This window comes from Rhizobium sp. LjRoot258 (assembly GCF_964254185.1).
Classification (GTDB): domain Bacteria; phylum Pseudomonadota; class Alphaproteobacteria; order Rhizobiales; family Rhizobiaceae; genus Rhizobium.
Window position 1 is genome coordinate 2,183,576 of record NZ_CAXUST020000001.1, and the last position, 55,755, is coordinate 2,239,330.

Sequence of the window (55,755 nt, forward strand, 5' to 3'; positions counted from 1 at the left end):
CGAGTAGTTCATGTTGGCGATACCGCCTTCATAGATCAGGTCGACGATGAGCTTCACTTCGTGCAGGCACTCGAAATAGGCCATTTCCGGCGCGTAACCGGCTTCGACCAGTGTTTCGAAGCCAGCGCGGATCAGTTCGACGAGACCGCCGCAGAGAACGACCTGCTCGCCGAAGAGGTCGGTTTCGCACTCTTCGCGGAAGTTGGTTTCGATGATGCCCGAACGGCCGCCGCCAACGCCGCAGGCGTAGGAGAGAGCAAGTTCAAGTGCATTGCCGGAAGCGTTCTGGTGAACGGCAACGAGGCAGGGAACGCCGCCGCCCTTCTGGTATTCGCCGCGAACCGTATGGCCCGGGCCCTTCGGCGCGATCATGACGACGTCGAGCGAAGCCTTCGGCTCGATCAGGCCGAAGTGAACGTTGAGGCCGTGTGCAAAGGCGATTGCAGCACCGTCACGGATGTTGCCGGCGATGTCGGCCTTGTAGATGTCGGCCTGCAACTCGTCCGGGGTCGCCATCATGATGAGGTCGCCCCACTTGGCAGCGTCGGCAACGGTCATGACCTTGAAGCCGTCAGCTTCTGCCTTCTTGATGGTGGCCGAACCGGCCTTGAGCGCGATCGCAACGTTGGCGGCACCGCTGTCCTTGAGGTTCAGCGCGTGCGCACGGCCCTGCGAACCGTAGCCGACGATGACGACGTTCTTGGACTTGATGAGGTTGATATCGGCATCACGATCGTAATAGACGCGCATTGTTCTTTCCTTCCCTTTGCTGGTCCTGTGACTTGTAAGAGGGGATCAGCCGACGAGCGGCATCTCCGCCAAAACCTTCTCCGTGCCGTAAAGGCGCAGGAAGGCGCAAACCGCCCTCTCCGCCTGACGCGCGGTATCCTTGAGACCCGGCTCGCCGAGTAGCATGCGAACATGCAGATCGGAAACGATCAGGCCATAAAGCGTGTGATATGCCTCGTCGGCATCATTAAAGCGTAGCAGCCCGGCACGCTTGCCGGAATCGATAAGCCCCATGGCGCGGCGATCGATCTGGCGGCGGCCCCGCTCCAGAAGCAACTTGCCGAGCTTGGAGCCGTCGCGATGCGACTGGCCGATGGCAAGGCGGTTCAGCGCCAGCGAAACGTCGCCGGCGAGAACCTCCAGCAGATCCTTCGAGAAGATGACGAGGTGATCGTGCAGGCTCGCCGACGTCAGTCGCTCGCCATTGCGCTCGAACGTGCGCACCTTGCTCGCCTGGTAGGCGATCATCGCCGACAGCAGCCCGTCGCGGTCGCCGAACCACTTGTAGAGGCTTTCCTTGGAGCAGTTCGCCGCGCGCGCGACGCCGGATGTCGTCAGCGCCTTCTCGCCACCGTCGACGAGCAACCGCAGCGCCTGCTCCAGAACGGCGTTTTGGCGCGGCGAAAACTCGCTGGGCTCCAAATTTTCGACGGACACGGTCTCACTCCCGATAAGTACCGTACGGTACGGTTCGCGGGCTTTATGCTGCAAAGCGTCGGGCGCGTCAAGCGACATCTTATGAAATTCCCGCGTCGTTTCGAGCCGTCGATTTCACTCGTCAAGACCGGTCCGATGCGGCAATTGCTTGCTCAGGCGCCGTCAACGGGCTCGCGCGCGGCCTCGACGTCTCTCAGTGGGGACAAGCCATAGACGCGGCTATACTCCCGGCTGAACTGCGACGGGCTCTGGTAGCCGACGCGATGCCCTGCCGTCCCGGCATCCAGCCTCTCGATCAGCATCAAGCGCCGCGCCTCATGCAGCCGCAGCTGTTTCTGGTACTGTACCGGCGTCATTGCAGTAATCGACTTGAAATGATGATGGAAGGACGACACGCTCATGCTGACCTGCTCGGCGAGGTCCTCGATGCGCAGTGGCCGGGCAAAGTTCTGCCGCAACCAGGCAATGGCGCGGGCGATGCGGTTGCCATGGCTGTCGGCGACCGCAATGTTGATGAGCCGGCCACCGTCCGGACCGGTAAGGACCCGATATAGGATCTCCTGCTCGATCAGCGGTGCCATCGCCGCAATGTCCTTTGGACTATCGAGCAAACGCAGGAGCCGCACCGCCGCATCCAGGAGCTCGGCTGTCGCTATGTTTACGACAATCCCACGCCCGCCTGCGGGTGCTGTCGGGCGTGGGAGATCAGTGCGGCTCAGAAGATCGAGAACCTTCTCGCTGTTGACGGCGAGTGTCAGGCAGAAATGCGGAACCTCTGGGCTCGCCTCCACGACGCGCCATGTCACCGGCAGGTCGAGCGATGTCAGGAGATAGTCGCCAGCGCCGTAGTTGATGACATCGCTGCCGAGGCGAAGGCTCTTGGCGCCTTGGATAACAAGGGCTATGCAAGGTCGGTAGCTGCCATGGCACGGCGCGCTCGGAGTGTGTCGGCGGCTGATGCCCAGGCTCTCGATGGCGGTGCGGAACTCACCCTCTCCGCCCGCGTGACGCGCGGCAATGGAAGCGATTTCCTGATAGGGGTTGAACGGCAAGGTCATGTAGAACTCGTTCTGAGATAGCAGGTTCACTTTATCTAAGCTTCACGGCAGCATCCTACAAACCCGAAGTCGCACTATTCGGTCTCCGGAAGCAAAGGATTAGTCGTCATGACGGGAATGGATCGCTAGGGGCGGCTCGACGTCAAAATCGGCAGTTGCAGCATTCGCGATACTTCCTATTCTGCCAAGCTGCAAAACATCATGCGGAAGTCGCGCTTTGGTCCGGTATCTGGCGCAACGACTTGGAGCGTCTCCAGAGGAAAATGATGCGTTTCATCAATCCTATTCCTTTCGTTCGCGACATAAATCGCTCGAAGGAATTTTATAACGAGCTGCTCGGTCTGAAAATCATAGAGGACGCCGGAAATTTCGTCCTTTTCGAGTCTGGCTTTGCAATCCACGAAGGACAATCACTTTCACAAACGATCTGGAACCAGAAGCATGACGCTGCCGAACCCTATGGGCGAAGAAACGTGCTTCTGTATTTCGAACACGGCGATCTTAATGCCGCGTTTGAAAGTATCGCGCCGCATGTCGAGTTGATCCACGCTGTAGAAAAGCAGGCGTGGGGACAGCGGGTCTTCCGCTTTTACGATCCGGATGGGCACGCAATAGAAATTGGCGAGCCACAGAGCTGAATTGCTTAGAAGATTCGCGAACCTCCTGAAATTCGTGACGCGGTCCGTGATATGGCTCTGCCGATGAATTTTGCAGGATCGTGCAAGAAGCTTGCAGGATCGCTCTAACGCCTCTTGGTAGTCCCGAGGCATAGTCGGGCTGTCCAATTGCTCACATCAAAGGAAGTTTCAGATGGCTATTGCAAAAGGCTATGCCGCGACGGATGCGTCGAAACCGCTAACACCCTTCACTTTCGAGCGCCGCGCCCCCAATCCCGATGACGTCGTGATCGACATCAAGTTTGCCGGCATCTGCCATTCGGACATCCACACCGTCCGCAACGAATGGAAGAACGCCGTCTATCCGATCGTACCGGGTCATGAGATCGCCGGTATCGTCTCGGCGGTCGGCTCGGCCGTGACGAAGTTCAGGGTCGGCGACCGTGTCGGCGTCGGCTGCTTCGTCGACAGCTGTATCGGCTGCGCAACCCGCGACGTTGACCGTGAACAGTATATGCCGGGTCTCGTCGGCACCTACAATGACTTCGAAGCCGACCGCAAGACGCGCACCCAGGGCGGCTACTCCGACTCGATTGTCGTCAAGGAAGGCTACGTGATGTCGATTCCGGAGAACCTTCCGCTCGATGCCTCGGCCCCGCTGCTTTGCGCCGGCATTACGCTCTATTCGCCGCTGCGTCACTGGAATGCCGGCCCCGGCAAGAAGGTCGCGATCGTCGGCATGGGCGGGCTCGGCCACATGGGCGTCAAGCTCGGCGCCGCGATGGGCGCTGACATCACCGTTCTGTCCCAGACCCTTTCCAAGAAGGAAGATGGTCTCAAGCTCGGTGCCAAGGAATATTACGCCACCAACGACCCGGCAACCTTCGAGAAGCTCGCCGGCGCCTTCGATCTGGTAATTTGCACGGTCAGCGCTGAAGTTGACTGGAATGCCTACCTTGGTCTGGTCAAGGTCGACGGCGCCTTCGTCGTCGTCGGTGCGCCGGAAAACCCGATCCCGGTTCATGCTTTCGCACTGATCCCAGGCCGCAAGAGCATTTCCGGCTCGATGATCGGCTCGATCAAGGAAACCCAGGAAATGCTGGATTTCTGCGGCAAGCACAACATCGTCTCCGAGATCGAGAAGATCAACATCCAGCAGGTCAACGAAGCCTACGAACGCGTTCTGAAGAGCGACGTTCGCTATCGCTTCGTCATCGACATCGCCTCGCTGGCTGCCTGACAAACGCAAAGGGCGGCCTTGAGCAGCGGCCTTGAGCCGCCCTTTTTGCTATGTGCGATTGTCGTCGCGCATCGTTTCCTTCTGAGTTATGAGCCGCGCGCTGTGCTGACCGCTCAGGTAGATCCACAGCCAGCTCCAGGCCACCGCAAAGCGCGAACGCGTCCCGATCAGGAAGTAGATATGGGCGATGCCCCATATCCACCAGGCGATCCAGCCTTTCAGTTTGATGCGACCGAAATCGATGATGGCGGCACTCTGGCCGATCGTCGCAAGACTGCCCTGATGTCTATAGCGAAACGGTGCGGGCGCCGGTTTTGCCGCTAGGCGCGCGCGGATCACCTTTGCGGCATAGGCACCCTCTTGCTTGGCGGCCGGCGCGATCCCCGGGACCGGAGCGCCGCTCTCCTGAATGACAGAGGCCGTGTCGCCGACGACAAAGACATCCGGAAACCCCGGCGCCGTCAGATCCTTCTCGACGATGACGCGCCCTGCCCGATCTGCCGGTACATCGAGCCACTTGGCAGCGGGCGAGGCCTGTATGCCCGCAGCCCAGACGATCGTGCGGCTTTTGATGAGTCCTTCGCTTGTCTCGACGCCTGCTGCCGTGCACTCCAGGACGCGCTCGCCGAGATGCAGTTCGACACCGAGTTCTCCAAGCGCCTTGCCGGCATAGGCCGAAAGCTCTTCGGCAAAGGTCGGAAGCACGCGCGGCCCCGCCTCGACGAGCACGACCCGTGTCTTGCGCGTATCGATATTGCGGAATTCGCGCGGCAAGGTATTGCGCGCAAGCTCCACAATGATTCCGGCGAGCTCGACACCGGTCGGCCCTGCCCCGACAATCGTGAAAGTCAGAAGCGCGTCACGCACAGCGGGATCGGTTTCGGTCTCTGCCCGCTCGAATGCGAGCAAAACCCGCCGTCGGATTGTCGTTGCGTCCTCCAGCGTCTTCAGACCTGGTGCAACCGGCTCCCAATCATCTCGCCCGAAGTATGCGTGCGTTGCTCCCGTCGCGAGAACAAGGCTGTCATAACGCAACGTCATGCCGCTGCGTAATGCAACTTCCCTTCCGGCCGTATCGATACCAACGACTTCGCCAAGCACCGTCGTAACGTCCGGCCGGTCGCAATAGAGGTGGCGAATGGGCCAGGCGATATCCGAGGTCGACAGGATTGTTGTCGCCACCTGGTAAAGCAGCGGTTGGAACAGGTGATGATTTCGACGGTCGACAAGGGTGATGCGGACACCCGCTCCCTTCAACTCGTTTGCCAACTGCAATCCGCCGAAACCGCCACCGACAACGACAACGTGGTGCTCGCTCATGCCTTGCCTTTCCGTACCATTGCGCTACCGCAAATGTCGTCGATTGTCCGCGGCTTTCAACCTCTCTTTGGGTATAGCTCGCCTGCGTCCAGCGGTTGTCGCGGAGGTCGAATTCAGAGAATGGAAACAACTCAGTTTGCGTAAGCAACCGGAATCGATGTCCCGCTTTTCAGCAGTTCCATCGAGATGGACGCGGACACGTCGAAGAGTTCGATCTTGCGAACGATCTGCTTGTAGATCACATCGTAGTGCTCGACTCGTGGGAGGACGATCTTCAGAATGTAGTCGTGGTTCCCGGTGAGCCGATGCGCTTCGACGATCTCGGGAATGCTGCTGATCGCCCGCCGAAACGCTTCGATCCACTCGTCGGTGTGGTGCGCGGTCTTGATCAGCGCAAACACCGTCGTCGGCACGCCCATCTTCTCGCGATCGAGCACGACGATTCGCCGCGCGATATGGCCGCTCTCCTCCAGCCGCTGGATGCGCCGAGAACAGGCAGAGACCGATAGCGCGACACGTTCGGCAAGATCCGTCACCGAAATGCCTGCATCGGACTGCAAGAATTCCAGGATTCGTCGATCGCGATCATCCAGCACCGGCCTTCCTACCTTTCATGGTTGTCGTTTGCACAATATTCGATATTTGCGCAAAAATACAGCGTACACAGAGAATTTCAGGCAAACAAAGCAAACCATTTGCGCGAGAATCGATGCAGGATTTCAGCAACAGGAAATTCCAGACGGGAGCATAAAAACAATGCAGACTATCGGGCTGATTGGTGGGATGAGCTTTGAAAGCTCGGCGGTCTATTATCGCTTGATCAATGAAATGGTGCGCGATCGCCTCGGTGGGCTCGCCTCTGCCGACCTCCTGATGCACTCCGTCAATTTCGACGAGATCGTCGCCATGCAGAAGGCGGGCGACTGGGACGCCGCCGCAAACCGGCTCGGCGACGTGGCCCTGCACCTGCAGATTGCCGGCGCGCGCTGCATGCTCATCTGCACGAACACCATGCATCTCATCGCCGATCAGGTCGCCTCGCGAATCTCCGTGCCGCTGATCCACATCATCGACGAGACCGCCAAGTCCCTGAAGGCCGCCGGACGGAAGCGCCCGCTGCTGCTTGCCACGCGATACACGATGGAGCATGGCTTCTATGCCGATCGCATGAAGAGGCTCGGCGTCGACATCTCAGTTCCCGAGGCCGCCGACCGGACAGCTGTCCACGACATCATCTTCAATGAGCTCTGCGCCGGTAAGGTGCTCGAGAGCTCGCGTGATAAGCTCCTAAAGATCATCGAGCGCGAGCGGGCCAAGGGCGCCGACAGCATCATTCTCGGCTGCACGGAAATCTGCCTCATCCTCGACCCGAACGGCCTGGCCCTGCCCGGCTTCGATACGACCGAGATCCATGCCCGGGCGGCGGTCGATTTCGCACTTGCCGACGAAGTGGTCGACGAGATCGCCGCCGCCTGAGCGCAAATTTAGTTGACTCAGTCAAATAAAAGCAGGACAAAATCTCCTATCAGGAGGTTTTGTCCATGTCCGATTCTGGCTTGATCGACGTCGCCCGCGACTTCAATCGCTTCTACACCAACTTTCTCGGCGTCTTGAACCGGGCCTATCTTGATAGCGAGTTCACGCTCACCGACGCACGTGTCCTCTTCGAGATCGGCTCTCGCAATGGTATAAGCGCGGTCACTCTTGCCCGCGACCTGCACCTCGACCCCGCCTATCTCAGTCGAATCCTCAAGCGCTTCCGAGCCGACGGCCTGATCGAAACAAAAGCCGATCCCAGCGATCTGCGCAGTCAGATCATTATGGTCACCACCAAGGGACACGATCAGTTCGAGGAACTTGGCAGGCGCTCAAATGCTCAGATCGCGGAGCGCTTCGGCAACCTCGCCGCGGGCGAGCCGCAAAGCGTCGTAACGGCAATGACAGCCATCCGCTCGCTACTCGATCCGGACGCCTCACCTCCTCCATTGGTCATCCGCGCCCACCGGCCCGGAGATATCGGCTGGATCGTCCAGAGCCAGGGCAAGGCCTATACTGAGGAATACGGCTGGGACATGCGCTTCGAGGGCCTTGTCGCAGAGGTGGCCGGCAAGTTCCTGGCGAATTTCGATCCGTCGATGGAGTATTGCTGGATTGCCGAACGCGGCGGCACCAACATCGGTTCGATCCTTGTCACCAATGGTGGCGACGGCGTTGCGAAGCTTCGCCTGCTCTACGTGGACAAGGCGGCTCGCGGCCTCGGGCTCGGTAAGATGCTGGTGGACGAGTGCATTCGCTTTGCCAGGGCAAAGAAATATCGACAAATCTCGCTCTGGACGAACGACATCCTGCACGCTGCGCGCGGCATCTACTTGAAGACCGGTTTTCGCCTTGTGTCTGAAGAGAGACACCGGATGTTCGGGCCTGAGGAAAACGGTCAGACCTGGATTCTTGATCTCTGATTTGCTGCGTCGCAAAAGTTTCACTTGATTTGGAAACGATCGTTTCCTAATTAAGTCACCATGACCATGACGACCTTCACTGAAACCACCCGCACACGCGGAAGACCGCGCGAGTTCGATCGCGATGCAGCGCTGGACAAGGCGCTGCAGGTTTTTTCCGAGCGCGGCTATCATGCTGCGTCGATCAGCGAACTCACAGAGGCAATGGGCCTTGCCTCCGGCAGCGTCTACAAGGCTTTCAAGGACAAGCGCGGAATATTCCTCGCAGCCTTCGACCGGTATCGCACGGTGCGTCGCGGCATGCTGGATGCCCGCATGGCGAAAGTCGAAACCGGCCGCGACAAGATTCGGCAGGTCCTGACCCACTATGCCCTCTCCTCCCACGGCACCTGCGGGCGGCGGGGCTGCTTGGTCGTCGGCAGCGCCAACGACCTTGCGCTTTTCGACGAAGAGGCCGCCGAACGTGTCGCAGCCGCCTTTGCGGCCAACGAAACCCTGATCGCCGACCTCCTGCGCCTCGGCCAAAGCGACGGCTCGATCTCCCGCGAGATCGATGTCGCCGCCACTGCCCGGACACTTCTGTGCGTGACCAAAGGAATGCGCGTCGTCGGCAAGACGGGGCGCCATGAGGACGACATGGCCGCTGTCGCCGAGACTGCAATGAAGCTTCTTGTGTGAATCGGATCGAGCCGCCTCAGCACGCAACCTTTTTTAATCATCCGATAGCCCCACCGGAGCCCACTATGAGCCTTTCGACCACCACGCGGGAAACCGTCGCGCCACAGACGATCTCGCCGTTGATGACGTTTCTTTTCGCTGCCGCATGCGGGCTCGTCGCGGCCAATCTGTACTACGGACAGCCGCTCGCAGGCCCGATCAGCGCCTCCCTCGGCTTCACGCCGGTGGCAACCGGCCTGATCGTCACCCTGACGCAGATCGGCTACGGTCTCGGCCTTCTGCTGATCGTTCCCCTCGGCGACCTGCTGGAAAACCGCAGACTTGTGCTGACCCTCATCGCCGTCTCTGCCGTCGCTCTCGTCGGCGCGGGCCTATCGTCGAGCCCAGCGACGTTCCTCGTGGCCTCGTTGTGCATCGGCCTTGCCTCCGTCGCCGTCCAGGTGCTCGTTCCCTTTGCCGCCCACATGGCGCCGGACGCAAGCCGTGGCCGCGTCGTCGGCAACGTCATGAGCGGGCTGCTCTGTGGCATCATGCTGGCGCGCCCTTTCGCCAGCTTCCTTGCCGAGGCGACTTCCTGGCACATGGTCTACTTCGTCACCGCTGCCTTGATGATCGCGCTCGTCGTCATTCTCAGGTCTAACCTGCCAGTGCGTGTTCCTCACACCAAGCTGAGCTATGGCAAGCTGCTTGCCTCGATGGCGGACCTCGCCTTCCATTCGCGGGTTCTCCAGCGTCGCGCACTTTATCAGGCAGGCATGTTCGGTGCTTTCAGCCTGTTCTGGACCACCACGCCTCTGCTTCTGGCCGGCCCTGAATTCGGGCTAACGCAAAACGGCATTGCCTTGTTCGCGCTGGCGGGTGCTGCCGGTGCCATCGCTTCGCCGATCGCCGGACGCCTGGCCGACCGCGGCCTGACCAAGGCTGCCTCAACGCTGGCGATGCTGCTTGGCATGTCGGCCTTTCTCATCAGCCACTTCGCGACGGACGGTTCGCTAACGGCGCTGCTGTTGCTGACGGCGGCGGCGATCCTGCTCGATTTCGGCGTCACGACCAATCTTGTCTGCGGACAGCGTGCGATCTACGCAATCAGCGCCGAGCATCGCAGCCGCCTGAATGGTCTCTACATGGCGACGTTCTTTGCCGGTGGAGCGATCGGATCGGCCGTGGGCGGCTGGGCTTATGCCACCGGTGGTTGGACGATGACTGCCTGGATCGGCTTCTGTTTCCCGGCCTTCGCGTTCCTTCTCTTCCTGACGGAAGGCCGCGGCCAGCAGGCAGTCTCAGACGTTGGCTGAGTCGAACCTGAGCCGGGCGGCGCGAACCGCATCATGGTTTTCTTCCGCCCAGTTCAGCAGCAGTGCGAGGGTGCCGTAGAGCGAGCGGCCAAGATCGGTCATGCGATACTCGACACTCGGCGGCTTGGTCGGAAACACCTCCCGCTCGATATAGCCGTCACGCTGCAGATCTCTTAGCGTCTGCGTCAGCATGCGCTGCGAGATGTCGGGGATCATCCGCCGCAACTCGCCGAATCGATATGGACGCTGCGACAACGCCTCGAGCATCAGCGTTGACCATTTGCCGCCGATCTGCTGCATCATGTCCCGGACCGGGCAATTGCTGAAGTCGAGCTTGCTAAGATCGACTTCACGACGAATGCCGGGTACCTTGTTCTTCAGGTTGACGACGGCGCCGCTCATCCTTGGTTCCCTTTTGGTAACGTAGAGCGAAAAAACTGCCTTCTTTACAGACGTCAGTCAATTCCTAATCTAGAGCTACTCTCTTTTTGAGACTAGCAACAAACCTAGAGGAAAGACATGAGCGAGACCATTCTCATCACCGGCGCCGCCGGCCAGCTCGGCCAGAAGGTCATCCATCATCTGCTCGAAACCGAAAAAGTTCCCGCGGCAAACATCATCGCCGCAACGCGCGATCCCGCCAAGCTCGCAGATCTTGCCGCCAAGGGTGTCATCGCCCGCAAGGCCGATTTCGACGACGCCGCCTCGCTCGAAGCTGCCTTCAAGGGCGTCGATCGCCTGCTGATCATCAGCACCGACGCGCTTGCCGTCCCCGGTCAGAGGCTCAAGCAGCACAAGGCAGCGGTGGATGCAGCGGCCAAAGTGGGTGTGAAGCATATCGCCTACACGTCGATGCCCTCGCCGGACAAATCGCTGGTGACCTTCGCACCGGATCACCTCGGCACCGAGAATGCCATCAAGGCAACGGGCATCCCTTTCACGATCATTCGCAATGCCTGGTACATGGACAATTATCTCCACAGCATGCCGCATAATCTGAAGTCCGGAAGCTGGTACACGGGCAGCGGCGAAGGCAGGGTTCCCAACATCTCCCGCGAAGACTGCGCGCGGTCGATCGCGGCAGCTCTTGCCTCAAGCACAAGCGAAAGCGCAACCTATACACTGACCGGCGCTGAATCCCTGACAGCTGACCAGATCGCCGCAACGATCGCTGATGCCGTCGGCAGGCCGCTGAAGGTCGTGCAAGTCAACGATGAGCAGCTTGGCCAGGGCATGCGCGGCGCAGGTCTGCCCGATTTCGTCGCAGACATGCTGGTCTCCGCCGACGCCAACATTCGCGCGGGCAACTTTGATCTGGTAACAGCCGATTATGAGAAGCTGACCGGCAGGAAGCCTGAAACGCTTAAGGACTTCTTCGTCGCGCACAAGGCCGCCCTCATCGCTTGAACCGGACAGGGAAGCCCGCTTCGCACCACCGGAGCGGGCTTTCGCCTATTCGCGGTCTTAGATCTTCTGGCCGCACGCCCGGCAGAACCGCCGGACCGTTTCGGCCATGCCGAATTCAAGCGCATCCGCTGTCAGCCCATGCCCGATGGATACCTCGGCGAGGTTCGGAATGCGCTTTACGAGCGGCGGCAAGTTCGCCACCGTCAGATCGTGCCCCGCATTGACGCCCAGGCCGATCGCCAGCGCCGCATCCGCTGTCTTGCCGAGCGCCTCAAGGATCGGCCCTGCCCGTTCGGGCGAACCGTAGCACCCGCCATAAGGACCCGTATAGAGTTCGATCCGGTCAGCGCCGACCGCCTTGGCGATCGCGACGGCCTCGGCGTCGCCGTCGCCATCGGCAAACAGCGATACGCGCGTGCCCGTCTTCTTCAGCCGCGCAATCACTTCTACCAGAAAGTCCCGATGTTTGCGGAAATCCCAGCCATGATCAGAGGTTGCCTGCGACGGATCGTCCGGAACCAATGTTACCTGCTCGGGTGCAGCACCGGCGCAGAGTTCAAGAAACTCATCGGTCGGATAGCCTTCGATATTGAACTCGGCATCCGGAAATTCATCATCGATCAGGTTGCGGATGATGGGCAGGTCGGAGAAGCGAATGTGCCGCTGGTCGGGCCGCGGATGCACGGTCAATCCACTGGCGCCGGATTGCAGCGCGATCCGCCCCAGCCCCTCGATACTCGGCCACGGCAGGTCACGGCGGTTGCGCAGCATCGCGACGGCATTAAGATTGACGGAAAGCGTGGTCGGCATGGCAGGATTCCAATGAAGCGACGGATGATCGTTTCTAAGCCAATGAACCGGTACGGGCCAACGAGATTCGTACATGAATGCATGTGAATCTGTGATGACGCGAGCGTTTCACCCACCCGCGCGACGCTGAAAGTACATCTGGTTCAGTCTTCGCGCTTTAAACGATCAAGCGTTTCCCCAACGCTGATTTCTCACGAGAATCGTCATCACCCCGGCAACTTTTCCCTGCAAATTAAAGGTCACTAATTTTGATACTAACAAAATACGTCAATCACGAGTAACGTAAGCTCTCGAAATCGAAGCGAACACCGCCGGTTGCTTCGATGCCTGAACAGAAACGATAAGAGGGAACCCCACTCAGCCGCACCCTTTTGCAATTTGCAGACGCACAATGAGCACGATGGGAGGGACACCATGGCAGAAGGTTACAAGCAGGGGTTCACGCCAGGCCTAGCGACACAAACGCGACCGCGGCACCGTTTCCTCCCTTCAACGGCCCTCCCCGCCGATTTGCCCCGCGGACGAGTCCCGATCGCCGATATGGCCAATGCCTTCGGCGTTACGCATCGTACCCTGCACTTCTATGAGGAGAAGGGACTGATTTCCGCCAGCCGAATCGGTCTGATGCGCGTCTATGAGCCGGGCGATGTCATGCGCATGGCCGTCATCAACGCCTGCCGCGAGGCGGGTATGGCGGTAGCTGTGATACAGGACCTGATGAACGACCTCATCGAGGCCGACTCGCAGGAAGCTGCCGAGACTTTGTTTCGCGACGCGCTGGTGACCCGCAAACGCGAACTCAGCGCGGAAATGTCCACATTGCATCGGCAGATGCAGCAGGTAAACGAGCTGCTCGATCACGAAGCAACCGACGATCAACCGCTCAACGACAATCAAGGCGGATCGCCACTCACGGATCAGGAGTTGCGGTGTCTGGCACTGATGGCTGCAGGGCTTTCCACGCAGCGCATTGCACGCACCCTCGACCTTCGAAATGACGATGCTCAAAATCTCGAATCCGGCATCATCGTGAAATTCCGAGCCAACAACCGCTTTCAGGCCATAGCCCAGGCCGTCATACTGGGTGTCGTCCAGGTCTGACTGCAGGCGGCAAGCCTTAACGCACGATCGTCAGCGTCTCCGCTGCGCGCGTTATTGCTGTGTAGAGCCACCGCTCGCGCGTGTCGCGGAACGCCCAGCTTTCATCGAACAGCACGACGTTGTTCCACTGCGAGCCCTGCGCTTTGTGAACCGTCAGCGCATAACCATAATCGAATTCGTCATAGCGCTTGCGCGTGTTCCAAGGGATTTCACCCTCGACGTCCTCGAAAGCCTGCTTCAGCAGTTTGATCTTCGCCGCGCCGCGATCCATGTCGTCGTCTTCAGGCCGGATCAACAGGTTGATGCCTGGCTTCGTCGTCTCCTTGGACGACGTCATCACCTGCCAGAGCGAGCCGTTGAGCAAGCCCTTTGCCGGATCGTTGCGCAGACAGACCAGCTTGTCGCCCGTTTGCGGGTATTCGGTATTAAAGCCCTTCAACTCGCGAAGGCGCTGATTGTACCGACGTCGCGTTCTGTTGGTACCGACGAGCACCTGATCGGCATCAAGCACCAGCGACTGGTTCACATCGCCTTTTGAGATGACCTGCGCGGTGCCATAGTCGCCGTAACCAACTTCGTTGCCCTCACGCACCTGCATCGCGAGCTGGATGATCGGATTGTCGCGAGCCTGGCGGTGAATATCCGTCAACAGATAGTCCGGCTCCTGATTGGTGAAGAACCCGCCACCGGAAACGGGAGGCAACTGACCCGGGTCACCGAGCACCAGGATCGGGGTGCCGAAGCTCATCAGGTCCCGGCCGAGTGCCTCGTCCACCATCGAGCATTCGTCGACCACGATGAGGGCGGCCTTGGCCACCGGACTCTGCCGGTTGATGGAAAACATCGGAGCGATGGAGGTCTTGCCCGTCTCCTCGTCCTCGACGGCTTCCTCGCCGCGCGGACGATAGATCAGCGAGTGGATCGTCTTCGCATTGCTGGCACCCCGCGACCGCAGCACCTGCGCCGCCTTGCCCGTAAACGCGGCAAACAGCACGTCACCATCGACGTGCTCCGCGAAGTGGCGCGCAAGTGTGGTCTTTCCCGTGCCGGCATAGCCAAACAGGCGGAAAAGCGGCGACCGCCCTTCCTTCAGCCATTTAGAAACGGCCTTCAGGGCTTCATCTTGTTGCGGAGCAAATTGCATCGTGGATCGACTTGGCAGGATTCGCCGGGGATAGGCAACCCTGAAAATCCGAGCGGATTGAGGATCGCATGGGAATAAAACCGGCACCGATCGTGTCCCATGTCTGGCAACGCAATCAAGCGTGCCCAACACGTGAGGAGAGAGCCCATGAAATCCGCAACGATGCTGATCGCATTTGCCATTGCATCCGCTGCCACAACGTCCGCATTTGCGGCCCCGCCCGTCAAGGCCGTAAAGTCCACCAAGGGCGAGGTTCTTGCCGGCGAAAACGGCATGACTCTCTACACGTTCAAGAAGGACAAGATGGGCGTTTCCAATTGCTACGACGACTGCGCCAAGAACTGGCCGCCGCTGGTGGCCGCTAGCGGTGCGAAGCCGGAGGGTGCATATTCGATTGTTGAACGAAAAGACGGCAGCAAGCAGTGGGCCAAGGACGGCATGCCGCTCTATTTCTGGGTGAAAGATAAGAAGATGGGCGATATCACCGGTGACGGCGTCGGCGGCAACTGGGATCTCGTCAAGCCGTGAGCGAACCGACTTGAAGACACCAGGTCACGACACGTTCGAGGGCCAGATCCTGGCCCTCCTTCCCTCGCTGAGGCGTTACTCGCGGAGCCTCACCCGCTCCGATGCGGACGGCGAGGATTTGCTGCAGGACTGCGTCGAGAAGGTGCTTACCCGCCGCGGGCAGTGGCGGGGGTTGAACCTGCGCGGCTGGGTGCTGACCATCATGACGAACCTCTATCGGAACAGTCGTCGGCAGACCGGTCGCGCGCCATTCGTGGAGCTCGACAGCGCTGAGGACATCGTGTCTGTGGATCCAGTCCCCGATCCGTTGGAACGTTCGCGGCTGGAGGACGCCTTGAACAGTCTTTCCGAGGAGAACCGCTCGGTGCTGATGCTGGTCGTCATCGAAGGCTATACCTATCAGGAGGTTGCAACCGCGCTCGATATCCCGATCGGCACCGTTATGTCGCGTCTGTCACGCGCACGCCAACGGATAGGAGAGCGCATGAAGGCTGACAATGTCATTACGCTTCGGAGACCGAAATGAACGAGATCAACCAGACCGTGACCGAAGCGGATCTTCATGCCTATGCCGACGGGCAGCTTCCCGAACAAGCACGGGCGCGCATCGAGGCGTGGCTCAGCGACAATCCGGACGATGCCTCCAGAGTGGCGGAATGGATGGTACAAAATGCCGAGATCCGATCGCTCTTTGCAGCTTATGAAAAGTCCACGAACGCGGACATGGGGCTCGTCACCGGCCGCGGACGGCTCGCAAGCTGGCCGAAACGACTGGCGATTACGGCCGCGATTATGGCGGTTTTCGGCCTTGGGGCGCTGAGCGGCCATTACGGCCCGACGCTGTTTGAAAAGCCGGATCTGCAACTGACGGAACTCGAAACGCTTCCCAATGACGCCCGCAACGCCTTCCTGGTTTACGCCGGTGAAGTCCGTCATCCCGTCGAGGTCTTTGCCAATGAGGAGGCTCACCTCGCTACCTGGCTCGGCAAGCGGCTAGCCGTTCAGGATCTCAAGATTCCGGACCTGCAGGAGCTCGGCTTCAAGCTGGTCGGCGGTCGCCTGTTGCCCGTCGACGGCAGGCCGGGTGCGATGTTCATGTACGAGGATCAGGCAGGCGAACGCCTGACAGTACTCGTTGGGCGCAACGCGGATAACAGATCGACCAGTTTCCGCTTTGCCTCATCTGGCAATGTCGAAACCTTTTATTGGATCGAAGGCGAACTCGGCTATGCCGTGACCGGCGAGGTCTCGCGCGATGTACTGAGAAAGGTCGCGGAGGAATGCTACAGGCAGTTTCCGTCCTGATCTTCAGTGCAGCGGATCATTGGCAAGCTCGATCGGCTTGCCATGCGGCGTCGCCTCCGCCGCCCGCTGCCAGCTTTTCTGCAGATCGAGGATCCGGTCGGCGTCAGCGACGCCGCGTTTGACCAGGATCGCCGAAAGCGCCGCCACCCAGCAATCGAAGTAGTCGCCGCCGTCCTCGGCGCGGCCGGGCTGGTGCAACTCCCGGGATAGGGTCTCCGCCCACTCGCCCCAGGTAAAGAGGCCTCGCTCGTGCAGATGCACCGTCATGGCAAAGGCTTCCGCAGCCCATGGCTCAGAAAAAACCGGCTCGCCATCGGACGATTTGGGCAGTTGCGGCGAATGCGCCAGCGGCGAGCGCGTCTCACACTGGCTCAAGACAGTTCTCCCAGGCATCGATGGACACGCTGAGCGTCGGATCGGAGCCTTCGCCCCATATCTCGCCGCCATCGAACACGACCGTATAGACCCATTGTGGATTCTCGCCTTTCCCGTGCGCGTTGTCGTCTGGAAAGACAAAGGAGCCCTGAACCGCTTCCACCACACCGGATTTGGCGCGTGCATAGCGCGGCAGCCGCGTATGTGTCGTCGGGCTGAAATTTCGGGTTCGAACCCTGTCGCCTTCTGAGAAGCGGGGCGGCGTCGCCACTGGTCGGTCGCATGGACCGCCCTTGGCGATCACGCCCGCGACCATGTCGGCCTTGAGGACGCGCTTCGGCGTCGCTCCGTCCGTCTGCTTTTGGCCGGCATCGATCTCGTCGGCCGTCACGAAGCCATGGCGCTGCAGCAGCACCTCAAGCGCCCGCATCCAGATCTCGTAGTAGCTCGCGCCAAGATAATTCGCTGGCGGGATGTTTTCGCGGGCATGCCGGCTCTCGTCGATACTCCAGGCGCCAAACGCACCACTGGAAAGCGTAAGTCCAAGCGCGCGTTTCTCCCACTCTGCATGGAAATACGGCTCGTTCTTCTCGGGCGCGACGGGGCCGAAGCCCATCTGACCGCCAAGGTCGTGAGGGCCGTTCATGGCGCAGCTCCCGCCACAGCCGCGAGACCCGTCCCGATCATCGCGTCGCGGCTGACGAGATCGGCAAGCTGCTCCTCGCTCCACCCTTCCGTGCCTTCCGGTCGCTCGGGAACGACCAGATAACGCAGCTCCGCAGTCGAATCCCAAACGCGGATCTTCTTGTCCTCCGGCAACATCACGCCGAACTCAGCCAGCACGCCGCGCGGATCGATGACCGCCCGCGAGCGATAGGCGGGAGCCTTGTACCAGACCGGCGGCAGACCAAGCACGGACCACGGATAACAGGAGCAAAGCGTGCAGACGACGAGATTGTGTGTATCGGCGGTGTTGAACACGGCGCGCATATGCTCACCCTGACGGCCGCTATAGCCGAGGCTCGCGATGGCGGCCGTCGCATCACGCCGCAACCATTCGACAAATTTAGGATCACTCCAGGCCCTGGCAACGACGCGCGCCCCGTTGCGCGGGCCGACCTTCGTCTCGTAGGTCTCCACGATCGCATCGATTGCCGCTGGATCGATCAGCCCCTTCTCCGTCAGAACCGTCTCAAGCGCCCTCACCCGCGCCTGCATGTCGGTGTAGCGGTTGTCGTGGTGGTGGTCGTGGTCGTGATGGTGATCGTCGTCATGCACGAGATTTCCTCCTCCGCCAATCTGCAGCTATCCTTAGGCTCTTGCTTGCGTCTCGCCAAGGCCTCTTGCCGATGCAACTTTTCGGTTAAGTTCGATGCCATGAACATCCTGATTCTCGGTGCGACAGGCTTTATCGGTTCGGCGACAGCAGCCCGCCTGCTTGCGGATGGGCATCGTGTGACCGGCCTCGGACGCAACCCATCGCGCGCGCGCCTGAAATTGCCAGATATCAAATGGATAGCGGCTGATCTATCAAATATCCTGCGCGCAGAAGATTGGAGCGCAGTCATTGAAGGTCATGACGCCGTCGTCAATTGTGCCGGCGCTCTGCAGGACGGCCTTGCCGACGACCTGGCGGCGACACAACACAAGGCAATGCTGGCGCTCTACGACGCCGCACAGCAAGCGCGCCCTCTCATTGTGCAGATATCCGCACGGACGAACGGCGCCGCCGGCGAGCTACCGTTCCTGACAACGAAACGTCAAGCTGACGAAGCGCTCGCGGCAAGTGGCCTGCCTCATGTCATCCTGCGCCCGGCCCTCGTCCTCGGCCGCAACGCCCATGGTGGTTCGGCCCTGCTGCGCGCCCTCGCTGCCCTGCCCTTCAACATCCCGCTCGTTCATGCAGCAAGTCCGGTTGCAGCAGTCGCGCTTGATGACGTCGCGGCGGCGGTAGGCAGCGCTGTCGCGGGACAGTACCTATCAGGCACTGACGCGGATCTTGCATCGACCGAGCAATTGACGCTCGCCAAACTCGTCACCCTCCACCGGCAATGGTTGGGTTTGCCGCATGCAAATGTGGTTTGCCTGCCTGCCATCGTTGCCAGGCCGGTCACCTGGCTCGCAGACGCTGCCGGTCGCTTTGGATGGCGCTCACCCTTGCGCTCCACAGCCATGGTCGTCATGGCGGAAGGCATCCAACCAAGCGCCGGCAGTGACCCGGGTATTGCTATAGCGTCGGCGCGGGACATCCTGCGCATGAACCCGGCCGGCGTGCAGGATCTTTGGTTTGCCAGGCTCTATCTCCTGAAGCCGCTGATGATTGGCGCACTGTCGATCTTCTGGCTGCTGTCGGGTTTTCTGCCGCTGCTTGATATTCAACCTGCTGCCACACATTTCCTATCCCTGCTGCAGGCAGGCCCTGCCGCGTCGCTGACCGTCCTCACCTGCCTGATCGATATGCTGCTCGGTGTGGCTGTCCTCGTCCGGCCACTCGCCCGCCGAGCCATGCACGGCATGATGTTGGTATCGCTGGCTTATCTTGCCGGTGCCACCATCGTCGAACCTTCCCTGTGGCTCGATCCGCTTGGCCCTTTGGTCAAAGTCCTGCCGTCGCTCATGCTGACGCTGGCCACCCTCGCCATTCTGGATGAAAGATGATGCTCGAACAGTTGCTGCTTCTGGCACACGTGATCGGCGCGACGGTCCTGTTCGGCACGGGCGCCGGCATTGCTTTCTTCATGGTGCTTGCACACAGGACGCGGGATCCGAAGCTGATCGCTCATGTCGCAGGAACCGTCGTCATCGCCGATGCGCTGTTTACGGCGACAGCCGCGGTTCTCCAACCGGTGACAGGCTATCTACTGGCGAGACTGATCGGCTGGGAACTGACGGAGGGCTGGATCGCCCTTTCGTTGCTCCTCTACGTCTTTACCGGCCTTTTCTGGCTACCGGTCGTGGGTATTCAAATCCGTATCCGAAATCTTGCCCGCGCTGCCATCGCGGAGCGATCAGAGTTACCCGCGGCCTATTTCCGGCTTTATCGCATCTGGTTTGCCTTTGGATTTCCGGCGTTCTTCGCAGTTATCGGCATCCTGTGGCTAATGCTCAACAAACCGACGATCGCACTATTTTAGCATTGGCCAGAGGCTGAGCACCAACAACACGGCCATAGTGATGTTGAACCATTTGAGCCGTACAGGATCCGACAGCCAATCGCGCAGGGCCGAGCCGAACCCTGCCCAAGTCGACACGCTCGGAACGTTGACCAGCGCGAAGGCGAAGCCGACGATCAGGACGCTCGCGAGATAGATGTCCGGGATCGTATAGGTCGCCATCGCGGTCACCGCCATGACCCATGCCTTGGGATTGACCCACTGGAAGGCTGCCGCCGACAGGAACGACATCGGCTCCGCGCCGCTTTTGCCTTCGCCAAGAGTACGCGATGTCGCGATCTTCCAGGCGATCCAGGCAAGATAAGCGCCGCCGGCAAACTTCAGCGTCGTATAGAGCGCCGGCACCGTATGCAGCAGGGCCCCAAGTCCGAATCCTACGCCGATCAGCAAAGAGAAAAAACCTGCCCCGATACCCAGCATATGTGGAACGGTGCGGCGGAAACCGAAGTTCACGCCGGATGCGAAGAGCATCATGTTGTTGGGGCCCGGCGTGATCGATGTCGTGAAGGCAAACAGAACAAGAGCCAGAAATGTATCCAGCGGCATGAGACCTCCCGGAGGCCCGCTGTCGGTTGGCGGGCTCAGTTTGATTTAGGTCAACATAGCTGACCTAAATTCGTCATTCCACGTAATCATTGTCATGGTGACAGGATTGGTTGAAAGATTGCCGGGCCGTCCAATCTTCATCGAAAACGGAACGACCATCATGCAAGACGACGCCATCCCGACTATCCGCTTCCCGAACGGTATCGAAGTCCCGGCACTTGGCCAGGGAACCTGGAACATGGGCGAGGAACCTTCCGAGGCGAAGAGCGAGATGGAGAGCCTGCGGGCCGGCCTCGACCTCGGCATGACCCTGATTGATACAGCGGAAATGTACGCCGACGGTGGCGCGGAGAGGATCGTCGGCGAAGCGATCCGCAGTCGCCGGGAGGAAGTCTTTGTCGTCAGCAAAGTGTGTCCCTGGAGCGCCAGCCGATCGGGAACGATTGGTGCTTGCGAACACAGCCTCTCGCGTCTCGGCATAGATCGGATCGACCTCTATCTGCTGCACTGGCGTGGCGACCACCCGCTATCGGAAACCGTCGAAGCATTCGAAGAACTGAAGGCATCAGGCAAGATCGGCGCCTGGGGCGTTTCCAACTTCGACGAGGACGACATGAAGGAATTGCTCGGAGTTCCGGGCGGCCGCAATGTTGCGGCCAATCAGGTGCTCTACAACCTGTCGCGCCGTGGCATCGAATACGACCTGCTGCCTTGGTGCCAGGAGCGCCAAATCCCGGTTATGGCCTACTCGCCGATCGAACAGGGGCGGATCCTGCATCATCCGGAACTAATCCGCGTCGCCAAGGCCTACCAGGCGACTCCGGCGCAGGTGGCGCTTGCCTTCCTGCTGGAGCGCGACGATGTGATCGTTATCCCGAAGACGTCGAGCGCTGCCCGCGCAGCCGAAAACCGCGATGCCGTTTCGCTCGATATCACCGACGAGGATTGGGCAGCCCTTGATGCCGCTTTCCCGCCTCCTGCAAGAAAGAAGCCGCTGGAAATGCTCTGATCGCCAACGGCCTTAGATATCACTGCATGGTGACTTACATGCCCTGCGAGCCGCGGTTCATCGCTGCAATGCCGGTGCGGCAGACTTCGATGAGGCCGAGCGGCTTCATGATCGCCACGAACTGGTCGATCTTCGACGACTTGCCGGTCAGCTCCAGGATGAAGTGTTCGACGGTCGCATCGACCACCTTGGCATGAAAGGCATCGGCCAGACGGAGTGTCTCGGCACGGGTTTCGCCCTCGCCCACGACCTTGATCAGTGCCACTTCGCGCTCGATCGGCCGTTCCTGACCCAGTTCGCGGGCGCGCACCGTCAGGTCGACCACGCGGTGAACAGGCACGATGCGCTCGAGCTGGGCCTTGATCTGCTCGAGGACGTGTGGCGTGCCGCGCGTCACGATGGTAATTCGCGACAGGTGCGCCTGATGCTCAGTCTCGGAGACCGTCAGGCTCTCGATATTGTAGCCGCGGCCGGAGAACAGGCCGATGACGCGAGCAAGGACGCCCGGCTCGTTGTCGACGAGGACTGAAAGCGTGTGGCTTTCGGCTGCCGCCGTTTCCGGTGAAATGAAGTAGGCCGAGCCCGTTGGTTGTAGATGTGCATTCATGGTCTTGGGTTCCTCTTCCCGGAAATCAGACGAGCGCTCGGCCCTTGGCGTCGATGGCATTGGCAACGGCTTCGTCAGTCGCCTCGTCCGGCAGCAGCATCTCGTTATGCGCCTTGCCCGACGGAATCATCGGGAAGCAGTTGGCGAGATTGGCAACGCGGCAATCGAAAATGACCGGCTTCTTCACATCGATCATTTCCTGGATCGTCGCATCGAGATCAGCAGGCTTCTCGCAACGCAGGCCGACGGCACCATAAGCTTCCGCCAGCTTGACGAAGTCGGGCATCGCCTCTGTATAGGAGTTGGACAGGCGGTTGCCATGCAGCAGCTGCTGCCACTGGCGGACCATGCCCATGTACTGGTTGTTCATGATGAAAATCTTGATTGGCGCATTGTGCTGAATCGCCGCCGACATTTCCTGGATGCACATCTGGATCGAGGCATCGCCGGCGATATCGATGACGAGGCTTTCGGGATGCGCGATCTGTACGCCGAGTGCCGCCGGCAGGCCGTAGCCCATCGTGCCGAGGCCGCCCGAGGTCATCCAGCGGTTGGGCTTCTCGAACCCATAGAATTGTGCCGCCCACATCTGGTGCTGACCGACTTCGGTTGTGATGTAGGTATCGCGATCCTTGGTCAGCGCATAGAGACGTTCCAGCGCGTATTGCGGCATGATGACGTCGTTGCTCTTGGTGTAGGCAAAGGAGTTGCGCGCGCGCCAGCGGGTGATATCGGCCCACCAATCGGCGATCTGGCTCTTCTCCGGCTTCTTCGGCAGCGCCCGCCACAGGCGAACCATATCTTCCAGAACATTGCCGACATCGCCACGGATCGGGATATCGACGCGAACGTTCTTGTTGATCGACGAAGGATCGATATCGATGTGAATCTTCTTCGAGTTCGGAGAGAAGGCATTGAGACGACCGGTAATGCGGTCGTCGAAGCGTGCGCCGATGCAGACCATGACGTCGCAGTCGTGCATCGCCATGTTCGCCTCGTAGGAGCCGTGCATGCCGAGCATCTTCAGCCAGTTCTTGCCGGAAGCCGGATAGGCGCCGAGGCCCATCAGCGTCGAAGTGATCGGGAAGTCCGTCAGTTCGACCAGTTCACGCAGCAGCTTGGTGGCCTCGGGGCCGGAATTGACAACACCGCCGCCGCTATAGATGACCGGGCGCTTCGCATTCGCCATCAGTTCGACAGCCGCCTGGATCTGATTGAGATCGCCCTGGACCTTCGGCTGATAGCTTTTCTGGATCGCGTGTGCTGCCGGCGGCGTATACGTGCCGGTCGCAAACTGCACGTCCTTCGGAATATCGACGACAACCGGGCCGGGACGGCCGGACTGGGCGATGCGGAACGCTTCATGGATGATAGCAGCCAACTCGTTGACGTCCTTGACCAGCCAGTTGTGCTTGGTGCAAGGGCGCGTGATGCCGACCGTATCGCACTCCTGGAACGCATCCGAGCCGATCAGCGAGGTCGGAACCTGGCCCGTGAGGCAGACGAGCGGGATCGAATCCATCAGCGCGTCCTGCAGTGGCGTGACCGCATTCGTCGCACCAGGGCCCGACGTGACGAGCATGACGCCGACCTTGCCGGTGGAGCGAGAATAGCCTTCGGCGGCATGGCCGGCACCCTGTTCGTGGCGAACGAGGATATGCTTGATATCGTCCTGCTGGAAGATCTCGTCGTAGATCGGCAGCACAGCGCCGCCCGGATAGCCGAAGATGTGCTCGACGCCGTTGTCCCTCAGCGCCTGGAGAACGATTTCCGCTCCCGTCATCCGATTGCCTGCTGCCTGATTGTCCGTGCCCGTCATGTTTCTTTTCCGTTTTGACTGCTGGGATTTGAGTTTTGTGGTCCGGAAGCCCGAATTTCGGACATAAAAAAAGGCCCCTGAGGGAGCCTGTCATCTAGCGCATGGGTGGCTATCGCCGGATGGTTACACCATCCTGCCCATGCGCCTTCCCACCACGATAAGAGCTACTGCGATTTTCATGGGCCGAAGTGATAGACAGAAAATTTCGCATCGTCAACGCATGCCGCAATAAAAAATCGAGCAGCACCGCACCAGCCGAATGTGTGCGGGAACGGCCCCGCCTGTCGCAAAAAGACTTTCTTAAACGTTCGCTCATATCCTTCTTTGCTACCGCAGGGAGTAGCCCTTTGCTGAACAAGGACTTGCACACGTCAGGCAAGGCAGGCGAGCATGACCGCCGCGATGACCAGACCCCGGGCAACCGGCTTCTTGGTCGCGTCGTTGCGTGTAGCGGCTCTCGCGCCACAATCGCCGCCGTCGCCGAAGCCGGCGGCACCGAGCTGGCAGAACTGTGGTCGGTCGGCAGGCTTATTTCCATCAGCGTCGGTCTGAACCGTGTGGTCGCCCTCGTCTACGCCATGAACACCGGCAGCCACAGCTGGGGTGAAGGCGAAGACAACTATTTCCAGATCGAAACCGAACTGCTCGGCGAAGTCCGCGTTGACGAGGATGGCCGCGAGCAGTTCTCCACCGGCATCTCCCGCTATCCCTACCTTGGCGCCGTCGCGCACCGCATTCGCTCGACCGACTTGATGCGCATCTATGATGCCGGCAGCGGAGCAACGGCCGTCATCGGCAAGCTCACCCAGGACGAGAGCATTGATGCCGCCCTTCATATCCCTTCGATGCTGTCCAAGCATTTCGCCATCGTCGGCTCGACCGGCGTCGGCAAGTCGACGGCCGTCTCTCTGCTCCTACACAAGGCGATCGAGGCTGACCCGAAGTTGCGCGTCCTGATCCTCGACCCGCACAACGAATTTGCCGCCGCCTTCCCGAAGCACTCCGTGGTCATCGACACGGACACGCTCGATCTGCCGTTCTGGCTGATGAAGCTGGAGGAGTTCGCGGAGGTCGTCTTTAGAGGCCGAACCCCCATTCCCGAGGAAGTCGATATCCTGCGGGACCTGTTGCCGGAGGCAAAGCGCGCTTTCCGGGGCAGCGACAGCTCCCTCGTGCGACGCACGACCGAGAAGAGCTCTATCACCGCCGACACGCCCGTGCCCTACCGCATGGCCGATCTGCTCGCACTGATCGATGAGCGCATCGGCAGGCTTGAAGGCCGCAGCGAAAAGCCTCTTCTCCGATCGTTGAAGATGCGCGTCCTCGCCGCCATCAACGACCCGCGCTACCACTTCATGTTCTCCAGCAATACGATCAGCGACACGATCATGGAGACGGTGGCGGAGATATTCCGCATCCCCGGTGACAGCAGGCCGATTTGCACTTTCCAGCTGTCAGGCATTCCGTCCGAAGTCGTCAATTCCGTTGCGTCAGTCCTCTGCCGCATGGCTTTTGAAATCGCTCTATGGAGTGACGGCGCCATCCACATGCTCGTCGTCTGCGAAGAGGCGCACCGCTACATTCCCTCCGACCCGACTCTCGGCTTCGTTCCGACGAGGCAGGCAATCGCCCGCATCGCCAAGGAGGGCCGCAAGTACGGCGTATCGCTCGGGATCATCACCCAGCGTCCCGGCGAACTCGACCAGACGATCCTATCGCAGTGCTCGACGCTCTTTGCCATGCGTCTCGCCAATGATCGCGACCAGGAGATCATTCGCTCGGCCATTCCGAACTCATCCATCTCCACGACCAGTTTCATTTCCTCGATCGGCAACGGCGAGGCGATCGCCTTTGGCGAAGCAATCAGCGTTCCGATGCGAATGCGCTTCTCGCGCGTCGACGAACGCTACCTGCCCAAGGCCAACGGCGCCAACGTGAAGGTAAGCGAAGAGGATCCTGACAACGTCGACCTGCGCAAGATCGTGACGCGCATGCGCGCCGTGAGCGGTCCCGATATTTCGGCGTTCCAGCAAAGCTATTCATCCGCGATCCCGAGCGGTCCCTATGAGGACGAAGACGACTATGGTGACGACTTCGACGAGCCGGCAGTGTCCCCCTCCTACCCGTCGGTGCCAATGGCGGCCCCCTTACCGGCATCACCGCCACTTGCCCCATTCGAACCCTACCGCCGCGAGATGCTGCCGGGTGCGGGCTCGCAACGCGAGCCTTTCGCCGCCGCACCACGAGCAACTGTCGCGGCACCGGAAACGTCTATCGACAGTCGCCTCGAAGCCCTGAGACGCGAAATCCGCGGAGAAACATCGCCGGGACAAGGCGACAAGCCAACCGTCGCGGGAAGCATTCGCCGCGAACCCGGCATGTCCCTTCGTGACAGCATACTGAAAAAGCCTCTCAGCAGCCTAAATAACAAGGACTAGTGCCGCAGGCGGCTTCTACCGTAGGCGCTCCCAGCTTTCGTCCATCTGGTTGCGAAACCAAGTCATTTGCCGCTTGGCGTATTGTCGCGTCGCCGCCGCACCCCGCTCCAGCACTTCATCGCGCGTAAGCTCGCCTCTCAACATCGCCGCAATCTGCGAGACGCCGATGGCCTTCATCACGGGCATATCGGGCGACAGCGAAAGGGCAAATAGCGCCCTCACCTCCTCCTCGGCCCCCTGCGCCAGCATCTTCTCGAACCGGCCGTTGATCCGCTGGTGAAGGACAGCTCGCTCCGGCTCCACGACGATCCTGCGAGAAGTCGAAGGATCGACGATCACAGGGCCTGCCTGCGCCTGGAAATCGACGATCGATCGACCGGTCGCCTCAAGAATCTCCAGCGCCCTTACGATCCGCTGCCCATCCTGTGGGCGCAGACTGTCGGCGACCAATGGATCGCGCTCTTGCAGTTGTCGATAGAGTTCCTCTGGCCCTTCCGACTGCAACAGGGAACGGAGCCTGTTGCGCAACTCGTCCGGTATCACAGGCATATCCGAAAGCCCGCCGGTCAGCGCCTTGAAGTAGAGACCCGTTCCGCCCACGAAGATCGGTTTGCGGCCACCGGCGCGGAGGCGCTGCAGAAGATCCGTGACATCCCGCAGCCAGGCGCCCGTCGAATAGGCTCGACTCGCCGGGACGTGACCGTAGAGGTGATGCGGTACGCCTTGCATGTCCTCCTCTGAAGGTCGCGCCGTCAACACACGCAGCGTGTCATAGACCTGCATGCTGTCAGCGTTGATGACGACGCCGTCGTGCTGTTTCGCCAGCTCAACGGCCAAGGCGGACTTGCCGCTGGCGGTCGGCCCGGTTATCAGGATCGCGTTCACCGCGCTCAGAAGGTTTTCCATCATGGCCCTCGTTGCCACGCTTGTTGCCAATCCGTCAAATCCTGTTCTCACGCCTCAGATTGCCGAGCAGGCATTCGACGCGGCGAATGCTTCGGGCCTTTACTGGCTTGCTGACGGAATCGCTTGCGATATCGCGCTGAGAGACGGGACGGACGTTGAAGCCGCCCGAGCCAACATTGTCGCTGTCATCAGCAGCGCGGCCATAGACCTCGTCATCCAGAATGCCGAGACACGCCGTAAGCGGCTTCTGATCGCCGACATGGACTCCACCATGATCGGCCAGGAATGCATCGACGAACTCGCCGCCGAAGTCGGGCTAAAAGAAAAAGTGGCAGCCATTACCGCTCGTGCAATGAACGGCGAGATCGCCTTCGAGCCAGCCCTTCGCGAGCGCGTCGCACTTTTGAAAGGGCTGCCGATTTCCGTCGTGGACGATGTCATTGCCAAGCGCATCACGCTAACGTCAGGCGGTCCGGAACTGATCACCACGATGAAATCGAAGGGACACTATACGGCGCTAGTCTCCGGCGGCTTCACCGTTTTCACCGGCCCCATCGCGAAGACGCTCGGTTTCGATGAAAACCGCGCGAACGTTCTTCTAGCAGAGAACGGCGTCCTCTCCGGCTTCGTCGCTGAACCCATCCTTGGCAAGCAAGCCAAGGTCGATGCACTGAACGACATTGCAGAAAAGCTCGGAATTTCGCCAGAAGAAGCGATCGCCGTTGGCGATGGGGCAAACGACCTCGGCATGCTGCATCTGGCAGGCTCAGGCGTGGCACTACACGCCAAGCCAACCGTTGCCGCGGAAGCGAAGATGCAGATCAACCACGCGGACTTGACGGCGCTGCTCTATATCCAGGGCTATCGGAAGACGGATTTCGTGTCACCATGACAGTAATCGCGACGACGGATCGCCTGCTTCTGCGCAATTGGACCGACGAGGATCGGCCGCTTTTCCACGAGATCAATTCCGATCCTGAAGTGATGGAATTCTTCGCCTTTCGTCGCGACCGCGCTGAAGCAGATTCGATGCTGGACGATATTCGCGATGCCATTGCTACTACAGGGCTTGGCTTTTACGCCATCGCCCTGAAGGAAACCGATGAGCCGATCGGCTTTTGCGGCCTCTGGAAACCCGAACTCGAACCGTTCCTTCCGGCCGGCACGATCGAGGTCGGCTGGCGTCTTGCGAAGCGGCATTGGGGCAAGGGATATGCGACGGAAGCGGGAGCGGCGGCACTTCGCCATGGCTTCACCCAGTTCAATTCTCCCGAGATCGTCTCCTTCGCAGTGGTGGACAATCATCGTTCCACCGCCGTCATGCGCCGACTGGGCCTGCATCACGAACCGGATCGCGATTTCGACCATCCCCGCGTTCCCGACACGCATCCGCATCTGAAACGCCACGTTCTCTATGCGATTAGCCGTCACCAGTGGAAGCAAGCAGTCGGCTGACGCCGATTGTCGCTGCGCGCAAGAGACTATGGAAAGTCGCCCCATCTGCCATCATCATTGACGCAGACATGGGAAGACGGGACCGTTCAGCAGTTCCTGAAGCGATAAACCACCCGCGTCTTGTTATTCCATCGGCACCGCCACAAAACGCAGGTCGCCATTCGCCGAAGCGATCATCATCTGTGCATTGCGCCGCCCTTCCTGCTTCAGCGACTGCACCTTCGCGGCAACAGCCTCCGGCGAGCGCATGAACTCCTGCGCCACCTCGACGATCACGTCGCCGGGCTTCAAGCCCTTTTCAGCAGCCAGCGAGCCAGGCGCGACCTCAGCGACAAGCACGCCGTCAACGCTTTCGGCAATGCCGAAGGTCTTGCGCGTCTCGGCGCTGAGCTCCGAAAGCGAGAGGCCGAGTACATTCTTGGGATTCGTTGCATCCGGCGTTGCCTGGTCCGCCTTACCCTTGCCATCCGGCATTGGCTGGCTCTGCTGGTCATCAGGCTCGTCCATATCCTGATTTTCATCAGGATCCGGATTGATTACACCCTTGTTGGAGTCGGCATCGTTCGAGGCGGCCTGATCGCTATCTTCAAGGCGCCCGAGCTTCACCTTCACGGTCTGCTCCTTGCCATCACGAAGTACGACGACGTCCACTTCCTTGCCGACCGGGCTTTCCGCCACGACGCGCGGCAGGTCACGCATCTCATTGACCGGCTTGCCGTCGAATTTCAGAATGACATCGCCCGCCTTGATCGAGCCGTCATCGACCGGACCGCCCTTGATGACGCCGGCCACCAGCGCCCCCTTGGCGCTCGAAAGGCCGAGGCTGTCGGCAACATCGTCGGTAACCGGCTGGATACGCACGCCGAGCCAGCCGCGGCGCGTCTCGCCAAACTCGCGCAACTGCTCAACGACACCAGCCGCCAGTTCCGACGGCACAGAGAACCCGATACCGATCGATCCGCCGCTCGGCGAAATGATCGCCGTGTTGATGCCGATAACCTCACCCTTCATGTTGAAAAGCGGACCACCGGAATTGCCCTTGTTGATGGCCGCATCCGTCTGGATGAAATTGTCGTAGGGGCCGGCGTTGATGTTGCGTCCGCGTCCCGAAATGATGCCGACGGTCACGGACCCACCGAAGCCGAAGGGATTGCCGATCGCCATGACCCAGTCGCCGATGCGCATCCCACTGGAATCACCGAATTTGACGGCCGTCAGCGGTGCCTTCGGCTCGACCTTCAGGACAGAAAGATCGGTCTTCGTATCGGTCCCGATCAGCTTCGCCTTCAGCTTGGTGCCATCGGCGAAATTGACTTCGATGTCGTCGGCCCCCTCGATCACGTGATTGTTCGTGACGATGTAGCCTTGCGGATCGATGACGAATCCGGAACCCAGCGAATTGACGTTGTGGTTGCCGCCCTTATTGCCCTTCTGCTTGTTGAAGAAGTCGTTGAAGAACTCCTGGAAGGGCGAACCGTCAGGCGCGCGCGGTGCCGGACCAACGCCCTCGTCGTCCTTGACATTCTGTGACGTCGAAATGTTCACGACGGCGTTGAGAAGCCCTTCGGCGAGATCCGCAACAGATGCCGGCCCGTTCATCGGCGGCGTGCCCTGTGCGTGGACTGCGCCTGTGAACCCAATGTTAGCCAGAAGTGCGGCGCCGGCCAGGAGAGCGAGCGATCGTCTGAAGGTCGGGCGGGTCGTCGGGGCCATCAAGCATCCTCATTTCAAATAAAACGCACTCAGAGCACCAGCATAAGGCGGAATGATGGAGGGTGAAATCACCTTTTCGCGAAATCCCGCGCAATCTATCCGCCGCGCTCGCCACCATCATGTCGCAACGCAAAAAGGGCCGGCAAAGCTGCCGGCCCTTCGTGTTTTTGCAGGTCCCGATGCGTCGATCAGTTCGCCGGCGCCGTCGGCATTGCCGGCGACGCGTTTCGTGGCGCGCCGCTTGCGTCGTTGAAGAAACGGAAGAACTGCGAGTTTGGCGAGATCACCAGCGTCGTGTCCTGAGAAGTCAGAGCCGTGGAATAGGCTGCCATCGAGCGATAGAACTCGAAGAAAGCGGGATCCTTGCTGAAGGCATCCGCAAACAACCGGTTCCGCTCGGCATCGCCTTGGCCGCGCAGGATTTCGGAATCACGCTGCGCATCGGCAGTGATCTCGACCACCTGCCTGTCTGCGATCGCCCGGCGGCGCTGGCCCTCTTCCGTACCCTGCGCGCGCAGGAGTTCAGCTTCGGCAAGACGCTCGGCGCGCATGCGGTCATAGGTCTTCGGCGCAACTTCACGCGTCAGATCCGTACGACGGATGCGCACGTCCTGAATGTTGAGGCCGAGGTCTTCGGCATCGCGATGCAGATCGTCGCGAACCTCAAGCATCATTGCCACACGCTCTTCCGACAGCGCAGCATCGAAGTCGCGCAGACCGTAGACACGGCGTAGCGAAGAATCGAGCTGGGTACGAAGGCGCGCTTCCGCTGCCTCGCGATCGCCCGAGACGGTTTCGCGGAACTTGCGCACGTCTCTGATGTCATAGACTACGAAGGCATCGACATCGAAGGTCGCGCCACCGCGAACCTGGACGCGAATGTTGTCGAGGTCGAAGCGGAGTGCCTGTCTTTCGACGATCTGGACGCGGTCGGCATCCATGAACGCAAACGGCAGCTTGAAGTAAATACCCGGCTCGGTCTTTACCGACTGGATCTGGCCGAAGCGGACAACGATTGCCTGCTCACGCGCGTTCACCACGAAGACCGAAGAGTAGAGCGCAACCAAGACGACGGCGAGGATGCCGAGAATGAGAGGAAGCCTGTTCGATGTCATGGCTCAACCTCCCTGCTGTGCCGGTTTGCCGATCTCGTTCAGCGGAAGATAAGGCACAACCCCCTGCTTCTCGTCGATCACGACCTTCTTGGAATTCTTCAGGACTTGCTCCATCGTTTCGAGGAAGAGGCGCGTCCGGGTGACATCAGGCGCCTTCGCGTATTGTTCGTTGATCGACGCGAAGCGCTGCGCCTCACCTTCAGCTTCCTTGACGACGCGGTTCTTGTAGGCTGCCGCGGCTTCACGGATCTGGGCGGCGTCACCGCGCGCCTGACCGAGCTTCTGGTTGGCGTACTGATTGGCCTCTTCGACCAGTCGCTGCTTGTCCTGGTCGGCACGCTGCACTTCTTCGAAGGCATCGGCAACTTCACGCGGCGGCGCCACGTCCTGGATCGTCACGGCGCCGATGGAGATACCAGCCCTGTAACGGTCCATAGTTCCCTGGACGATATTGGCGACTTCGGTCTCGATCGGTTGACGATTGTCCCGGAATGCGTCCTGGGCAGGACGGCGACCGACGACTTCTCGCATGGCGCTTTCGGCGACCTGTTGCAGGGTTTCGGCCGGATTCTCGACGTTGAAAAGATAGGCCTTCGGATCGCTGACCGTGAAGAAGACGGAGAATTGAACGTTCAGGATGTTCTGGTCGCCGGAAAGCATCAGGCCGCTCGGCGAAGAGGAGGACGTCGATGCGGCGCCAATGTTCTGCTGCTGCATCGTCACCTTGACGATTTCGACGGTTTCCATCGGCCATAGGTGGAAATGCAGGCCAGGTGTGGAAATCTCTTCCTTCGGATTACCGAAACGCAATTCGACGCCACGCTCATCCGGCTGGACGATGTAGATGCACTGGAAGAGCCAGAACACCACCAAAATCGCAGCGACAATGACGAGCACGCCGCCGTTGAACCCACCGGGCACAATGTTGCGCAGCTGATCCTGTCCGCGCCGGATGATATCCTCGAGATCGGGCGGCCCGCCCTTGCCGCCCCCGCGCGGGCGATTGGGTCCTTGCCCCCATGGTCCCTGATTGTTACCGCCGCCGCCCCAAGGACCGCCGCCGCCATTCTGATTGCTCCAGGGCATCAAAACCTCGTTATTCGTTAAACTCTCGATCGCCGAACCCGCGGGGGCGGCGGATATTGGCAATCGTGACCGTTATAGGTATCGCCGCAGCGGCTTTCAACGCAGCATGAGGAACTTGGCGATATTTATTGGAAAATAGTTGGTTTTCAGCGCTTAACGCCTGTCATAGACGACGAATCTCGTAGGATAGTTATCCTTGTCGCCTGCTGGCACATCGATCGTCTCCGTCACCTTCCAGAGCGTCGGGTCAATCGCGGGAAATGAGGTGTCGCCTTCAACGAAGGTTTCGATGTGCGTCACACACAGTCGATCGGCTAGATTGATGGCCTGCGCGTATATTTGGCCACCACCGATGATGCAGATTTCGCCCTCGCCACTCTGCGCGGCAATTTCCTCGGCACGATTGACGGCTTCGTTCAGCGAACCGGCCATGCGCACGTCCCGATGGTCGATCGCTGTCGCCTGTCGCGAGATGACAACATTCGCGCGTCCGGGCAACGGTTTGCCGATCGAGTCATACGTCTTGCGACCCATAATGACAGGCTTGCCCAGCGTCAGCGCCTTGAATCGTTTGAGATCGGTGGATAGCCGCCAGGGCATGTCCCCGTCCCGCCCGATGATGCCGTTCTTGGAGATTGCAACCACGATGGTCTTGCGAATTCCCGACATAGATGTCCCTGATCAGACCGCGATCGGCGCCTTGATGCTGGCATCGGCCTCATAGCCGATCAGCTCGAAATCATCGAAATTGAAGCCGAAGATATCTTTCACTTCGGCGTTGATCCGCATGAACGGCAACGGCTTGGGCGTGCGAGTGAGCTGCAGTTTCGCCTGCTCGAAGTGGTTGTGATAGAGGTGCGCATCGCCGAGCGTGTGGACGAAATCGCCGAGCTTCAGCCCCGTCACCTGCGCCACCATCATCGTCAGCAGTGCATACGAGGCAATGTTGAAGGGCACACCGAGGAAGATGTCGGCAGAGCGCTGATAGAGCTGGCAGGAGAGCTTTCCGTCGGCGACGTAGAACTGGAACAGGCAATGGCACGGCGGCAACGCCATCTCATCCACCTCAGCTGGATTCCACGCCGAAACGATATGCCGGCGCGAATTCGGATTCTTGACGATGCCAGCAACGAGATTGGCGATCTGGTCGATATGGCCGCCATCGGGAGCCGGCCAGGAGCGCCACTGAGCGCCGTAGACCGGTCCGAGCTCGCCGTTCTCGTCGGCCCATTCGTCCCAGATCGATACGCCATTATCCTTGAGGTAGCCGATATTGGTGTCGCCGCGCAGGAACCAGAGAAGTTCGTGGATGATGGAACGCAGGTGCAGCTTTTTTGTCGTCAGAACCGGAAAGCCTTCCTGCAGGTCGAACCGCATCTGATAGCCGAATACGGAACGTGTGCCCGTGCCCGTGCGGTCCCCGCGATCTGTTCCGTGTTCCATCACATGCTTCAAGAGATCGAGATACTGCTTCATCGTCCGCCGCCGATTCCGTTCCTTACCTATTTAGGCGCTTTGACCATCGAAACCAATCGCCGCGCTGTCTTTATCCCGGCAAATCTCCGCCCCTGCCTGTCAGAATGCAACCCGCGACGCGGAGCACTTTCAGGTTATTGTCAGCTTCACATGTCTCCTTGTGCTCGGCGCGGGGGCGCTCCACGGGGAATCAGCATCATCGGGATGCCGGCGGCAATGTCGCCGACCACTCTTGGGGCCAGCCGCAAGTTTCGGGGGAAATGATGGCCGACAGCCCAGTACGATTGCAGCTACGAGCAGAGCGGCGCGACGAAGTATTCGCCCAGCAGGATCAGCCCATCGGCGACTTCACATTCAATGCGAAGGTCGCCGATGTTTTCGACGACATGGTCAGCCGATCCGTGCCGTATTACGAAGAAATGCAGCGGATGGTCTGCGAGCTGGCGCAGGACTACGCCAAACCGAAGACCAATCTCTACGACATCGGCTGTTCGACGGCGACCACGTTGCTCACCCTCGACCGAGTGATCGATCCGACCGTCAATTTCATCGGCGTCGACAATGCCCCTGACATGCTGGAAAAAGCGGCACAAAAAATCCAGCAAGCAGACACCCAGCGACCGATGGACCTGAAAGTCGTCGATCTTCACCAGGGTCTCTATATGGAGAACGCCAGCGTCGTAACCATGCTGCTGACGCTGCAGTTCATTCGCCCGCTCTTTCGCGAGCGCGTGATGAGGATGATCTTCTCCGGCCTGAACGATCAGGGTTGCCTGCTGCTTGTCGAGAAGTTGACCAGCGAGAATACCGCCTTCAACCGCCTGTTCATCCAGCACTATTACGACTTCAAGCGACGAAACGGCTACTCCGAAATCGAGATATCGCAGAAGCGCGAAGCACTCGAAAACGTGCTCATCCCCTATCGTCTGGAAGAGAACATGCAGCTTCTGAAGGAAGTCGGCTTTCGCAGCGTCGAGGTCTTTTTCCGCTGGTATAATTTCTGCGGCATCATAGCCGTCAAGTGAGGCTGGGCGCCAACATGAAAGCAACCATGATCCACATCGGGAACTTCTTCTTCAAGTACCGTAACCAGGCGTTTCCGCTCATAATTGTCGCCCTGTTTCTGATGTCGCCGCCACCGGCGGAAATTGGCGGAAGCGTTACGGCCGAGCGTGTCAAAGACGTGATCGCGCTTCTGGTCGTGTTTTGCGGCCTGGCCCTGCGGGCAACGGTGATCGGCTACGCCTATATCCAGCGGGGCGGTTTGAAGAAGCGCGTCTACGCCAGCGACCTCGTGACGGAAGGCATGTTCGGTGTTTGCCGCAATCCACTCTATGTCGGAAACATGCTGGTCTACGCAGGGGTCTTCCTGCTGCACGGAAATCCTGTCGTCGTGATCGTCGGCATAGCTCTCTTCATGTTCATCTACCAATGCATCGTCTATGCTGAGGAAGCGTTCCTCGAAGACAAGTTTGGAGATGCATATCGGGCCTACTGCGCGGACGTCCCTCGCTGGATGCTTCATTTCAGCAACTTTGCGCAGGCAACCCATGGGATGGTCTTCAATGTGAAGCGAGTAATCGCGAAGGACTATTCGACTGTCTCTGCCGCGCTGCTGGCTGTTCTTCTGATCGAGATTTACCGGGTTGCAGGTGCAGCCAATGCGCTGCCTCTCCCCTACATCTCTCTTCTTGGCTTGTTTATTGCCGTCGTGGGAGCCGCGACCGGAATGGTCAGTCTGCTCAAGAAGCGTGGTATCTTCAACGATCCGAAAGCCATCTCTTAGAGCGGCCAGCAACCTTTTCTCTTTCCTGCTCCGCTACGACACGGTTTTGTGACGACGCCTCTTCCCATACGAAACGGAAAACACTATATCAGCCATGCCGGTCTTCGGATCGGCTATGGCGATAAATGAGCGGTGTAATAAACCTATTGGACCCGGGGGCGGTACCCGGCGCCTCCACCAAAAACCGGCGGCCTTGCAATGAGATGGCCGGCTTTTGATGGGGGCGAAACAGGATCGACAAGGGTGTAAAGATCGTCTTTTTGCTCGGCATTGTACCGCCGTTATCGGGCTAAAATTGTAGTTGCAAACGACAACTATGCGGAAGCTCGTCTCGCTGCTTAATCGCGGTGTGACACTTCAAATAAAGCCCTAGTGGTTCGCACCTCTAGGCGGGGTCCGAAGGCACCTGGCAACAGAAGCCTTCACCTTCTCCCTTGTGCGCAAATCATGTATGGTTTGATCAAGCATGAATCGGCTCAGGCCTTTTCGAGGGCGTCTTGGCATGCCATACAGCCCTGGGAAACGAGTCCGAACCTAAAGAAAGACAGGAAAGCATGGGGCAGGATCACATCCGTTACGACATTCTGGCACAGGACGCACTGCGTGGCGTCATCCGCAAGGTTTTGTCTGAAGTTGCCGCGACGGGCCGCCTGCCGGGCGAGCATCATTTCTTCATTACCTTTCTCACGGGCGCGCCGGGTGTTCGCATTTCGCAACACCTGAAGTCGAAATATCCGGAACAAATGACAATCGTCATTCAGCACCAGTTCTGGGAATTGAAGATCACTGAGACCACCTTCGAGATTGGCCTTTCCTTTTCGGACGTTCCGGAGAAGCTGTTCATTCCGTTCAACGCTATCCGTGGCTTCTACGATCCCTCCGTCAACTTCGAGCTGGAATTCGACGTACCTCTCGCTGACGCAGACGAGCTTCCGGACGCTGAAATCACTGCTTATCCGGTCTCGCCCGAGAAGGCCGAGGAAACGCCCGCCAGCAAGGCGGATGGCGAGGAAAAGAAGCCCGGTTCGGTCGTCTCGCTCGACGCCTTCCGAAAGAAACAGTAAAACGAAGGGAAGCAATTGCTTCCCTTTTTCAATTCCGATCGAGGCCAGCCGTGACCGCCGAAGTCGTCAATCTCCGTCAGTTCAAAAAGAAACAGACCCGCGCCGAGAAAGAGAAACTGGCGGAGCAAAACCGCATTTCTTTCGGCCGCACCAAGGCCGAAAAGCAGCTCACGAAGGCCCTCAATGAGAAGGCCGAACGCTCTCATCAGCAAGGCCGGATCGAGAAATCCGAAGACGACATATGAGCGTCCCGAGAAGCGAAAAAGATTCTCACATCAGTCAGTTGGCTGGTTTTCTGGAATCATTTCGTCAGCACGTTGGATCGAATTCTGAAGCCTTGCGATGATCCGCAAGCACTCCGCTACTCTGCACGGCCACCGCACCAGCTTTTCCCTGGAAGACGAATTCTGGACCGAGCTGAACGCGATTGCCAAGGCTCGCGCCGTCCCGCTCGCAGCCCTGATCTCCGATATTGACGATCAACGGCAGCCGGAGAGCAACCTCTCCTCAGCGCTGCGCCTTCATGTCCTTCACTGGCTGAAATCCAAGGGCGCGGGCTAGGTCATTTCCCTGGTTTCGGCAGGCCCGGTACCCGAATGTACGGATTGTTCGGATCGTCGGGGAAGCTTCGCTCGCCAAGGCCTTTCGACACGACATTCCTTGCAAGAACGCCGTCTTTGCCGAAGAGATAGTCCATGCCAGCGCAAAGGTGTGCAAGCTCCCTGTAGTCGAACCATGTGGACTCGGTCTGTGCCAGAAAATTCGCATAAGCCGCTACTGCGGCATCTGCACACCGGGCAACCCGGGTATCGTCTTGAAATTGAGAGAGTTCTCGGGGGGAACGGCAAGCTGCTCTTGAGCACGTCGCGCAGCATCCGCGGCAGCCTTCTCTTCCGCCGCCTTCGCGCGTGCTTCGGCATCGGCTTTGGTTTTTGCCTCTGCTTCGGCCTTTGCTTTCGCTTCGGCCGCCTGCCTCTCGCGCTCGGCTTGTGCGGCCAAAGCTCTCAGACGCTGCTCTTCGGCCCGTCGTTCTGCCTCGAAGGCTGCAGCCTTTTGGCGCTCTGCGTCATTGAACTTGTAGAGAGCGACTTCGCGGCGCAACCGCTGCTTTTCCAGAACGTTTGACTGCAAACGCTCGACACGCCGGCGTTCACGCTCGAAGGCACGCAGCGACAAATAGCCGGTGATATCGGTGACATCCATGGTTCGTCCAGGTGACGCGAGCAGTCCCGAAAAGTCGAGGCGTACGGCGGGCTCCGCGCCCGCAAGCACCTCGCCGCTCGGATTGAGCGCAATGTTGAGCGACGCGTTGATGCGCTCCTGCGGCAGATCAATCTGGCCGTTGCCAACAACCGTCGCCTGATCGGTCGTCACGGTGACGTTCTGAAAGCGCAGAACCCCATCCGTCACGTTGAATGGAATAGCCGCCGGCGGCAGTTTCGCCTCGCCGTTGTTGAGCAATGTCTCAACGATCGGATGAACCTTGCCGGCGTTCAACTGGTCCTGCATCGGATCGGTCGCAGCCAGCAACGGCGCCAGCATGCCGAGATTGAGACCGCGAACACTGGTATCCCCAAGCCGAAGCTCGCCGGAGCCGTTCAGCGAACCGACGATGTCCTTCATCGACTTGCCGGAGGCTTCCGTGGAGAGTGACAGCCCGAACTTGCCATTTGCGACGGGCGCTCCGTCGCGTGACCACACGACACCAGCCAAATCGGCATCCGTCACCGCCAACCTGGTCTGGAAGAAGCCTGTCCCATCGGCGTTGGTAAAGAGCAGGCTGCCGTTGAGGCTGCCACCACCCCAGCCGCCCTTGATATCGTTCAGCTGCAGTTCGTCGCCCTTGTAGGCCACATCCGAGGTGAAATCCGAAATAGCACCCGACCAACCGGGCCAGAATTGCTTGGCGGAAAGCTTGAGGGTGACGTCCATGTCCGTGAAAACTGGCAAGCCCAGCGCGCCGGCCGACAGATCGCCGGTCGCCGCATCCGTCATTGGCCCGTAGATGGCTTCTCCCAGCCACGCTGCATCGGCCTTCGACAGCGCCAATTCACCCGTTGCCGTCGTCTTCTCCGCTTTGCGGTCAACGGTCAGCGCGCCATTGAACTCATTGTCGGCGGCATGGCCGGCGATGTCAGCAAAAGCAATCTTGTCGCTATCAATGGTCGCGTTTGTCGTCAGCTTGAACGGCAGGCCGGTGCCCATCTGCGGCACGGCGATACCGTTCATGACAAGATACGGATCAAGGTCCGCACTTTCCAGGGACACTGCAAGCTGTCCGTTCATGAAGGCTTGCGGGCGAACATCAACCTTCCCGCCGGCCGTAAAAGAGGTACGATCAGTGGCAAACGTCAGTTGCGCATCGGCGGGATCGGTTCCCTCTGCCTGCACCTTGAGGGTCAAGCGCCCGTTGGCATCGGCTTCGACCGGCAACGGATCGAGACCGGCCTGCCCGAACAGGATGGAGGTGACGCTGTTTTCGAGCGTCGCCTCAAGGCTCGTCGTGCCCTTGCCTGTCAGCGCCAGAAGATCCGACATGCGGTAGTCGAGATTGACACGACTGCCGTTGCTCACCCCGGCCAACGTCAGGGTCAGACCGTCGCCCTCGTCACCACCGAGCGTCAACGCTCCGCGCAGTGCGGTATTCGTGTACCACGCGGCGTTACGAACGAGCCGGTCCATGACCGGATGCGGCGGCAAATGCTGCTTCAGCATCGTGAAGAACGGGCCCGGATCGGCCGATTTGAAGGTGATTTCCCCAGAGCCCTTGTAGTCGAGCAGCGATCCTTCGGCGCGGCCGGTCGCTGTCACTTCGGCACCCGCCAGATTCTTGACGGAAAGCTTCGCGACCGCGAGAGCGCCATCGGCAATTGCAAAACTTGTCTCGACATCGGCCGCTTCAACGCCAAAGGCTGTAAACTTGTCGGCCTTGAACTGTGCCTTGATTTTGTGATCGAGCACGTTGTCGCCGGCATCCTGACCCGTGAACAATCCTGTCAGCGCACGCAGCGCATCCAGATCGAGTGCATCGCCGGCAAGCGCTACATCCAGCGTCGGCGCCTGATTGGCCACCACCTGGCGGTCCAGCCTGCCCTTGAGCGTCGCCTGCCCAACGGCAATTTCCAGGTTGCTGAATGTCTGGCGGTCGTGCGTGAGGCTAACATCTGCGGAAAAACCCGCCTGCCGCAGTTGCCGGATCGCGGGATCCACGGAGCCTGCAAGCCAGGCCGCAAGGCCAGTGGGCTGATTGGATGCCACTGTGATCTGCCCAACGAAGGATGCCTGCCCCTGCAGATTGAGCTTGCCTTGGCCTTCCACCTGCGTACGACCCGGCAGCGTGCCGACCACATTGTCGATCGTCCAGCCCTTGCCAGCGGGTTCGACATCGAGTTGAATGTCGCGGATTGTCGTGTCTCCGGCAACGATCGCCGGCAATCGAACGCTCGCCTTACCCGGCACCTGCGGCACCGGCACTTGCGAAACAATCTGGATCAGCGCGTTCAAGCGCTGCCGGGCTGAAAGGCCGGGATCACGGGTGGTCTTGCCGTTCGCACCTTGATTGCCGATGCGATTGACATCGATCTGCTGGCCGTTCGCAATCAGCAGGAATTGCGGCTTGCTTCCGGTGTCGAGCGTCGCCTCCCCGGTGACGACGTAGGGATCGTCTGTCGCCCCGACCTCCAAACGATATTCCGGTATCCGAACGCTCTCGTTGGTAAGTTCGAACTTCCCTTTCAATCGCGGAGGCACATCGGCCTTGTCGGCCTTCTTGCCATTCCGGTTCTCGATCGAAGCCGACACCGTTCCCTGATAGTTCGGTTTGCGGTCGACCAGCTTCAATTCCCCGTCGAGATCGACCGTCACCGGCTGCTTATCGGGCTGCAGCCGCGTGCGCATCCGCAGGATTCCGTTCTCATCCAGCTGATTACTGGCAATCGTGAAGCTGCCATGCGCCCCATCCAGAGCCGCATCGCCCTCGATCCGCCATGGACCGGCAAGCGACTTTGCCGACATTTCGGCATTCAGGCCCGTAATGTGCCGCGACCGTCCCGACTGATCGTCGATGAACTGAACATCGCCGCCACTGACGTGAACATTCTCGAGAACAACCGTCCTGGCTGGAATTTCAGGTCGGCTGCCGCGGGTCCAGTCGAGTGTGCCGTCTTTCAGGAGCCTCAGCTTCACCTTCGGGTTGACCACGCGCATGTCGAATATCAGCGCCTCGCCCGAGAGGAATGGCGCGAGTTCCGCATCCATCGAGAACTGTTCGACCTGCACGATCGGCGATCCGTCAAGCTCCTGCCCGACGCGCACGTCATGCAGGGTCACGGAGGGAAACGGCAGCAGCCGCGCATCCACCGCACCGTGGACGATGACCTTCTTGCCGATGATCCGGCTCGCCTGATCCTCGAAATTCTTTCGAAAGTCCGTCCAGTCGATAAACAGCGGCGCCAGCAGCGCCACGAACAGCGCCACGACAATCACTCCGCCCAAAAAGACGAGGAACCGGCCTACCAACTCAACAATTCTCCATTTGGGAATCCATCGCGGACACTAGAGCATGATACCGAAAGCTGTGAAGCAGCTTTCCGGCAACATCGTGCTCTATTTACTTGATTTCGGGATGAATTCGCCTCACGCCCGGTCATTTCCCTCTCAGTCGGTCTCGCCTGAGAGACAAAGCCCAACAGAGTGTTCGTTTTCAGGCAAGGTGGAATATCTTGCCCGGATTGAAGATATCATCCGGATCGAGCGCCTTCTTGACCTGCCGCATAAGGTCGACCGTGCCGCCAAGCTCCTCTTCAAGGAACGCCATCTTGCCTTGGCCAATGCCGTGCTCTCCGGTGCAGGTACCGTCCATCGCCAAAGCGCGGGCGTTGAGCCGGCCGACAAAGGCTTCGGCCACACCAATACCCTCCTGCGTCTTATCGTCGAACAACAGGAGCACATGGAAGTTCCCGTCACCGGCATGCCCGACGATCATCGCCAGAAGACCATGTTCCTCGATATCGGCCTGCGTCTCGCCGATGCAATCGGCGAGACGGGAAATCGGCACGCAAACGTCCGTCGAGAGCGCGGCCATTTCAGGCGCCAGCGCGCGCGATGCCCAGTAGGCATCATGCCGTGCCTTCCAGAGCTTGCTGCGTTCGTCGGCGTTGACCGTCCATGAGAATTTGCCACCGCCGCATTCTGCGGCAATCTCAGCAAACTGCTCCGATTGCAATGCAACGGTTTCGTCCGTGCCATGAAACTCAAGGAAGAGTGTCGGCCTTTCCTCATAGCTCAGCTTTGAATAGGCATTGCAGGCGCGGATTTGCAGGGCATCGAGAAGTTCGATGCGAGCAACGGGAATACCCATCTGGATGGTCATGATCACCGCATCGCAGGCAGCCCGAACGGTCGGAAACGCGCAGACGCCGCCGCCGATCTTCTGCGGGATACCCTGCAGCCGCAGCGTGACTGAGGTCAATATGCCAAGCGTACCTTCCGCACCGACGAAGAGCCGGGTCATGTCATAGCCGGCGGACGACTTGCGTGCGCGTCGCGCGGTGCGGATTTCTTCCCCATTCGCAATCACCGCCGTCACGGCGAGCACATTGTCCTTCATGGTGCCGTAGCGCACGGCATTCGTTCCCGAGGCCCGCGTCGAGGTCATGCCGCCGATCGAGGCATTTGCCCCGGGATCGATGGGAAAAAACAGTCCGGTATCGCGAAGATACGTATTGAGCTCCTCACGGGTCACACCTGGCTCGACGGTGCAGTCGAGATCTTCCGCATTGACTTCAAGAATCCGGTTCATCCGGCTGAAATCGATCGATATGCCGCCATTGGGGGCATTGACCTGCCCCTCCAGCGACGAACCGGTGCCAAAGCCAATGACGGGCACCTTGTGTTCGGCGCAGATCTTCACCGCGGCCCTCACATCGTCACTGCCCTCGGCAAAAAGCACGCCGTCGGGCAGCTGCGCCGGGATGTAGGTGGTGGTGTGCGCGTGCTGCGCGCGAATGGCTTGGCCGGTCTGAAAGCGCTCGCCAAAGCTCTGCTTCAGAACGCCAACAGCAGCGGCGATGCCTGCCTCGTTCCGTGTTCCGCTTTTTGCATCTTTGAGCGCCATCTCTTTGATCTCCTTCACCTTCGCTGCCGGAGGCAGGTTGGTATGGGACAAGAGACGGCGCCTGTCTAGTGCAGGATTAGCGAGAACGGTTCTCTGTCGAGCACCGCTTAGACCAACGGCGGATTGAGCCGCGCAAACGCTTCCTGCCTGCGGTACGGAAAGTACGGATAGGGCGCGGTCACGGCACTCGCCTTATCGAGCTTTTCCACCTGCTCCTTCGACAAAGACCAACCGACGGCACCGAGATTCTGCCGAAGCTGCTCCTCGTTGCGTGCACCGATGATAACGCTGGCGACGGTCGGACGGCCGATCACCCAATTGAGCGCGATCTGCGGAACGGTCTTGCCGGTCTCTTCGGCAATCTCCAGGAGCGCATCGATGATATCGTAGAGCTTCTGGTCATCGACCGGAGGCCCGTAATCGGCCGTCTGGTGCAGACGGCTGCCCTCCGGCAGCGGCTGGCCGCGTCGGATCTTGCCGGTGAGGCGCCCCCAGGCAAGCGGACTCCATACCAGCGCGCCTACGCCCTGGTCGGCAGCGAGCGGCATCAGTTCCCATTCATAGTCGCGACCAGCGAGGGAATAGTAGACCTGATGCGCAACATAGCGCCGATGGCCCTGACGCTGCGCAATTGCGAGCGACTTCATCAGTTGCCATCCCGAGAAATTAGAGACACCGATGTAGCGGATTTTGCCCGCCGCGATCAGTCCGTCCAGCGTTGCAAGCACCTCTTCGATGGGAACCGAGGCGTCGAACGCATGAAGCTGCAGCAGATCGATATAGTCCGTTCCCAGCCGCTTCAGCGCCTCATCCGTGGAGCGGATCAGCCGTGCGCGCGACGTTCCCCAATCCGCGGGTCCATCGCCCATCGGCAAGGCAATTTTGGTCGAGATCAGCACCGCATCGCGCCGACCGGCGATCGCCTGGCCAAGGACCTCCTCGGAGGCACCGGCCGAATAGACATCTGCCGTGTCGAAGAGATTGACACCCGCATCCATCGAGATATCGATCAGTCGCCGCGCTTCGGCAGCATCGGTATTGCCCCATGCCCCGAAGAGCGGGCCGGAGCCTCCGAAGGTTCCTGCGCCGAAACTCAAGACCGGCACCCTGAGGCCGGATGCGCCGAGATTTCTGTATTCCATGGTCGGTCTCCTGTTGTTGTCCTCAGAAGAGATAGACACTGAATTTTGGATGATATAGATTGCCAGAAGGAAAACCATCCATGAATTGAATTCATCATGAGCCGACAAGACATCAATCGCTCCGGCGAAATGGAAGTCTTCGTGCGCGCCGTCGAGCTCGGCGGCTTCACGGCCGCGGCTCGCGCCTGCCGCATGACACCATCCGCCGTCAGCAAGCTCGTCGCGCGGCTTGAGGCACGCCTCGGCGCCCGCCTCGTCAACCGTTCGACCCGCAAGCTGCACCTGACGCCGGAAGGCTCCGCCTTCTACGAGCGCAGCGTTTCCATCCTTGCGGACATAGCGCAGGCCGAGCGCTATGCGTCCGCGGGCGAACAGGCTGCCGGTCCCATTCGCATCAACACCAGCGCGTCTTTCGGCCATCACATCCTTGCGCCGCTGGTTTCCGACTTTCTGGCGCTGCATCCCGCCATCACACTCGACATCTCGCATACCGACACCATCGTTGATCTCGTGGAGGATCGGGCCGATGTCGCAATCCGCGCCGGGCCGCTGAAGAGCTCCAGCCTGATCGCCCGCAAGCTCGGCGTCACCCGCAAAGTCATCGTCGCATCGCCGGCCTATCTGAAGCGTTTCGGTGAGCCGAAATCCGTCGACGACCTGAGGCAGCACCGCCGCATTGGTTTTTCTTATGCGCGCAGCGTCCAGGGCTGGCCCCTGCGCCATGACGGCGAAACCGTCACGCTGCCGATCACGCCAGGCGTGCAGGTTGGTGACGGTGAAGCGATGCGATACATGGCCGTGTCAGGAGCGGGCCTCTCGCGCCTCGCCAACTTCACCGTTCGCGCCGATATCGAGGCGGGCAGGCTGGTGCCGGTTCTCGAGGATATCAATCCAGGCGACGTCGAGGAATTCTACGCCGTCTATATCGGCCAAGGCGGTCCATTGCCGGCTCGCGTGCGGGCCCTGCTCGACTTCCTGGCGGAGCACGTCAGTCTCTAACACTGCGAAACCTATAGGATTTCGCAATTGACCCTTTCCATGGCTGGCGCCTATATCGGCGCAGTGTCCTCCGGCTTCTCCGGCCGGTCTTTTTGCCCGCCAGTGCTGCTCCCCTGCTTCGCCTCGAAGGCAGTTTCAGCATTGCCAAGACATGCATGGGATCATGCCGTTGTACGATGCCAGCCGCTTCCTTCGATACGCCAACCTGCCGCGATGGGCGTTGTTGCTCAGCATCTCGACCCTGCTTGTCGTCGGGCTCGAAATGCTCGGTCTACCGGCTTCGCTCCTTATCGGTCCGATGGTGGCGGCGATTATCCTTGCTTTGTCCATAGGCCAGGGATCACTTCGCGTGCCGCGCTGGCCGCTGCTCTTCGGGCAGGCGCTCGTGGGCTTCCTGATGGCACGCGCCATCACGGTCGATATCCTGAAGACGATGGCGACCGATGCGCCGCTCTTTCTCGCAATGATCCTTTCCGTCATCGTCGCGGCGGCTGGCCTTGGCTGGCTGCTGACACGCTGGCAGGTTTTGCCGGGAACGACGGCCGTTTGGGGCTCGTCTCCCGGCGCCGCTTCCGCAATGGTCATCATGTCCGAGGCCTACGGCGCCGACGCCCGCCTCGTCGCCTTCATGCAGTATCTGCGTGTGGTCTTTGTTGCCGTGGCCGCCTCGGTCGTTTCCCGCCTCTGGGTTGCCGCCGATGGCGGCAAACCAGAGGCATTCATCCTCTTCCCGCCAGTCGACTGGCAGGCGCTTGCCGCTACCATCGCCCTCACCTGCCTGTCAGCTTATGTTGCCGTGCGCCTTCGCATCCAGGGCGGCACGATCACCGTGCCTTTGCTTCTCGGCTCGCTGCTACAGGGCTTTGGACTGCTGACGATCGAGCTGCCGCTATGGCTTCTGGCGATCAGCTATGCCCTGATCGGCTGGAACATCGGCCTGCGCTTTACCCGCGGCATCGTCATGCACGCCGCTCGTGCCCTGCCCCGCGTTGCTGCCTCCATCCTGTTGCTGATGTCGATCTGCGGCTGCATGGCCTTTGCCTTGCACAAATTCGCCGGCGTCGATCCGCTCACGGCCTATCTGGCGACCAGCCCAGGGGGCGCAGATTCCGTCGCCATCATTGCAGCGTCCAGCGATGTCGACGTGCCCTTCGTGATGGCGATGCAAACCGGCCGCTTTCTCGTGATCCTGTTTACCGGTCCGATGCTGGCTCGCTTCATCGCGCGTCGGTCCGGCATTGCGGAGAAACCCGTCTGAGGTTCGCCCATTGGCCCGGCGTCATACCATAGGCCTTCTTGAAATGGCGGGTCAGATGGCTCTGATCTGCAAAACCGGTTGCCGCGGCAACGTCTGAAAGTCCTTCGCCCGCTCCGATCATGACGCGTGCCTGCTGGAGCCGTCGCATCAGAAGATACCGATGCGGACTGGTTGCAAAGGCGGCCCTGAAATGCCGCGCGAGGGAAAAACGGTCGAGGCCGGTGACAACCTCCAATTCACCGGACCGTACAGCTTCTGTCGCATGCGCTTCGAGATAGTCCCGCGCCAATCTTGTGCGCTCCCACGCGACGCTGCCGAGCGGCCGCTGTGGTGTCCTTGCATGCTTCGCAAGTCCGCCCGCAACACGCGAAACGAAATCATCGACGAAAAGCTCATCGAGCTCGCGATCCAGTTCGCCAAGAGCGGCGAGCAACGTGCCGGCCAGGATCGGATCGCCGATCACCGGTTCATCGACGAACGGCAGCCCGATCTTCTGCGCGTCCAGGCATTCGAACAATAGCGCCGGCTCCAGATAAAGCATACGATATTGCAGCCCGTCATCTGTGCCCGCACCGCCATCATGCTCTTCATCGGGGTGGAGGACGATCACCTGCCCCGGCATGCTGAAGCGCCGCTTTCCTCGATAGGAAAAAGTCTGCACGCCCTTGATCGTGACCCCTAGAGCATAGGTATCGTGGCGATGCGGCTCGAAGGCATTGCCTGAAAATTGCGCCTCGATCCGTTCGATGCCAGGAAAGGCCGGCGCGGTCAGGATCCCGTCTGTGCCGGGCTCCATGCACAAACGTTCAAGACCTTCGAAGGCGTGATTGCTTACATCATGGTCCAACGCGACTTTCGATCCCGCATGAAAGAGACTGGAAATGTTTGATACCAAAATTGCGATCGTTCTGCGAAACAATCTTGCATCCTGGCAAAAGCTGAACGTCACCGCCTTCTTGATGAGCGGCCTTGCCGGAGAGAATCCCGAGATCATCGGCGAGGCCTACAAGGATCGCGCCGGCAATCTCTACCATCCGCTTTCCATCCAGCCGATCATCGTTTTGTCGGCCGAGGGCGAGACGCTATCGGCGATCCACCGCCGTTCTTTGGAGCGCGGCATATCCTCGTCGCTGTTCATCGAGGAGATGTTCGCAACCGGCCACGACGCAGCCAACAGAGCTGTCTTTGCCGAGTATGCTCCTGATGATGCCAAGGTTGTCGGCATTGCCATCAGGGCGGAGAAGAAGATCGTCGACAAGATCACCAAGGGCGCGACGATGCACCAGTAACGAAAACGGCCGGGCGTTGGCCCGGCCGTTTTCATCACTGCAATGTTGATCAGCTCTGGGTCACAGGCGCGATCTGGATTTCGACGCGGCGGTTCTGGGCGCGGCCGGCTTCCGTTGCGTTGGAGGCGACCGGTTGCGACGGACCGAAGCCGACGGCCGAAACGCGGCGCGGATCGATGCCCTGGGTGCCGAGATAGTCGGCAACCGACATCGCGCGGCGCTGCGACAGGTCCTGATTGTGCTGCAGGCTGCCAGTGGAGTCGGTGTGACCGTTTACGTCGATCAGCGTGCGGTTGAACTTGCGCAAGACGATCGCGACAGAATTCAGCGTCGGGTAGAACCCAGCCTTCACGGCATCCTGATCAACATCGAACGTGATGTTGGACGGCATGTTGAGGATGATGTTGTCGCCGCGGCGGGTGACCGAGATGCCGGTTCCCTGGAGCTGAGCGCGCAGTTCGGATTCCTGCTGGTCCATGTAATTGCCGATCGCACCGCCCGCGAGCGCGCCGACGCCGGCACCAATCAGCGCGGCGTTGCGACGTCCAACCGGCGAGCCGCCGACAGCCAGGCCGGCAAGCGCGCCAACGCCGGCACCCAGCAGTGCCCCGCCTGACGTGCTCGACATCTTCTGCTCGCCCGTATAGGGGTCGGTCGTGGTGCAAGCACTAAGGTAGGTTGCAGCAACAGACAAAAGTATGAATTTCTTGATCATGGACAGCGGTATCTCCAATTCGGTGTTGATGCGACCAGTATTAAGGATTGCGGCAACAAGATGAAGCAGACGCTTCAGATACTGGAAATTGAGCAAAATGCACTGCTACTGCGGATCGCAAGCCACAGTGACAGGCTGAGTGGCCATGTCGCCCGTCGGAATACGGGCGACACGGCCTTTTTCAAGACGTCCGGTTAGAAGTTCTGGAAGAGCTGGCGAACCTTGTCGTAGCTGGCGTTGGCGATGTTCAGCGACTGCAGGCCAAGCTGCTCCTGGGTTTGCAGGGCCCGCAGCCGGCTTGACTGCTCTTCCATGTCGGCATCGATCAGGCGGCTGATGCCGCGGGAGTAAGAATCGTCCAACGATTGCGCGAAATCGCTCTGGATGCCAATGCGCTTTTCGAGTGCGCCGAAGGCCGCGCCAACCGTCGTCATCTGGTTCAGCATCATGTCGACGACGGTGATCATCTCCTTCACCTGCGCCTGGGTCGTGCTGCTGGAAACCCCAATTTCGACCTGCCCTGCCGTACTGCCGGCGCCCTTCAGCATCACATAGTTTTGCGAAGCGCCGGCCTCCGTCGCAAAATACGAAGAGGTGAGAGCGCCATACTCACCGGAGCCGGTCGTCCGATCATCAATGAGGTAGCGTGCATCCTTCGAGGTGGTCGCACCAACCGGTGCGAGATCGACCTCATAGCTGAGCATGTCGACCTTCACCGTGCCATCGGAATAACGGATGAAGGAAGACGGTATCTGCCTCGGCTTGGACGGATCTGCGGAACCATCGATAGCAACCCAGTTGTCGCCGTTAAACTCCGCGGACTGGGCAACCGACCGCAGTTGATCTTTCAGGTGAGCGATGTCCGTGTTGATCTTGTCCTTGTCGACGCCGGACTCGGTTGCTGCAACGAGCTTTGCCTTGATCTCGCTGACGAGATCGATCGCATTGTCGACGGCATTGTAAGCTGTGCCCATGGTCGCAGCCGCGAGGCCAAGGGCGTCGCGGATAGCCGACTGGGCTTTCTGATCGGTTTTCAGCGTCGAACTTATCGCCCAATAGGCGCCGTTGTCGGACGCTCTTTCGACTCTGAGGCCGGTGGATACCTGCCTCTGCGTCTTGGTCGTATCGCGACCGATGTCACGCAAAACATACAGCGCGGCATCCACCGAAGTGCGCCGATAAATCGTCAAGGTACTGTACTCCGAACACAACAATACGCGACTGATACAAACAAACCGGTACCGCGAACCTTCATGTCCGGGAGCGCCTCACACCGGCGCCGAAGCGGCCCTCCGAAACGCTGGAGAACCTATCGGTTTCTGTCGGAATGATTGCTGCTCATGCTTAAAAAACATCTAAGGTTTAGAGGAAATTCATCCAATCCTACAACTTTTCATAAACTATAAGTCGCAGCGTTTGCCCGCCAAGGCAGCGGGCTTCGCTATTCTGCCGCCTGCAGTCGGCCTGCCTTTGGTGCCGCGGGCCGCGACGCGTGAGCCATTTCTTCGTGGAGGCGCTCCTCTTCATGAGCATGCGGCTTCGCAAAGCGGGCGATAAGCAGGTAGGCGACCGGCGTAATGTAGAGCGTCACCAGCGTCGCAAAGCCGAGCCCTCCGACAATGACCCAGCCGAGCGCGACGCGCGCTTCCGCGCCAGCGCCATGCGCAAAGACCAGCGGAACGCCGCCGAGGATGGTCGCGATCATCGTCATCATCACGGGTCGCAGACGCAGCGCACACGCCTTCTCGATCGCTGTGCGCACATTCTCGCCGCGATCGCGCAGCTGGTTCGCGAATTCGACGATCAGAATACCGTTCTTCGCCATCACGCCCACAAGCAGCACAAGGCCGATCTGGCTGTAGATGTTGAGGCTCGATCCGGTGATGATCAGTGCGAAGACGGCGCAAGCGAGCCCGAGCGGCACCGTCGACATGATGATCACCGACGACAGCACGCTTTCGAACTGCGCGGCCAAAACCAGGAAGATGATGACGATGGCAAAGCCGAAGGTCAGCGCCATGCCGCTCGAGTTCTCTTCCAGTGTCGCGGCCTCAGCGAGAGGGACGAGACGCGCGCCCGGCGGCAGGACCGATTTGGAGATCTCGCTCACTTCCTTGACCGCATCTCCGAGCGAGAGACCGTTCTTCAGGCCGGCAGTGATCGCCACCGAGGCGAGCTGCTGTTCGCGGTTCAGCTGCGGCGCGACCGAGCTTTCCGTCAGCGACGCGATCACCGACATCGGCACGATCTTGCCATCACCGGTCTTCAGGAAGACGTTCTCTAGATCCGTCGGATCGTCGAGCGGTCGGGTGTTGGAGGTGAGCAGGACCGGATAGGCTTCACCCTTGACGAAAACATCGACAACCGAGCGCCCTTCCAGCAGCGACTGCATTGCCGTTGAGAGGCCGGTAATGTCGATGCCGAGATCGGAGGCGCGCTCGCGGTCGATCGTGACCGACACCTGAGCCTGGGTCGGCTCGTTGCTCAATCGCGGCGTATCGTAATGCCCTTTTGCGTCGAGTGCCTGGACCAATCGAGCGGCCGCGGTCGTCAGTGCCTCATGATCGTTGCCGACCAAAGCCATCTGCAATCCGTTGCCGGCGCCGCGAATGCGCAGGCTGTTCGACTGGATCGCATTGCCGCGCAGCGCCGGAACCCTTGCGGCCGCCCGGTTGATATCGGCGACGATCTCCGCCTGCGTGCGGTGGCGCTCGCCCCACGGCGCCAACGTCAGCACCATGAAGCCGCTGTTGACCTGTCCGCCTTGCCCGGAGATGGAAAAGACGTTGCTGATATCACCGCTGTCGACGAGCGGCTGAAGATATTCCTCGACCCGCTGCATCTTGTCGCGGGTATATTCGAGACTGGAACCCTGCGGTGTTGTGAGGCGCATCATCACCAGGGCGCGGTCTTCGTTCGGCGTCAGCTCGCTTCGAACCGTCGAGAAGGCCAGCACAGCCGCTCCCGCGAAAATCGCGGAAACGACGATGACGACGAGCGGCGCATTCAGGCAGGCATGCAACGACCACCGGTAGGTGTCAGCAAACCAGGTGCCGAAACGGCCGAGAAGGCCATGGTCCTCGAGCATCTCCTTCGTCAATATCCGCGAGGCAAGCATCGGGCACAGCGTCAAAGCGACGATGGACGAGAGGCCGACCGAGAAGGCCAGCACGAAGCCGAATTCGCGAAACAGGCCACCCACCTGCCCCGGCAGGAAGGAAAGCGGAATGAAGACTGCGGCAAGCGTCGCAGTCGTCGCGATCACCGCAAAGAACACCTCGCGTGTGCCAAGCACGGCCGCCGCCCGCGGCCCCATGCCTTCCGATCGGCGGCGCACAATGTTCTCGAGAACGACGATCGCGTCGTCCACGACGAGACCTGTGGCCAACACGATTGCAAGAAGCGTCAGGATGTTGATCGAGAAGCCGACGAGATAGACGGCCGCAAGCGTTCCGATCAGCGCCACCGGCATGCTGACGGCAGGGATGATCGTCGCGCGCCAGTCCCGCAGGAAAAGATAGATCACGCCGGTAACGATGACGGCGGCCAAGATCAATGCCAGCACGACCTCATGAATCGCCCCCTGGATGAAGACGGCATCATCGCTGGTAACGGCGATCCGCGTGCCCTCGGGAAGCGTCTTCGAAAGCTCGGCAACGGCGTCCTTGATGCCGTTCGAAATGTTCAGCGTATTCGACTGCGCCTGGCGGATGACGCCGAGACCGATGCCGGGAACGCCGTTGGAGCGCAGTGCCGTCTGTCCGTCGCGCGGTCCGAGCGTAACGTTCGCCACATCGCCGAGGCGCACGCGGTTCTGCAAAATGACGTTGGCGAAATCCTCCGGCGTCTGCAGACTCGCCATCGCACGCACGACGATCGTCTGCGTCGGGCTCTTCAACGATCCGGCCGGCATATCGAGGGCAGCGCTCGACAGCGCCTTCGTCAGATCGCCAACAGTCAGCCCGCGACTGGCAAGTTCGCTCTGGTTGACGTCGACACGGAACACCTTCTCCTGGTCGCCATAGGTTTCGACATCGGCAACACCGTCGACCGAGGCAAGGCGGTCGATGACCTGGTTTTCCACGAGAAGGGTCAGGTCATCCATGTTGAGCTTGGACGAGGTCACGGCAAGTCGCACGATCGGCTGAGAATCCGAATCCGCCTTGACGATCTGCGGCGCATCCGCCTCCTCGGGCAGACGATCTGCGATACGGCCGATGGCGTCGCGCACATCGTTTGCCGCGACGGCAAGATCGATTGTATCGGAGAATTCGAGCGTCACCCGGCTCTGGCCGAACTGCGAACTGGAGGAAATCGACTTGAGGCCGCTGACGCGAGCGGCCGCGCCCTCGATCACCTTCGTCAGTTCCTGGTCGATCGTCTGCGGCGACGCACCCTCGAAAGTGGTGCGAACGGTCACGACGGGCCGATCGACATCAGGCAGTTCGCGCACTTCGATTCCGCCATAGGCCGCAAGGCCGGCGACGATCATCAAGGCATTGAAGACCAGCGCAAGGATGGGGCGTCGGACGAACAGCGCGGTAAAGGTCTGTTTGCCGGAAGCCGGCTTGTCCTGCATCTCGATCACGTTCATTGCGTGGCAGGCTCCGAATTCGACGCGACTTCGCCGGCAACCCGCACCCCGCCGCCCTCACGGACGCGCTGCAGGCCCTCGGTGACGATGGCATCGCCATCCTTCAGATCGGCTTTGACGAGAATGTAGTCGGGATTGCGCTGCACGATACTGACCCGTACCTTGCCGGACTTGCCGTCGACGACCTTCCAAACAAAAGCCCCTTGCGAGTCCCACTGGACCGAAAGCGGATCGACCGCCGGATATCGGTCACCCCCAAACTTCATCCCGACATTGAAGGACATGCCGGCGCGCAGCTCGTCCGATGCGTTGTCGATGCGGGCCCGAACGCGCATTGTGCGGCTGGCGGCGTCGATGCGGTTGTCGATTGCTTCGACCGCACCCGAGAACACCCGACCGGGCCGGGCTACCGACGTTGCCTCAACCGGCTGGCCGACCGTTATGGTGTTGGCGAAGCGCTCGGGCACCCAATAGTCGACAAGAATTTCCGTTCGGTCGTCGAGCGTCGCGACAGGCGTGGTTGTCGAGACGTTGTCGCCGATGTTGATAGGGATAATGCCGACGATGCCATCGATCGGCGCAACGATGCTGCGGCGTTCAAGATTGAGCTCGGCGGCCTGCAGCTGCAGCCGCGCGCCCTGCTCCGCGATTTCGGCATCGAAGACATCCATGCGCGATACGCTGGATTTGATGTTGTGGTAGAGACTGGATTTCTCGATGGCGCTCTTCAGCGCCACATCCGCCTGACCGCGAGCGATGACTTGCTCTTCGCTGTCGAGCTTCGCAAGGACCTGCCCCTTGGTGATCCTGTCGCCCGATTTGATGAGGATTTCGCGGATCGTGCCGCTCGCCTGCGGCATCACTACGACGGAGCGGATCGCATCCCCTGTGCCGATGGCGCTCAACCGATCATTGACGACGCCACGAACAACGGCTTGCGTGGCGACCAGAACGGGGGCATTGGCGCCGCCACCGCGACGCCTCGACTGCCCTTCTCCACTGGCCGCCAGCTGCGGTACAGCCTCGTCGGGCGCCAGCTTGGAAACCTCCGAAAAGCCGGCCTTGCGCAGCGTCTCGCCAGCTCCCGGCACAAAGTAAACCCATCCAGCAAAGCCGGCAGCAATCACGACAAGGCAAACTATAAACTGCTTCCAAAATGGCATTCACGTCTCCAGAGGGACTAGAGGCTGGTCCAGGGTCTATCGAAAGAGGCGTTCGCAGGACAAATTGCCGCACGTCTGCGACAATATTGTCTCTTTGCTGATCACCGGCAAGCGAATTGGCCCCTCATTACTGAATTGTAATATCAAGACTGAGTTATCGACGGAGTATCGGCCAATCGCTCCGCGCAGGTTTTCGCAGAGTCTCTTCGTTCGGGTCAAATGACGGTTGTTTTCTGACGTTTATGAGGGATGCGGTACCGCCGGGAACGAATCTCGCCCCACATGCCGGCAATTCGCTGCCGTTGCTGCCCTCTCACGCCAGATACAAGCTGAGGACAGCCATCCGACCGGAATGAAAGCAGAACATCTTTTCTGGTCTTTCCATCCCGAATCACTACATTACGCGCCATGAGCAATAGTTTCGACGATATCCCCTTCTTCGATGAAGAGCCGGGCGAGCCGCCGCGCAAGCAGCCGACCCCCGCCGCTTCCGCCGCCGGAGGGCTCGCCGCCCGGGCCATGGCCGCTAGAGATGGCGGCAAGCGCCCCGATTACCTTTCCGGCTTGAACCCCGAGCAGACCGAAGCCGTCGAAACGCTGGAAGGCCCCGTCCTCGTGCTCGCGGGCGCAGGCACCGGCAAGACACGTGTCCTCACGACGCGCATTGCCCATATCCTCAACACCGGCCGCGCATTCCCCTCGCAGATCCTCGCCGTCACCTTCACCAACAAGGCTGCCCGCGAGATGAAGGAGCGCATTGCCGTGCTCGTCGGCGGTGCTGTTGAGGGCATGCCCTGGCTCGGCACCTTCCACTCGATCGGCGTGAGGCTTCTGCGCCGCCATGCCGAAATGGTCGGCCTGCGCTCCGACTTCACGATTCTCGATACCGACGACGTCGTCCGTCTGATCAAGCAGCTCATCCAGGCGGAAGGTCTCGATGACAAGCGATGGCCTGCCAAGCAGTTCGCCGGCATGATCGACACCTGGAAGAACAAGGGCCTCGGCCCCGGCGACATCGCGGAAGGCGACGCACGCGCCTTCGCCAACGGCAAGGGCCGTGAACTTTACTTCGCCTACCAGCAACGGCTTTCGACGCTGAACGCCTGCGATTTCGGCGATCTGTTGATGCACCCGATCGCGATTTTCCGGAAGAACCCGGATCTTCTGAAGGAGTACCACGGCCGCTTTCGCTACATCCTCGTCGACGAATATCAGGACACCAACACCGCCCAGTACATGTGGCTGCGGCTGCTCGCGCAGCGCCCCAAGGGTGAGCAGCAGAACGTTTGCTGCGTCGGCGACGACGACCAGTCGATCTATGGGTGGCGCGGCGCCGAGGTGGACAACATCCTGCGCTTCGAGAAGGATTTCCCGGGCGCCAAGGTCATCAAGCTGGAGCGCAACTACCGTTCGACGGCACATATCCTCGGTGCGGCCGGCCATCTGATCGCTCACAACGAAGGCCGCCTCGGCAAGACGCTCTTCACCGATCGCAGCGATCCCG

The 55,755-nt window shown here is 60.1% G+C and carries 54 protein-coding genes and 1 other RNA gene (2 of these 55 only partly in view); 27 read left to right on the forward strand and 28 right to left on the reverse strand.

Annotated elements, in window-relative coordinates; genetic code table 11:
• The 3 genes from ilvC to ACSQ9D_RS10865 form a co-directional block, all read right to left on the reverse strand.
• Window positions 1-750 carry the 5' portion of a ketol-acid reductoisomerase gene (ilvC, locus tag ACSQ9D_RS10855; RefSeq protein ID WP_037120078.1) on the reverse strand. It extends 270 nt beyond the left edge of the window, so only the first 750 of its 1,020 coding nucleotides appear in the window; its start codon is at window positions 748-750; its stop codon lies off the left edge, out of view.
• Between the two features lie 45 nt (window positions 751-795).
• Window positions 796-1,461, reverse strand: a complete 666-nt coding sequence (locus ACSQ9D_RS10860) for a TetR/AcrR family transcriptional regulator (RefSeq protein WP_436283815.1) — start codon at window positions 1,459-1,461, stop codon at window positions 796-798.
• 137 nt (window positions 1,462-1,598) lie between these two features.
• Window positions 1,599-2,504, reverse strand: coding sequence for an AraC family transcriptional regulator N-terminal domain-containing protein (locus ACSQ9D_RS10865; RefSeq protein WP_436282246.1), 906 nt, complete (start codon window positions 2,502-2,504; stop codon window positions 1,599-1,601).
• Window positions 2,505-2,770: 266 nt separating this feature from the next.
• On the opposite strand from ACSQ9D_RS10865, the gene ACSQ9D_RS10870 reads away from it, so the two are divergent.
• Both ACSQ9D_RS10870 and ACSQ9D_RS10875 read left to right on the forward strand, forming a co-directional pair.
• Window positions 2,771-3,142, forward strand: coding sequence for a VOC family protein (locus ACSQ9D_RS10870; RefSeq protein ID WP_436283816.1), 372 nt, complete (start codon window positions 2,771-2,773; stop codon window positions 3,140-3,142).
• Window positions 3,143-3,314: 172 nt separating this feature from the next.
• Window positions 3,315-4,361 carry an NAD(P)-dependent alcohol dehydrogenase gene (locus ACSQ9D_RS10875; RefSeq protein ID WP_436282247.1) on the forward strand — a complete coding sequence of 349 codons (1,047 nt, stop codon included), beginning with the start codon at window positions 3,315-3,317 and terminating at the stop codon, window positions 4,359-4,361.
• 48 nt (window positions 4,362-4,409) lie between these two features.
• On the opposite strand, the gene ACSQ9D_RS10880 is transcribed toward ACSQ9D_RS10875, so the two are convergent.
• Both ACSQ9D_RS10880 and ACSQ9D_RS10885 read right to left on the reverse strand, forming a co-directional pair.
• Window positions 4,410-5,681 carry an NAD(P)/FAD-dependent oxidoreductase gene (locus tag ACSQ9D_RS10880; protein WP_436282248.1) on the reverse strand — a complete coding sequence of 424 codons (1,272 nt, stop codon included), beginning with the start codon at window positions 5,679-5,681 and terminating at the stop codon, window positions 4,410-4,412.
• 131 nt (window positions 5,682-5,812) lie between these two features.
• Window positions 5,813-6,277 (reverse strand): Lrp/AsnC family transcriptional regulator, encoded by a 465-nt coding sequence (locus tag ACSQ9D_RS10885; RefSeq protein ID WP_037120069.1) that lies wholly within the window; start codon window positions 6,275-6,277, stop codon window positions 5,813-5,815.
• A gap of 160 nt (window positions 6,278-6,437) precedes the next feature.
• Between ACSQ9D_RS10885 and ACSQ9D_RS10890 the strand changes: the two genes are divergently transcribed.
• From ACSQ9D_RS10890 to ACSQ9D_RS10905, 4 genes are all read left to right on the forward strand, one after another.
• Window positions 6,438-7,157 carry an aspartate/glutamate racemase family protein gene (locus ACSQ9D_RS10890; RefSeq protein WP_436282249.1) on the forward strand — a complete coding sequence of 240 codons (720 nt, stop codon included), beginning with the start codon at window positions 6,438-6,440 and terminating at the stop codon, window positions 7,155-7,157.
• 65 nt (window positions 7,158-7,222) lie between these two features.
• Window positions 7,223-8,140, forward strand: a complete 918-nt coding sequence (locus ACSQ9D_RS10895) for a bifunctional helix-turn-helix transcriptional regulator/GNAT family N-acetyltransferase (RefSeq protein WP_436282250.1) — start codon at window positions 7,223-7,225, stop codon at window positions 8,138-8,140.
• 60 nt (window positions 8,141-8,200) lie between these two features.
• Window positions 8,201-8,818: a TetR/AcrR family transcriptional regulator gene (locus ACSQ9D_RS10900; protein ID WP_436282251.1), complete on the forward strand. Its 618-nt coding sequence runs from the start codon at window positions 8,201-8,203 to the stop codon at window positions 8,816-8,818.
• Between the two features lie 65 nt (window positions 8,819-8,883).
• Window positions 8,884-10,113: an MFS transporter gene (locus tag ACSQ9D_RS10905; protein WP_436282252.1), complete on the forward strand. Its 1,230-nt coding sequence runs from the start codon at window positions 8,884-8,886 to the stop codon at window positions 10,111-10,113.
• On the opposite strand, the gene ACSQ9D_RS10910 is transcribed toward ACSQ9D_RS10905, so the two are convergent.
• Entirely contained in the window at window positions 10,099-10,515 is a 417-nt protein-coding gene (locus ACSQ9D_RS10910; RefSeq protein ID WP_436282253.1) for a winged helix-turn-helix transcriptional regulator, read from the reverse strand. The two genes, ACSQ9D_RS10905 and ACSQ9D_RS10910, sit on opposite strands and share 15 nt — an antisense overlap.
• A gap of 117 nt (window positions 10,516-10,632) precedes the next feature.
• On the opposite strand from ACSQ9D_RS10910, the gene ACSQ9D_RS10915 reads away from it, so the two are divergent.
• On the forward strand, window positions 10,633-11,520 hold the full coding sequence (locus ACSQ9D_RS10915; protein WP_436282254.1) for an SDR family oxidoreductase: 888 nt from the start codon (window positions 10,633-10,635) through the stop codon (window positions 11,518-11,520).
• A gap of 57 nt (window positions 11,521-11,577) precedes the next feature.
• Here the strand turns inward: ACSQ9D_RS10915 and ACSQ9D_RS10920 are convergent, their stop codons facing one another.
• Window positions 11,578-12,330, reverse strand: coding sequence for a pyridoxine 5'-phosphate synthase (locus ACSQ9D_RS10920; protein ID WP_436282255.1), 753 nt, complete (start codon window positions 12,328-12,330; stop codon window positions 11,578-11,580).
• A 414-nt stretch (window positions 12,331-12,744) separates the two neighbouring features.
• Between ACSQ9D_RS10920 and ACSQ9D_RS10925 the strand changes: the two genes are divergently transcribed.
• Window positions 12,745-13,431, forward strand: a complete 687-nt coding sequence (locus ACSQ9D_RS10925) for a MerR family transcriptional regulator (protein WP_436282256.1) — start codon at window positions 12,745-12,747, stop codon at window positions 13,429-13,431.
• Window positions 13,432-13,447: 16 nt separating this feature from the next.
• Here ACSQ9D_RS10925 and ACSQ9D_RS10930 read toward each other — a convergent pair whose 3' ends face one another.
• A complete protein-coding gene (locus ACSQ9D_RS10930) occupies window positions 13,448-14,575 on the reverse strand; it encodes an ATP-dependent DNA helicase (protein ID WP_436282257.1) in 1,128 nt (375 codons plus the stop codon).
• A gap of 147 nt (window positions 14,576-14,722) precedes the next feature.
• Between ACSQ9D_RS10930 and ACSQ9D_RS10935 the strand changes: the two genes are divergently transcribed.
• From ACSQ9D_RS10935 to ACSQ9D_RS10945, 3 genes are read left to right on the forward strand one after another with little or no spacing between them, the layout of a single operon-like run.
• Window positions 14,723-15,103 (forward strand): COG4315 family predicted lipoprotein, encoded by a 381-nt coding sequence (locus ACSQ9D_RS10935; protein WP_037120045.1) that lies wholly within the window; start codon window positions 14,723-14,725, stop codon window positions 15,101-15,103.
• Window positions 15,104-15,113: 10 nt separating this feature from the next.
• A complete protein-coding gene (locus tag ACSQ9D_RS10940) occupies window positions 15,114-15,629 on the forward strand; it encodes an RNA polymerase sigma factor (RefSeq protein WP_436282258.1) in 516 nt (171 codons plus the stop codon).
• Entirely contained in the window at window positions 15,626-16,408 is a 783-nt protein-coding gene (locus ACSQ9D_RS10945) for an anti-sigma factor family protein (RefSeq protein WP_436282259.1), read from the forward strand. The genes ACSQ9D_RS10940 and ACSQ9D_RS10945 overlap by 4 nt, the downstream gene beginning before the upstream one ends.
• A gap of 3 nt (window positions 16,409-16,411) precedes the next feature.
• On the opposite strand, the gene ACSQ9D_RS10950 is transcribed toward ACSQ9D_RS10945, so the two are convergent.
• Genes ACSQ9D_RS10950 through nthA form a run of 3 tightly spaced genes read right to left on the reverse strand, consistent with a single transcriptional unit; the run spans window position 16,412 to window position 18,061 of the window.
• A complete protein-coding gene (locus ACSQ9D_RS10950) occupies window positions 16,412-16,783 on the reverse strand; it encodes a nitrile hydratase accessory protein (RefSeq protein WP_436282260.1) in 372 nt (123 codons plus the stop codon).
• Complete coding sequence (nthB, locus tag ACSQ9D_RS10955) at window positions 16,770-17,429, reverse strand: nitrile hydratase subunit beta (RefSeq protein WP_436282261.1); 660 nt, start codon at window positions 17,427-17,429, stop codon at window positions 16,770-16,772. The genes ACSQ9D_RS10950 and nthB overlap by 14 nt, the downstream gene beginning before the upstream one ends.
• Entirely contained in the window at window positions 17,426-18,061 is a 636-nt protein-coding gene (gene nthA / locus ACSQ9D_RS10960; RefSeq protein ID WP_436282262.1) for a nitrile hydratase subunit alpha, read from the reverse strand. The genes nthB and nthA overlap by 4 nt, the downstream gene beginning before the upstream one ends.
• Window positions 18,062-18,160: 99 nt before the next feature.
• On the opposite strand from nthA, the gene ACSQ9D_RS10965 reads away from it, so the two are divergent.
• The gene (locus tag ACSQ9D_RS10965; RefSeq protein WP_436282263.1) at window positions 18,161-19,441 is read left to right on the forward strand and encodes an SDR family oxidoreductase; all 1,281 of its coding nucleotides are present in this window, start codon (window positions 18,161-18,163) and stop codon (window positions 19,439-19,441) included.
• On the forward strand, window positions 19,441-19,917 hold the full coding sequence (locus ACSQ9D_RS10970) for a DUF2269 family protein (RefSeq protein WP_436283817.1): 477 nt from the start codon (window positions 19,441-19,443) through the stop codon (window positions 19,915-19,917). The genes ACSQ9D_RS10965 and ACSQ9D_RS10970 overlap by 1 nt, the downstream gene beginning before the upstream one ends.
• Here the strand turns inward: ACSQ9D_RS10970 and ACSQ9D_RS10975 are convergent.
• Window positions 19,909-20,502, reverse strand: a complete 594-nt coding sequence (locus tag ACSQ9D_RS10975; RefSeq protein WP_436282264.1) for a LysE family translocator — start codon at window positions 20,500-20,502, stop codon at window positions 19,909-19,911. The two genes, ACSQ9D_RS10970 and ACSQ9D_RS10975, sit on opposite strands and share 9 nt — an antisense overlap.
• A gap of 160 nt (window positions 20,503-20,662) precedes the next feature.
• Here ACSQ9D_RS10975 and ACSQ9D_RS10980 point away from each other — a divergent pair, with 160 nt between their 5' ends.
• Window positions 20,663-21,511: an aldo/keto reductase gene (locus ACSQ9D_RS10980; RefSeq protein WP_436282265.1), complete on the forward strand. Its 849-nt coding sequence runs from the start codon at window positions 20,663-20,665 to the stop codon at window positions 21,509-21,511.
• A gap of 34 nt (window positions 21,512-21,545) precedes the next feature.
• On the opposite strand, the gene ilvN is transcribed toward ACSQ9D_RS10980, so the two are convergent.
• Together ilvN and ACSQ9D_RS10990 are read right to left on the reverse strand one after the other, a co-directional pair.
• On the reverse strand, window positions 21,546-22,118 hold the full coding sequence (ilvN, locus tag ACSQ9D_RS10985; RefSeq protein ID WP_037120182.1) for an acetolactate synthase small subunit: 573 nt from the start codon (window positions 22,116-22,118) through the stop codon (window positions 21,546-21,548).
• Between the two features lie 25 nt (window positions 22,119-22,143).
• Window positions 22,144-23,937 (reverse strand): acetolactate synthase 3 large subunit, encoded by a 1,794-nt coding sequence (locus ACSQ9D_RS10990; protein ID WP_436282266.1) that lies wholly within the window; start codon window positions 23,935-23,937, stop codon window positions 22,144-22,146.
• Between the two features lie 347 nt (window positions 23,938-24,284).
• Between ACSQ9D_RS10990 and ACSQ9D_RS10995 the strand changes: the two genes are divergently transcribed.
• The gene (locus ACSQ9D_RS10995; RefSeq protein ID WP_436282267.1) at window positions 24,285-26,375 is read left to right on the forward strand and encodes an ATP-binding protein; all 2,091 of its coding nucleotides are present in this window, start codon (window positions 24,285-24,287) and stop codon (window positions 26,373-26,375) included.
• A gap of 15 nt (window positions 26,376-26,390) precedes the next feature.
• Here the strand turns inward: ACSQ9D_RS10995 and miaA are convergent, their stop codons facing one another.
• Window positions 26,391-27,281 (reverse strand): tRNA (adenosine(37)-N6)-dimethylallyltransferase MiaA, encoded by an 891-nt coding sequence (gene miaA / locus ACSQ9D_RS11000; protein ID WP_436282268.1) that lies wholly within the window; start codon window positions 27,279-27,281, stop codon window positions 26,391-26,393.
• A 1-nt stretch (window position 27,282) separates the two neighbouring features.
• Here miaA and serB point away from each other — a divergent pair, with 1 nt between their 5' ends.
• Both serB and ACSQ9D_RS11010 read left to right on the forward strand, forming a co-directional pair.
• A complete protein-coding gene (gene serB / locus ACSQ9D_RS11005; protein ID WP_436282269.1) occupies window positions 27,283-28,173 on the forward strand; it encodes a phosphoserine phosphatase SerB in 891 nt (296 codons plus the stop codon).
• Complete coding sequence (locus ACSQ9D_RS11010) at window positions 28,170-28,736, forward strand: GNAT family N-acetyltransferase (RefSeq protein ID WP_436282270.1); 567 nt, start codon at window positions 28,170-28,172, stop codon at window positions 28,734-28,736. The genes serB and ACSQ9D_RS11010 overlap by 4 nt, the downstream gene beginning before the upstream one ends.
• A 123-nt stretch (window positions 28,737-28,859) precedes the next feature.
• Here the strand turns inward: ACSQ9D_RS11010 and ACSQ9D_RS11015 are convergent, their stop codons facing one another.
• The 5 genes from ACSQ9D_RS11015 to ACSQ9D_RS11035 form a co-directional block, all read right to left on the reverse strand.
• A complete protein-coding gene (locus ACSQ9D_RS11015) occupies window positions 28,860-30,449 on the reverse strand; it encodes a DegQ family serine endoprotease (RefSeq protein WP_208250157.1) in 1,590 nt (529 codons plus the stop codon).
• Between the two features lie 188 nt (window positions 30,450-30,637).
• Complete coding sequence (gene hflC, locus ACSQ9D_RS11020; protein ID WP_436282271.1) at window positions 30,638-31,564, reverse strand: protease modulator HflC; 927 nt, start codon at window positions 31,562-31,564, stop codon at window positions 30,638-30,640.
• A gap of 3 nt (window positions 31,565-31,567) precedes the next feature.
• Entirely contained in the window at window positions 31,568-32,650 is a 1,083-nt protein-coding gene (gene hflK / locus ACSQ9D_RS11025; RefSeq protein WP_436282272.1) for an FtsH protease activity modulator HflK, read from the reverse strand.
• A 153-nt stretch (window positions 32,651-32,803) separates the two neighbouring features.
• Window positions 32,804-33,319 (reverse strand): dihydrofolate reductase, encoded by a 516-nt coding sequence (locus tag ACSQ9D_RS11030; protein WP_037120011.1) that lies wholly within the window; start codon window positions 33,317-33,319, stop codon window positions 32,804-32,806.
• Window positions 33,320-33,331: 12 nt separating this feature from the next.
• Window positions 33,332-34,126 carry a thymidylate synthase gene (locus ACSQ9D_RS11035; protein WP_436282273.1) on the reverse strand — a complete coding sequence of 265 codons (795 nt, stop codon included), beginning with the start codon at window positions 34,124-34,126 and terminating at the stop codon, window positions 33,332-33,334.
• Window positions 34,127-34,389: 263 nt separating this feature from the next.
• Here ACSQ9D_RS11035 and cmoA point away from each other — a divergent pair, with 263 nt between their 5' ends.
• The 6 genes from cmoA to ACSQ9D_RS11065 all read left to right on the forward strand — a co-directional run bounded on the left by cmoA (window position 34,390) and on the right by ACSQ9D_RS11065 (window position 37,537).
• Window positions 34,390-35,151, forward strand: a complete 762-nt coding sequence (cmoA, locus tag ACSQ9D_RS11040) for a carboxy-S-adenosyl-L-methionine synthase CmoA (RefSeq protein ID WP_436282274.1) — start codon at window positions 34,390-34,392, stop codon at window positions 35,149-35,151.
• Between the two features lie 14 nt (window positions 35,152-35,165).
• Window positions 35,166-35,912 carry a methyltransferase family protein gene (locus ACSQ9D_RS11045; RefSeq protein ID WP_436282275.1) on the forward strand — a complete coding sequence of 249 codons (747 nt, stop codon included), beginning with the start codon at window positions 35,166-35,168 and terminating at the stop codon, window positions 35,910-35,912.
• Between the two features lie 57 nt (window positions 35,913-35,969).
• Window positions 35,970-36,339, forward strand: a transfer-messenger RNA (tmRNA) gene (ssrA, locus tag ACSQ9D_RS11050).
• A 127-nt stretch (window positions 36,340-36,466) separates the two neighbouring features.
• Complete coding sequence (locus ACSQ9D_RS11055) at window positions 36,467-36,976, forward strand: SspB family protein (protein WP_436282276.1); 510 nt, start codon at window positions 36,467-36,469, stop codon at window positions 36,974-36,976.
• A 50-nt stretch (window positions 36,977-37,026) separates the two neighbouring features.
• On the forward strand, window positions 37,027-37,221 hold the full coding sequence (locus tag ACSQ9D_RS11060) for a DUF4169 family protein (RefSeq protein ID WP_436282277.1): 195 nt from the start codon (window positions 37,027-37,029) through the stop codon (window positions 37,219-37,221).
• Window positions 37,222-37,318: 97 nt separating this feature from the next.
• Window positions 37,319-37,537: a ribbon-helix-helix domain-containing protein gene (locus tag ACSQ9D_RS11065; RefSeq protein WP_037120000.1), complete on the forward strand. Its 219-nt coding sequence runs from the start codon at window positions 37,319-37,321 to the stop codon at window positions 37,535-37,537.
• A 213-nt stretch (window positions 37,538-37,750) separates the two neighbouring features.
• On the opposite strand, the gene ACSQ9D_RS11070 is transcribed toward ACSQ9D_RS11065, so the two are convergent.
• From ACSQ9D_RS11070 to ACSQ9D_RS11080, 3 genes are all read right to left on the reverse strand, one after another.
• Window positions 37,751-41,494 carry an AsmA family protein gene (locus ACSQ9D_RS11070; protein WP_436282278.1) on the reverse strand — a complete coding sequence of 1,248 codons (3,744 nt, stop codon included), beginning with the start codon at window positions 41,492-41,494 and terminating at the stop codon, window positions 37,751-37,753.
• Window positions 41,495-41,678: 184 nt separating this feature from the next.
• Window positions 41,679-43,091, reverse strand: a complete 1,413-nt coding sequence (locus ACSQ9D_RS11075; protein ID WP_436282279.1) for an FAD-binding oxidoreductase — start codon at window positions 43,089-43,091, stop codon at window positions 41,679-41,681.
• 107 nt (window positions 43,092-43,198) lie between these two features.
• Window positions 43,199-44,233, reverse strand: coding sequence for an aldo/keto reductase (locus tag ACSQ9D_RS11080; protein ID WP_436282280.1), 1,035 nt, complete (start codon window positions 44,231-44,233; stop codon window positions 43,199-43,201).
• A 96-nt stretch (window positions 44,234-44,329) separates the two neighbouring features.
• Here ACSQ9D_RS11080 and ACSQ9D_RS11085 point away from each other — a divergent pair, with 96 nt between their 5' ends.
• Together ACSQ9D_RS11085 and ACSQ9D_RS11090 are read left to right on the forward strand one after the other, a co-directional pair.
• Window positions 44,330-45,232 carry a LysR family transcriptional regulator gene (locus ACSQ9D_RS11085; protein ID WP_436282281.1) on the forward strand — a complete coding sequence of 301 codons (903 nt, stop codon included), beginning with the start codon at window positions 44,330-44,332 and terminating at the stop codon, window positions 45,230-45,232.
• Window positions 45,233-45,395: 163 nt separating this feature from the next.
• Window positions 45,396-46,490 carry an AbrB family transcriptional regulator gene (locus tag ACSQ9D_RS11090; protein ID WP_436282282.1) on the forward strand — a complete coding sequence of 365 codons (1,095 nt, stop codon included), beginning with the start codon at window positions 45,396-45,398 and terminating at the stop codon, window positions 46,488-46,490.
• On the opposite strand, the gene ACSQ9D_RS11095 is transcribed toward ACSQ9D_RS11090, so the two are convergent.
• On the reverse strand, window positions 46,450-47,286 hold the full coding sequence (locus ACSQ9D_RS11095) for an AraC family transcriptional regulator (protein WP_436282283.1): 837 nt from the start codon (window positions 47,284-47,286) through the stop codon (window positions 46,450-46,452). The two genes, ACSQ9D_RS11090 and ACSQ9D_RS11095, sit on opposite strands and share 41 nt — an antisense overlap.
• An 85-nt stretch (window positions 47,287-47,371) precedes the next feature.
• Between ACSQ9D_RS11095 and ACSQ9D_RS11100 the strand changes: the two genes are divergently transcribed.
• Entirely contained in the window at window positions 47,372-47,779 is a 408-nt protein-coding gene (locus ACSQ9D_RS11100) for a DUF2000 family protein (protein ID WP_436282284.1), read from the forward strand.
• A 49-nt stretch (window positions 47,780-47,828) separates the two neighbouring features.
• Here ACSQ9D_RS11100 and ACSQ9D_RS11105 read toward each other — a convergent pair whose 3' ends face one another.
• The 4 genes from ACSQ9D_RS11105 to ACSQ9D_RS11120 form a co-directional block, all read right to left on the reverse strand.
• Window positions 47,829-48,494 carry an OmpA family protein gene (locus ACSQ9D_RS11105; protein WP_436282285.1) on the reverse strand — a complete coding sequence of 222 codons (666 nt, stop codon included), beginning with the start codon at window positions 48,492-48,494 and terminating at the stop codon, window positions 47,829-47,831.
• Window positions 48,495-48,688: 194 nt separating this feature from the next.
• A complete protein-coding gene (locus ACSQ9D_RS11110) occupies window positions 48,689-49,684 on the reverse strand; it encodes a flagellin (protein WP_436282286.1) in 996 nt (331 codons plus the stop codon).
• A 251-nt stretch (window positions 49,685-49,935) separates the two neighbouring features.
• Window positions 49,936-53,088: an efflux RND transporter permease subunit gene (locus ACSQ9D_RS11115; protein WP_436282287.1), complete on the reverse strand. Its 3,153-nt coding sequence runs from the start codon at window positions 53,086-53,088 to the stop codon at window positions 49,936-49,938.
• The gene (locus ACSQ9D_RS11120) at window positions 53,085-54,251 is read right to left on the reverse strand and encodes an efflux RND transporter periplasmic adaptor subunit (RefSeq protein WP_037119979.1); all 1,167 of its coding nucleotides are present in this window, start codon (window positions 54,249-54,251) and stop codon (window positions 53,085-53,087) included. The genes ACSQ9D_RS11115 and ACSQ9D_RS11120 overlap by 4 nt, the downstream gene beginning before the upstream one ends.
• Window positions 54,252-54,659: 408 nt before the next feature.
• Between ACSQ9D_RS11120 and ACSQ9D_RS11125 the strand changes: the two genes are divergently transcribed.
• Window positions 54,660-55,755: the 5' portion of an ATP-dependent helicase gene (locus ACSQ9D_RS11125; protein ID WP_436282288.1), read on the forward strand. The gene runs 1,385 nt beyond the window's last position; 1,096 of the gene's 2,481 nt are visible here — the first part of the coding sequence; the start codon lies at window positions 54,660-54,662; its stop codon lies off the right edge, out of view.

Bases quoted from the DNA above. Each gene is read 5' to 3' on its own strand.
- ilvN (WP_037120182.1), bottom strand. From the start codon at position 22,118: ATGAATGCACATCTACAACCAACGGGCTCGGCCTACTTCATTTCACCG.
- ACSQ9D_RS10965 (WP_436282263.1), top strand. From the start codon at position 18,161: ATGAACATCCTGATTCTCGGTGCGACAGGCTTTATCGGTTCGGCGACA.
- ACSQ9D_RS11015 (WP_208250157.1), bottom strand. From the start codon at position 30,449: ATGGCCCCGACGACCCGCCCGACCTTCAGACGATCGCTCGCTCTCCTG.
- ACSQ9D_RS11010 (WP_436282270.1), top strand. From the start codon at position 28,170: ATGACAGTAATCGCGACGACGGATCGCCTGCTTCTGCGCAATTGGACC.
- ACSQ9D_RS10900 (WP_436282251.1), top strand. From the start codon at position 8,201: ATGACCATGACGACCTTCACTGAAACCACCCGCACACGCGGAAGACCG.
- ACSQ9D_RS10895 (WP_436282250.1), top strand. From the start codon at position 7,223: ATGTCCGATTCTGGCTTGATCGACGTCGCCCGCGACTTCAATCGCTTC.
- ACSQ9D_RS10920 (WP_436282255.1), bottom strand. From the start codon at position 12,330: ATGCCGACCACGCTTTCCGTCAATCTTAATGCCGTCGCGATGCTGCGC.
- ACSQ9D_RS11085 (WP_436282281.1), top strand. From the start codon at position 44,330: ATGAGCCGACAAGACATCAATCGCTCCGGCGAAATGGAAGTCTTCGTG.
- serB (WP_436282269.1), top strand. From the start codon at position 27,283: ATGGCCCTCGTTGCCACGCTTGTTGCCAATCCGTCAAATCCTGTTCTC.
- ACSQ9D_RS11080 (WP_436282280.1), bottom strand. From the start codon at position 44,233: ATGGAATACAGAAATCTCGGCGCATCCGGCCTCAGGGTGCCGGTCTTG.
- ACSQ9D_RS11090 (WP_436282282.1), top strand. From the start codon at position 45,396: ATGCCGTTGTACGATGCCAGCCGCTTCCTTCGATACGCCAACCTGCCG.
- ACSQ9D_RS10875 (WP_436282247.1), top strand. From the start codon at position 3,315: ATGGCTATTGCAAAAGGCTATGCCGCGACGGATGCGTCGAAACCGCTA.
- nthB (WP_436282261.1), bottom strand. From the start codon at position 17,429: ATGAACGGCCCTCACGACCTTGGCGGTCAGATGGGCTTCGGCCCCGTC.
- cmoA (WP_436282274.1), top strand. From the start codon at position 34,390: ATGGCCGACAGCCCAGTACGATTGCAGCTACGAGCAGAGCGGCGCGAC.
- ACSQ9D_RS11035 (WP_436282273.1), bottom strand. From the start codon at position 34,126: ATGAAGCAGTATCTCGATCTCTTGAAGCATGTGATGGAACACGGAACA.
- ACSQ9D_RS10880 (WP_436282248.1), bottom strand. From the start codon at position 5,681: ATGAGCGAGCACCACGTTGTCGTTGTCGGTGGCGGTTTCGGCGGATTG.
- ACSQ9D_RS10980 (WP_436282265.1), top strand. From the start codon at position 20,663: ATGCAAGACGACGCCATCCCGACTATCCGCTTCCCGAACGGTATCGAA.
- ACSQ9D_RS11030 (WP_037120011.1), bottom strand. From the start codon at position 33,319: ATGTCGGGAATTCGCAAGACCATCGTGGTTGCAATCTCCAAGAACGGC.
- ACSQ9D_RS10905 (WP_436282252.1), top strand. From the start codon at position 8,884: ATGAGCCTTTCGACCACCACGCGGGAAACCGTCGCGCCACAGACGATC.
- ACSQ9D_RS11100 (WP_436282284.1), top strand. From the start codon at position 47,372: ATGTTTGATACCAAAATTGCGATCGTTCTGCGAAACAATCTTGCATCC.
- hflK (WP_436282272.1), bottom strand. From the start codon at position 32,650: ATGCCCTGGAGCAATCAGAATGGCGGCGGCGGTCCTTGGGGCGGCGGC.
- ACSQ9D_RS10890 (WP_436282249.1), top strand. From the start codon at position 6,438: ATGCAGACTATCGGGCTGATTGGTGGGATGAGCTTTGAAAGCTCGGCG.
- ACSQ9D_RS11115 (WP_436282287.1), bottom strand. From the start codon at position 53,088: ATGAACGTGATCGAGATGCAGGACAAGCCGGCTTCCGGCAAACAGACC.
- ACSQ9D_RS11055 (WP_436282276.1), top strand. From the start codon at position 36,467: ATGGGGCAGGATCACATCCGTTACGACATTCTGGCACAGGACGCACTG.
- miaA (WP_436282268.1), bottom strand. From the start codon at position 27,281: ATGGAAAACCTTCTGAGCGCGGTGAACGCGATCCTGATAACCGGGCCG.
- ACSQ9D_RS11105 (WP_436282285.1), bottom strand. From the start codon at position 48,494: ATGATCAAGAAATTCATACTTTTGTCTGTTGCTGCAACCTACCTTAGT.
- ACSQ9D_RS10990 (WP_436282266.1), bottom strand. From the start codon at position 23,937: ATGACGGGCACGGACAATCAGGCAGCAGGCAATCGGATGACGGGAGCG.
- ACSQ9D_RS10970 (WP_436283817.1), top strand. From the start codon at position 19,441: ATGCTCGAACAGTTGCTGCTTCTGGCACACGTGATCGGCGCGACGGTC.
- ACSQ9D_RS10865 (WP_436282246.1), bottom strand. From the start codon at position 2,504: ATGACCTTGCCGTTCAACCCCTATCAGGAAATCGCTTCCATTGCCGCG.
- ACSQ9D_RS11095 (WP_436282283.1), bottom strand. From the start codon at position 47,286: ATGGAGCCCGGCACAGACGGGATCCTGACCGCGCCGGCCTTTCCTGGC.
- ACSQ9D_RS11065 (WP_037120000.1), top strand. From the start codon at position 37,319: ATGATCCGCAAGCACTCCGCTACTCTGCACGGCCACCGCACCAGCTTT.
- ACSQ9D_RS10975 (WP_436282264.1), bottom strand. From the start codon at position 20,502: ATGCCGCTGGATACATTTCTGGCTCTTGTTCTGTTTGCCTTCACGACA.
- ACSQ9D_RS10910 (WP_436282253.1), bottom strand. From the start codon at position 10,515: ATGAGCGGCGCCGTCGTCAACCTGAAGAACAAGGTACCCGGCATTCGT.
- ACSQ9D_RS10870 (WP_436283816.1), top strand. From the start codon at position 2,771: ATGCGTTTCATCAATCCTATTCCTTTCGTTCGCGACATAAATCGCTCG.
- ACSQ9D_RS10930 (WP_436282257.1), bottom strand. From the start codon at position 14,575: ATGCAATTTGCTCCGCAACAAGATGAAGCCCTGAAGGCCGTTTCTAAA.
- ACSQ9D_RS11075 (WP_436282279.1), bottom strand. From the start codon at position 43,091: ATGGCGCTCAAAGATGCAAAAAGCGGAACACGGAACGAGGCAGGCATC.
- ACSQ9D_RS10925 (WP_436282256.1), top strand. From the start codon at position 12,745: ATGGCAGAAGGTTACAAGCAGGGGTTCACGCCAGGCCTAGCGACACAA.
- hflC (WP_436282271.1), bottom strand. From the start codon at position 31,564: ATGACATCGAACAGGCTTCCTCTCATTCTCGGCATCCTCGCCGTCGTC.
- ACSQ9D_RS10935 (WP_037120045.1), top strand. From the start codon at position 14,723: ATGAAATCCGCAACGATGCTGATCGCATTTGCCATTGCATCCGCTGCC.
- ACSQ9D_RS10915 (WP_436282254.1), top strand. From the start codon at position 10,633: ATGAGCGAGACCATTCTCATCACCGGCGCCGCCGGCCAGCTCGGCCAG.
- ACSQ9D_RS11120 (WP_037119979.1), bottom strand. From the start codon at position 54,251: ATGCCATTTTGGAAGCAGTTTATAGTTTGCCTTGTCGTGATTGCTGCC.
- ACSQ9D_RS10945 (WP_436282259.1), top strand. From the start codon at position 15,626: ATGAACGAGATCAACCAGACCGTGACCGAAGCGGATCTTCATGCCTAT.
- ACSQ9D_RS11045 (WP_436282275.1), top strand. From the start codon at position 35,166: ATGAAAGCAACCATGATCCACATCGGGAACTTCTTCTTCAAGTACCGT.